Here is a 56804-nt window from a genome sequence, read left to right as displayed (position 1 = left end):
TTAACTGGGTTCGGCGGGGCGAGGCGTGACGGGGAGCCCGCCTGTGCCGCCCGCGCCCAACGACCGCTGAGGAGTGCCCGTGTCCGTGTACCGTCCGTCGGCCGCCCGGCGTCCCCCGTACGCCGTCCGCGCCGGCACCTGCGTTGCCGCGATCCTGCTGCTCACCGCCTGCGACAACACCTCCGAATCCGACATCGCCGCCCGCAAGGTCCGGCCATCGGCCTCGGCCTCCGCCGGTGTCGGCGGGCCGCAGGCCGAGGGGATACGCGGGGCCGCCCCCGCCCCGGCGGCCCCACGCCTCCGCCCGCGGGAGATCCCCGCGCTGGGGCCTCAGATGCGGGCCGAGATCCCGGCGGACTCCCGGCAGGCGCTCGTCGTCACCGGCGATTTCTACAATTCCAGCCTGTCCACCGCGGTCCTCTACACCCGTGACGATCCCGCCCGGGGCTGGCGCGCGGCCACGGACCGCTGGCCGGCCCGCAACGCCCTGAACGGCTGGACGGACGAGCACTGGGAGGACGATCTCCGCACCCCGGTCGGGGTCTACGGGCTGACGGCCGCAGGCGGCCTGCTCGAACCCCCGGGCACCATGTTCCCGTACAACCAGAGCCCGTCGTTCGCCGTGAGCGGCGAGGGGTTCGACGGGGAGTCCCTCGAAGGTTCCTTCAACTATGTCGTCGCCGTCGACTACAACCGGACCCCCGGCACCTCCCCCCTGGACCCGGAACGTCCGCTGGGCAAGGAACGGGGTGGCGGCATCTGGATCCACGCGGACCACGGCGGCCCGACCCAGGGCTGCGTCTCCCTCCCCGAGAACCGGATGAAGGAACTGCTCCGCCTTCTCGACCCCCAGAAGAAGCCGGTCGTCGTGATGGGGGACGTGGAGGCGCTGGAGCGGTGAACCGGGTACGGGCCGGGTGGGGCGCCCGTACGCTGGACGCAGCCCGGTTTCCTTCAGGAGGCAGTGATGCGCGTGGGCGAGGAAGGTGCGCTGACCCAGGAGGTCTTCGAGGATCTCGCCCGTCGCATTGCCCGCTTCGACGAGGCACCGCGGCTGGAGTTCGTGAACGGGAAACCGGGAGCGAAGGCTCTGCCGGACGGGAACCACGGGCGGATCATCGAGTGGCTGACGCGGCTGTGCATCCGGGCCGATCCGGGCAACTGGCTCTTCGCCGCGCAAGGGCTGGGCATCGGGGCGTACCGCAAGGGCAACGCGCGCCCGGACGGTGTGCTCGCCCCGCTCGAAACCTTCGTCGGCCAGGGCGAGTGGGCCAGTCCCGACGGCGTCCTGATGGTCGTCGAGGTCACCTCGTACGACGAGGACACCGACCGCCGGGACCGTGTCGAGAAGCCGCGTGCGTACGCCGAGACCGGCATTCCCGTCTATCTGCTCATCGACCGCGACGCCTGCGAGGTCAAGGTGCACTCGCAGCCCGACGGCGTGCGGTACGAGCAAGTGGTGACGGTGCCGTACGGGAAGTCCGTGGAACTCCCGGACCCCGTGGGCATCGAACTGGACACCGAGCCGCTGAAGAACTGGGTCCGCTGACCCGGAAGCGGCGGAGCAGCGGAAAGGGCCGGAACCCGATTCGTGCGGTTCCGGCCCTTCCCCGTGCGTACGTCCGGTTACGCCGGCTTCTCCTCCAGGCGGGGGAACAGCACCGCGCCCTTCGTCACCGTCGCGCCCGCCGGGAGCCGGCCCCAGGTGCCCGCGTCCTGTACGCGCTGGTCGGACAGCGCGCCCAGGGACGCCTCGGCGCCCAGGGAGTCCCACAGCTTCTGCGAGGTCTCCGGCATCACGGCGTTCAGCAGGACCGCGACACCGCGCAGCGACTCGGCGGCCGTGTACAGGATCGTCGCGAGGCGGGCCTGGCCCTCGGGGGAGGCGTCCTTGGCGACCTTCCAGGGCTCCTGCTCCGTGATGTAGCCGTTGACCTGCTTCACGAAGTCGAAGATCGCCAGGATGCCGGCCTGGAAGTCCAGCTCCTCGCCGATCTTCTCGTCGGCCGTGGCGACGGCCTTCGCCAGCCCCTCCTGGACGGCCTTCTCGGCATCACCCGCGGCGGTGGCCTCGGGGAGCGCCCCGCCGAAGTACTTGCCGACCATGGCGGCGACGCGCGAGGCGAGGTTGCCGTAGTCGTTGGCGAGCTCGGAGGTGTAGCGGGCGGAGAAGTCCTCCCAGGAGAACGAGCCGTCGCTGCCGAACGCGATGGCGCGCAGGAAGTACCAGCGGTACGCGTCCACGCCGAAGTGCGAGGTCAGGTCCTGCGGCTTGATGCCGGTCAGGTTCGACTTCGACATCTTCTCGCCGCCGACCATCAGCCAGCCGTTGGCCGCGACCCGGCCCGGCAGCGGCAGCCCCTGCGCCATCAGCATCGCGGGCCAGATCACCGCGTGGAAGCGGAGGATGTCCTTGCCGACCAGGTGGACGTCGGCGGGGAAGGTCCCGTCGAACTTCTCCTGGTTGGCGCCGTAGCCGACCGCCGTGGCGTAGTTCAGCAGGGCGTCGACCCACACGTAGATGACGTGCTTCTCGTCCCACGGCACCGGGACGCCCCAGTCGAACGTCGAGCGGGAGATGGAGAGGTCCTGCAGACCCTGCTTGACGAAGTTCACGACCTCGTTGCGGGCCGACTCGGGCTGGATGAAGCCGGGGTTGTTCGCGTAGAACTCCATCAGCTTCGGGCCGTAGGCGCTCAGCTTGAAGAAGTAGTTCTCCTCCTTGAGGATCTCCACCGGCTTCTTGTGGATCGGGCACAGCTTGACGCCGTTCTCGTCCTCGATGAGGTCGCCGGGGAGCTTGTACTCCTCGCAGCCCACGCAGTACGGGCCCTCGTACCCGCCCTTGTAGATCTCGCCCTTGTCGTACAGGTCCTGCACGAACTCCTGCACCCGGTCGGTGTGGCGCTTCTCCGTCGTACGGATGAAGTCGTCGTTCGCGATGTTCAGGTGCTCCCAGAGGGGCTTCCACGCCTCCTCGACGAGCTTGTCGCACCAGGCCTGCGGGGTGACGTTGTTCGCCTCGGCCGTGCGCATGATCTTCTGACCGTGCTCGTCCGTGCCGGTGAGGTACCACACCTTCTCGCCGCGCTGGCGGTGCCAGCGCGTGAGCACGTCGCCTGCGACGGTCGTGTAGGCGTGGCCCAGGTGAGGAGCGTCGTTGACGTAGTAAATGGGGGTCGAGACGTAGTACGCCGTCGCCCCCTGCTTCTCGGATCCAGTGGCCGCCATGGTCGAAATCCTAACGGCCAGCGGAAGATCGACTCACACCGATTACGGCCGGTCGCCCCCGGACCAGGGGAGGAAGGGGTCCTCCGCGTGGGCCGAGAAGGCGGGCGCATCCATCGTCCCGGCCGGGACGGGGGCGAGCGGGAGGGCGGTGCCGTCGACGTGGCCGGTACGGCAGCTCCTGAAGGGGCCGGTCACCGGGTGCATCAGCACGGCCATGTGAGGGTCCAGATGGTGCAGCCACCAGTGCGACAGGCCGAGCCCCGAGTCGTGCCGGAGGTACTCGAAGGCGCGCCACAGCACGCTGAGTCTGGCGACGACTTCCAGATGCTTCCACCAGGACGGGCACCAGACGCCCACCGCGGTGACGTCGCGGTCCAGGAGGACCGGCGCGAGATATTCGGCGACGAACGCCTCCAGGGTCGGGAAGACCAGTCCGCCCTGCTGTTCCTGACGGGTCACGTCGTCGGCGTCGTAGGAGTCGTAGGGGTTCTCGGTGGTCATCGTCGCTCGCTCCTCGTCGGTCGCTTCTTCGTCGGCCGCTGCTTGTCTGTTTCCCCGAGGGTGTCTCCCGAGGCCGTTCGCGGAGGCCGTTTCCCAACGGCATGTCTTGTTCTGCGCGGCACGTCCTGTCCTGCGCGGCGCTGCCGGGCGGTGGCTCATGCGGAGTGGCGGTGGCGGACGGCTTCGGACTCGGCGACGCGGCCCAGTCGCAGCAGGAGCCCGGCGACCAGGGTGCTCGCCTCCCGCTGCGACACGACGTATCCGGCCGGATCGTCGCGGGCCAGGCGCCGGTAGAGCGCGAGCGACTCGCGGGCCGGCGCGAGAGCGGCGGCCGTGGTGTGCCAGCCGCCCGGGAGGGTGCCGCGGTCCAGGATCCGGGCCTGTTCCAGGAGGTGCCAGGCCAGATCGCCCGGCTCGCAGGCACCCTCCGCGAGGGCGGCCCGGCTGAGGGCGACCGCGCGTCGGGAATGCGCCAGCGCCTCGGTGTGCGCCCCCGTCCGCGCGTAGGACGAGGCGAGCGTGGTGTGGTCGGTGGCACGGTAGGCGGCCGGCCGGGCCTCGGCCCGCGCGGCTGTTTCCAGCAGCCGCAGCCCGGTGCGCACCGCTGCCCGGTGGCGGCCCGCGCCGCTCTGGGCGTTGCGGAGACGGGCGAGCGCGAGGAGAAGCGCGTCGCGCGCCGTCTCGTCGCCCCGCTCGCGGAGGATGCCGTCGTACAACGCGACGGCCTCTTCGAGGAGCGGGATCGCCTGACGGACGGCCGGCGGATCCGCACCGAGGTCGCTCAGGCACCGGGCGAGCGGTTCGGCCCAAGTGTCGGGGTCCGTCCGGTATCTGGGGCGCAGCAGGAACAGTGCCTCCCGCAGCAGGATGCGCTGAGCCTTGGTCCCGCCGTGCCGGTCGTAGGCGTAGGCGAGTTCCGTGAGGGTGTGGATCAGTTCCTGTTCGCGTGCGTCGTGTTTCTTCGGCACACCGACGGCCTCCCGGACGAGCACACGCCGCAGGGCGACGCATTCGCACAGCGCCGTGATCGCCTCCGGGTATCTGCTGAGTCGCGACAGGGTCCAGCCCAGATCGGACAGGGTGTCCGCGGTACGCAGCCGTTCCGGGCCGAGGGGGTTCGGGATGAGGCGTCTCAGGGCCAGGGCGCGTGACGTGAAGTCCAGGGCTTCGGCCCATCGCTCCTCGACCCGCAACAGGTACGAGATGCGGACGAAGGTACTGGCCAGCTCGGAGCGCCGGTCCCGCCGCGGTGCCGCGGCGAGCAGTTCCTCGCGCAGGGCGGCGGCCCTGCGGGCCGTCTCCAGTGCCGTGCCACGGTCGCCCAGGTCCTCGTGCACGAAGCTGAGATTGTGCAGGACCTCCGCGAACCGTGCCTTGTGGACGACGGGGCGCTCGGCCACCAGTGGTTCGAGGATGCCCACGGCCTCGTCCGCCATGGTCATGGCCTCGGCGTGCCGGCCCGCCGCGGAGTAGGCGACGAAGAGGGAATGCAGCGAGCTCGCCAGGCGTGTCGCGTAGGCGTCGGGGTTGGTCGCGGTCAGCTGTCGCAGCAGGGCCACCGACTGTTCGTCGGCGGCGATGGCCCGGTCGTACTCCTTGTCGTGCCAGTGTCCGATGCTCAGATCGCGCAGGCTGTAGGCGAGCAGGTCCTGATGCCGTCCCGGTTGTTCCTCGTTCAGCCGCTCGCTCTCCTCACCGGCCCTGCGGCTGTGCTCGTCCGACTCCTCCCGCCGGTCCATGTGCCACAGGACGGCGGACACCTGGCGTTCCGACTGGATGAGGTCGCGCCGATGCGGCGCCGGGTCCTGGGCGGCGAGCCGCAGTCGTAGGCGGAGTGCGTGGTGAGCGGCGCGGGACTGGCCCTCCAGGTCGTCGTCGGTCAGGGCTATCGCGTACAGATAGAGCGCGTGGGCCAGATCGGCCTCGTGGTCGCCCGGTTCGTCCGTGACCGGGCCGAGGCACAGCTCCACGGCTTTCCTGCCGGCCGCGAGCGCGGTCTGTTCGTCCGCCATTTCGAGACTGCGTGTGGCCAGGTTGCGGTACGCCCAGGCCAGCACCGTCGCGGGCGTGCCGGGCTCGGTGGCGTACCGGTCCATGAGCGTCCGCGCGATCCGCAGGGCCAGCGGGGCCAGCACCTGGGAGCGGTCGGGCAGCGCGGCGGCGCACGCCCGGAGCACCGGCGCGCCGACCCGTACCTCGTCCAGGGTGCTGTTCAGCTGGTCCAGGAGCTGCTCCGCCATGGTGGAGCGGCCCGCGTTGGCGTGGGCGACCACCGCCCGGGTCAGCAGGTCCAGGGTGCGGATCTGCTGTTCCGGGGAGCCGTCCCGGAACAGCGCGGTCAGCAGGCCGTCCGTCTCGATGAGGGTGTGGCTCGCGTGGTACTCCGCGATCCGGTCCGGGTGCAGCTGGCCCCAGTAGAGGGTGTTCTGCGGGGACGGATACAGGGCGCGCAGCCACTCGGCGACGCGGGTGCGCAGAGCGGACGGGATGCCCGGGATCCGGCCGGCCGTGGCCGCGGCCTCCGCCGGGCCGGACGCGCCGCACAGGGTCGCGGCGGTGACGGCCCGGGACAGCTCCGCCTCGCCGAGCGGGATGCCCACGGCGGCGGCGGACCGTACCCAGTAGCGCTTCTCGTGCCTCAGGAGCGCCATCGGCAGGGGCTCGGTGGCGGGGGCGGACCGTGCGTGGTCGTGCCGCAGCAGGGCCAGCAGGGCGCTCATCTGGATGGTGAGCGCCGCTTCGAAGACAGGCCGGTCCGTCGCGGGTGGCGGGATCACCGACCGGGCCACCGACGGCCAGTCCACGCCGTGGTGGTCCGGCACCTGCCCCAGCAGTTCCGCCAGGTCCTTCGCCGCCTGCACGAACGCGGAGTCACGGTCGACGACCGAGTCGTCCAGGGCCGGCAGAAGGGTGAACGGGGCGAGGTCCAGGAGTTCGTGCACCGCGGCGGAGGCGTCCCGCGCCTCCGTCTTCCAGGTACCGATCGAACGGGACAGCAGCAGGATCCGCACGGGATGGACGCAATCCAGCGACTGGCGGAGCAGCTCCCGTATGAGATTCGGCCGGGACTCGGCGTAGTCGACGACGAACACGGAGGGGTGCTGGATCCGGGCGAACCCGCCGAGGTGCGGGAGCAGTGCCGCGGCGGTGTCCGGCAGCTCGCTGCGGATGAAACCGGCGGCCCAGCCGTGCGAGCGCATCGTGGTCACCAGCCACCGGGCGAGCCGGGTCTTGCCCTGGCCGCCGGGCGCCACCAGGACCTGCACGGCGAGCTGCCGGCCCGGCGCCTCGCACCAGGCACGGAGATCCTCGCGCTGGTCCGTCCGACCGCGGAACGACACGGCCTCGACATCGGCCCGCAGCAGCGTCGCGGGGGAGACGAGGGCGCGTTGCGGGGGTGCGGGCGAGAGCAGGGCGGCCAGGTCCGCGGCCTCGGTCTCGGGGCGCAGACCGGTGTGGGCGGTGAGCGTACGGACGAAGGCGTCGTCCCGCAGCAGCTCATGGCTGCGGGTGGCGGACAGCCGGGCGCCGGTGCGGGCTCCCCGGTCGTGCCGGACCACTCCCAGCAGCAGCGGGCCGCTGAAGACCGCGGCGCCCGACATCCCGGACCACGGGGACGGGCCGTCGGGCGGTGGGCCGCCGCCGGGGCCGCCGAACGTGGAGGCCGTCCCCAGCAGCTCGTAGCGGCCCTTGGCCCTGCCCGTCAGCGGATTGACGGTGGCCGACAGCTGCTCGACGGCGCTGCCGGAGGCGTCGCGCTGCATGCGGGGGTAGCCGACGCAGGAGACGGCGTGCCCGGCGGTGTCGGTGACCAGCCGTCCCCAGCGCTGGATGCGGAAGTCCCCCGACCCGTGCGAGCAGGCGGGCGGGCGCCAGTCGGCCGCGGTGATGTGGAGCAGCGCCGCGTCGACCGTGTCGTCGAGCCGCGACCACACGGGCGGCGCGGGCCACTCGGTGAAGGGCGGCGTATCGGGGGCCGGGCGCTCGACGGGGCCCGGCGGCGCGGGGACGGCCGGCCGCGGTGCGTGGGCGTCCGCCTGCGTGGCGGGGGCCGAGGGGACGGCGACCAGGGGTTCGGCGTCCTCGGCCAGCAGGTGTGCCGCGGTCAGCACCAGCCGGGGCGCGACCAGATAGCCCGAGCCGGTGCGCGTACGTCCGTCACGGTGGTGGACATGGATGCGGACCACACGGTGTTCGTCCACGGCACCCCACCCCCGTACGTCTCGTCCGGCAAGCCCGGTGCGTCCCGCCCGGAATCCGGGCCGCTACTCCCAGTCGCCGATCTGTACGTCCCCGCCGCCGGGCCGCTCCGGCTTCAGCGTCAGGCTCACCCGCTGCACCGACCTTCGGCCGCTCTCCTGACGGGCCCTCGCGTCGGCGATCCCGAATCTGAGACCGCCACCGCCCTCCCGGGTCCGCGTCAGCTCCAGCTCGAAGTCGACGGTGATCTGCTCCACACCGAAACGGACCTCCGAACGCCGGGCCCTGCGCTGCGACTCGGCCACCTGGGAGCGCAACAGATCGAGGGCGTCCGCCAGGTCGAGCCAGTCGTCGCCGTGTGTGGAACCGGTCACCGTACGCCCCCGTTCATACATGGGTTCAACACCTTAAGTACGTAACGCGGTTGAGGCCAGAGTTGGTTCCGGGAGCCCGGTGGCCGGGTGTGCGGAGACCTTTGCGAAACACCCCTTCCCGTAGCAAGGACGCATCCTGGGAGGGAGTGGACACGCATGCACGAGGCAAGGGACATCACGATGCGGGTACTGGTCGCCGAGGACGAGGAGATCCTGGCGGAGCTGGTCGCCACCGGGCTGCGGCGGGCGGGGTTCGCCGTCGACACGGTGTACAGCGGTGACGCCGCCCTCGCCTACCTGGGACTGCACGACTACGACGTCGTCGTTCTCGACCGCGACCTGCCACGGGTGCACGGCGACGACGTGGCACGCGGGCTGGTCGCCTCCGGGTCCCGGACCAGGATTCTGATGCTCACCGCCGCCGGGTCCATGGAGGACCGGGTCGCGGGGCTCGATCTCGGCGCGGACGACTATCTGGGCAAGCCGTTCGAGTTCCCCGAGCTGGTGTCGCGGGTACGGGCGCTGCGGCGGCGCAGCGCCCGTCCCGTACCGCCGCAGCTGGAGCGGCACGGCATCCGGCTCGACACCGTTCGGCGCACCGCTTCCCGGGAGGGACGGGAGCTGGACCTGTCGCCGAAGGAGTTCTCGGTGCTCCAGCTGCTGCTGGAGGCCGACGGCGGGACCGTCAGCGCGGAGGAGCTGCTGGAGCGGGCCTGGGACGCCAACGCCGATCCGTTCACCGGCGCCGTCCGCGTCTGCATGAGCAAGCTGCGCGGCAAGCTCGGGGAGCCGGCCCTGATCCGTACGGTGCAGGGCGTGGGGTACGCCCTGTGAAGCGCCCGTCACGCCTCCCGCGCGTCCTGCGCGCCGCTCGCGTCCCGCACGTCCAGCACTCGACGATCCGGACCCGGATCGCGCTCGTGTACGGCGGGGTGTTCCTGGTGCTCGGGACGGCGCTGCTCGCCACCGTCAACCTCGCCTCGCGCGCGGGCACGGACTCCCAGGCGCGCGCCATCGCCCGCACGGCCGCGGTCGTCCAGCCCGGATACGCGGTGAACGGTCCCCTCATCACCCGGCGCAGTCTCGGACCGCCCACCGTCTACGACCTCACGGACCACGTCAGCGACGCGGCCGGTCACCAGCTGCTCATCTGGTCCGCGGCAGCGCTGCTCGTCATGACGGCCTGCGCGGTCGGCGTGGGGTGGTGGACCGCGGGCCGGGTGCTGCGGCCCGTCCACGCCATGACCGCCAAGGCGCGCCGGCTGTCCGAGCACACCCTGCACGAACGGATCGCGTCCAGCGGCCCGGACGACGAGCTGAAGGAGCTCGGCGACACGCTCGACGCGCTGCTGGCCCGGCTGGAGAAGGCGTTCGACAGCCAGCGCCGGTTCATCGCCAACGCCTCCCACGAGCTGCGGACACCGCTCGCCACCCAGCGGGCCGCGATCCAGATCGGTCTGGACGACCCGTCCCCCGACGATCTCGTGCGAACCCGGCAGACGCTCCTGGACAACAACCGGCGCAGCGAACGGCTCATCGAGGGGCTGCTGGTCCTGGCGCGCAGCGAGCGCGGGCTGGCGACGGGCGAGCGGGAGGCGGTGGATTTCGCGCAGGTGGTGGCGGAGGAGACGTCCCGGCACCCGGGTGTGAAGGTCGACGCCGGGCCCTGTGCGGTGCGGGGGAACCGGATGCTGCTCGCCCAGCTGGTGGCGAATCTGCTGGCCAACGCCGTCACGTACAACGTGCCGGACGGGACGGTGGAGGTGTCCCTGGTGACGGCCGGGAACGGGGCGCTGCTGGAGGTGCGCAACACCGGGCCGGTGGTGGACGCGGCGGACATCCCAGGGCTGTTCGAGCCGTTCCGGCGGGGTGAGGGCAAGGACCGGATGGGGCCGGGCTCGGGCCTCGGCCTTTCGATCGTGCGTTCCATCGCGGTGGCCCACGGCGGTACGGTCACGGCGGTTCCGGGCCCCGAGGGCGGGCTCGCCGTGACCGTACGCCTGCCGGCGGATCAGCTCTCGACGGCCGCTTCGCGGTCCGCGATCCAGGCGGGGAGGGCGGCGAGGACCTCGCGGTAGAACGTGGTGTCCGCGATCTCGCGGGGGGCGGGGCCCGCGTGGAAGAACCCGGCGTTCGGGACGTCCAGCTTCCGCAGGAAGTCGAAGCCCTTCGCGTCCTGTTCGCCGAACGCGACGAACTGGAAGAACAGCGGCAGCCGCGCGGCATCGGCGAGCGCCTGCTTGGCGGCCTGCTTGGCGTCCGGCGGGCCGTCCGTCTGGAAGATCACCAGAGCCGGACCGGTCGCTTCCGACTTCTCGTAGTGCGCGACCACCTCCTCGACGGCGCGGTGGTAGTTCGTACGGCCGAGGCGGCCCAGGCCCGCGTTCAGTTCGTCGATCCGCCCCTCGTGGGAGGCGAGGTCGACCGTGCCGGTGCCGTCGATGTCCGTCGAGAAGAAGACGACGGGGACGGTGGCGCTCTCGTCCAGGTGCGCGGCGAGGGCCACGGTGCGGTCGCCCAGGTGCTGGGCGCTGCCGTCCTTGTAGAACGGCCGCATGGAGCCGGAGCGGTCGAGGACCAGGTAGACGGTGGCGCGCAGCCCGGTCAGCCCGTGTGCCTTCAGCCCGCTCTGAGCGGCCTTGTACGAGTCGACGAGCCCGGGGGCACGGGACTTGACCCGCGCGAGGGGGAGGGCGGGCTTGCCGACGGCGTCCGATGCGGCTTCGGCGTCCGATGCGGCTTCGGCGGCCGGTGCCGGTGCTGATTCGGGGGCCGCCTCGGATGCTGCCTCCGGTGCTGCTTCCGGTGCTGCTTCGGGGGTTGTGTCGGCTGCGGCTGCGGCGGCCGGTGCGGGTGCTGATTCGGGGGCCGCCTCGGATGCTGCCTGCGGTGCTGCTTCCGGTGCTGCTTCGGGGGTTGTGTCGGCTGCGGCTGCGGCTGCGGCTGCGGCTGCGGCTGCGGGTGCGGGCTCCGGTTCCGGTTCGGGCGTGGCGTCGGCCGCGGGTTCCGGTTCCGTTTCGGGCTCCGGTTCGGGGGTGGCGTCGGCTGCGGGCGCGGGCTCCGGGTCCGCCTCGGGCTCCGGATCCATTTCGATGGTGATCGGGGCGGGCTCGGCCGGGGCCTCGGCGGCGACGGGTTCGGGCGTGGTCTCGGCCTCCGCGACGGAGGGCGTGGCCTCCGGCTCTGCGGCTTCGGCCAGCTTCTCCGGCTCCGCTTCGGTCTCGTCGGCCTTCGCGGCAACCGGTTCGCTCTCGGTGACCTCCGGCTCCGGCTTCGTGATCTCGGCCTCGGTGGCCTCCGGTTCGGCGACTGTGGCCTCCACCGGCTCCGCCGGCTCCACCGGCTTCGACTTCGGGGCCGAGCCCTGTGCCGGGACCGTGGGGAGGGACGCCTTGTCGAAGGCCGCCGCCACCAGGTCCGACGCCAGGCCGCTGTCGCCGGTGGCGGACCGGGGAGAAGCGGGGGCCGGTACCGAGGCCTTGGCGAGCGGGGCGGTTTCGCGCACCGAGGCGGTCTCCGCAGCCGGCTCGTCCACCGTGGCCGCGACCGGCTCCGACTCCGCGGACGCGGTGCGTTCGGTCTGGGGCGGGACCGTGGCCGTCGGCGCCGGCGCCGACGCGTCCTGCTCCGCGCGGTCGCGGCCGAACACCTTGCGCAGCAAGCTCCGAATGCCCATGGGCGAGGCCTTTCGCGTGAGTTGGGTGCGATAAATGTCCGACCTGCGGGATTCATCCCTGGCCAGGACGGATACGTAAGGTTAGCGGCCGGATCCGGCCGTTCGGTGGCGCGGCCCGCCCGTGGGACAACTGTGCCGCAACCGAGCTCGAACCAAGTCCTGCGCGTGCCGGGCGGACCCGACGTACTGCGATCGCATGGGCCTGTTCGGTCCCGGGTCGCCTTACCGGTGCGAGTGGCCGATGTGTCCGACAAACGGTCAGTCACATGGTTGTTCCGCCTCGCGCACGCGCCCGGGGCGTGCGAGCGTGAGGCGGGCAGCCGTAACTCGGGTGAGGACATCGAGGACTTCGGCCGGTCCCGGCCCGATCTGCTCCCGGCCCGGCCCGATTCCGGCCCGGCCCGATTCCGACCCGACCCGATCCGGCCCGACCCGACGCGTGCGCCCCACTAGAGTCGGTTGCATGGTTTCCGGTGAGGCGCCGCAGGCGGAGGGAAGCGTTCGGGTCGACGTCTGGATCTGGTCGGTCCGGTTGACGAAGACCCGTTCGCAGGCCGCTGCCGCCTGCCGCGCGGGTCATGTGAAGGTCGGCGGCGAGCGCGCCAAGCCCGCCCAGACACTGCGTGTCGGCGACGAGGTACGGCTCCGGCACGCGGGCCGGGACCGGATCGTCGTCGTGTCGAAGCTCGTCAAGAAGAGGGTCGGTCCTCCGGTGGCGGCGGAGTGCTTCGTGGACAACAGTCCGCCCCCGCCGCCGCGCGAGGCGGCGATCCAGGTTCCGGTACGGGACCGGGGCGCGGGGCGGCCGACGAAGCGGGACCGACGGGAGATGGAGCGGTTGCGGGGATCGGGTCCGACGGGCTGACGGTCGGCCCCGCGAGGTCACGGGAGACGGCGACCGCGGCTACGGCTGCGGTGACGCGATGGCGCGTGCCGCCGCGACCTCCCGGCGCAGCGGAGCCAGTACCCCCTCCTCGTCGCCCCGCAGTTCGGCGTGCACGCCGATCAGGACCTCGCTCGCACGGATGCCGTCCGCGAGTTCCCGCAACTGCCGTTGGGCCTCGGCGACCTCCGCGGCGGGTGGCTCCGGTGCTCCGTGGTCGACGCGGACCCGGGCGGCCGTCGTCGCGTCCACGATGCGCTCGACCGCGACGACCAGCGGCCACCACGCGGCGGCCCGGGTGCCGACCGGGGGCGGCTCCGTCAGGGCGCGTTGGAATTCGGAGCGCACGACCGACAGATCGCGGTAGATGCGGCGCCGGGCCCGCACCCGTTCCGCCCGGTCGCCGGGGCCGGCGGGTTCGAACGCGCACGCCACGTAGTCGGCGATGTCCGTGACCGCGTCCGCCAGCCGGTGCCCGACCCGGACGTGCCAGCTCTCCGGCCACAGCAGATAGCCCGCCACCAGCACGATGGCGCAGCCGATCAGGCTGTCCAGGAAGCGCGGCCAGACCAGGTGGAAGCCCTGGTGGTTCAACAGGTCGGACAGGAGCAGGATGACCGGGGTGATGGCCGCCGTCTGGAAGGCGTACCCCTTCGCCGTGAGCGCCGGGATCAGCGCCGCGAGCACCACCATCACCGGCACGTCCCACCAGCCGATCGGTACCGCGGCGAGCACCGGCGCGGCGATCACGAGACCGGCCGCCGTGCCCACCGAGCGCAGTACGGCGCGCGAGAACACCGAGCCGAAGTCCGGCTTGAGGACGAACGTGACGGTCAGCGCGACCCAGTAGGAGCGCGGCACCGGGATCAGCGAGGTCAGTGCCTGCGCCAGGCCGATGCAGAGGGCGAGGCGCAGCCCGTACCGCCAGGAGGCCCCGGAGAGCAGCACGTCGCGGGTCGTCCGCCGGATCCGCACCCCGAGCGCGGCGGGGCGGCCGAGCCGGTCGTCGACGTTGTACGGATCCGGGTCGGCCTTGTGCACGACGACCGCCGCGTGCCGCAGCGCGCCGTCGACCGCCCTGGTCGCGGGCGAGTCCGGTGCGGGCAGGGTGAGTTCGGCACCGCCGGTGCGGCTCTCCTCGACGGCGGCGGCCAGTTCACGCACCGCCGCCGGGATCTCGTCCGGGAGCGGGCAGCGGCGGACGTGCACGGCGGGCGCCGCCTCGACGAGCGGGATGACGACGTTGAGCTGCGCGAGCAGCCGCACCCCGGCGTTGCTGCGGCCGTGGTAGCGGGCCCGGCGGGCCAGGATCAGGTCGTAGGAGGTGTTGAGGGACTGGGTGACGGCCTGTCGCCGCTCCTCGTAGGCGTCGGTGCCCGCGGCGGCGAGCAGGTCGGCGACCGCGAGGTAGGTGCCCGCGACCGCGACCCGTTCCGGCAGTTTCCGTCGCAGCGGCCACGCCAGCAGGGTCATGGTGAGGACGAACAGTCCGCCCACCGTCAGCAGCAGCGGCGCCACCCACCAGGGGTTCGGCAGCGGGAGTCCGGCACCGACGACCGCGTTGAGCAGGAGCAGCAGCCCGGACACGGAGGCGACGGCGCCGATCGTCGACATCATTCCGGAGACCAGACCGACCAGGGACAGCGCGGCGACGGCTGCCCAGCCGGCCCCGTACACCAGCGTGCCGAGCATGATGCCGAGTGCGCCGAAGAGTTGCGGTACGGCGATGTTGAGGATGCGCATCCGGTACGCGTCGGCGGTGTCGCCGATGACGCCGGAGAGTGCGCCCATGGAGACGAGCGCGCCGTACGCGGGCCGGTCCAGCGCGAAGCCGACGGCGAGCGGCGCGGCCAGGGCGATGGAGGCGCGGACGACCGCGGCCCAGGCGATGGGGGTGGACGGCTGGGGGCGAAGTCCGCTGAGGAGCCAGGGGGGTGGGGCGGTACGCCTGCGTCCGGAATCGGCCTCCGTGTCGGTCAACGCGTCCCCCTGTGTCGCTCGGTCAGCCCTGGTAGCCCTCGACCTCGGCGGGCGGCCGGACCTTCGCCGCGGACGGGTCCTCGCCGAACTCGCTGAGGGCGCGGCGCTGTCGCAGCAGGTCCCAGCACTGGTCGAGCCGGACCTCCACCGTACGCAGGCGGATCCGTTCGTCCGCGGTGAGGCCCGATTCCCGGTCGGAGCGGTTGCGCAGGTCCCGTTCCTCGGAGACGAGTCCGCCGATGCTGTCGATGATGTCGTGCTCGATTTCGCGCTCGATGTCGCGTTCCCGGTCGTCCATGACGCCTCCTTCGGTCGTGCGCGCGGGGTGGGCTTCAGAGCGCGATGACGGTCTTGCCGCGTGCGCCGCCCGTCCGGTTGCGATCGAGGGCCTGCGGGGCCTTCTCCAGCGGGACCTCGATGTCGATGGGCACGCGCAGTACGCCCTCGGCGGCGCCCGCGGCCAGGACGTCCAGCAGTACCGGGGAGGGGTCGAGCCGGAAGTCGATGCCGGTCACGCCCGGGGGGAGAGCGGCGTCGCCGGCGACGCCGCGGGTGGTCAGGGCGATCCCGCGGTCGCGTACGAGCGCGGCGTGGGCGGCGAGGTCGTCCGGGGTGGTGGAGACCAGGTCGACCAACGCGTCGACGCCGTCCGGGAAGCCTTCCCGTACCGCCGCTTCGAGGGGGCGGTCCGTGGTGTCGATCGTGGCGGTGGCGCCCAGGGCCTCCATCCGCCCGTGCTCGTCGCCGCGCACGGCCGCGATCACGCGTACGTCGCGGGCCGCCGCGAGCTGGGTCAGACAGCTGCCGACGCCGCCCGCGGCCCCGATGACCAGCAGGCTCTCGTGGCCGCGGAGCACCGCGGTCTCCAGGATCTGGGCGGCCGCCATCCCGGCGGACGGCAGCGCCGCGGCGGTGCGCAGGGAGAGACCGGGCGGGACGAGGGTGATGGCGGAGTCCTGCGGTACGGACACGTAGTCGCAGTACGTACCGGAACCGGTGCCGGCCGCCGACCCGGGGACCCGGCCGAAGACCTGGTCACCGACCCGGAACCGGTTGCCGCCGCTGCCGATCATGTCGACCCGGCCCGCGAAGTCCACGCCGACGACCAGCGGGAACACCTGCGGGGCGGGTTCGTCGTCCGGGGAGTCGTGGGCGGTCTGCCAGTCGCACGGGTTGAGTGCGGCGTACTCGATCCGGACCCGTACCTCACCGGCTTCCGGCTCGGGCTTGGGTATCTCGACCAGTTCGGGGTCGGCCTGGAACGCGCCGACGGCTATGGCTCGCATACGGAAGACCTCTCAGTCGTCCTCGGTCCGGCGGTCACGAGAACCACTCTTCCCCGGCCGGTCCCCCGCCGCACGTCGAACCCCGGCCCGCCGGTACGGCCCGTGCCGCCTCGGCCCGTGCCGTCACGGAGCCGAGCGCCGCCGTACCGCCCACAGCCGCCCGAGCAGCGCGCCCAGCGCGACCGCCAGCCCCGTACCGAACACGATCCACGCGGTCGTGCGCAGTGAGCCCGTCAGCGCGTCGTACACCGCCGCCGCACCGCCCGTCTCGCTGTCCGGCACCTCGGCGAGCACCCGGGCGCGGGCGACCGCGACCGCCGCGCGCAGGACGAGCGCCCCGAGCGCGAAGCCGAGCCCGGTCACCGCCGTGGCCGAGAGCGCGGCGAGCGCGGAGCGCCCGCGCCCCGGTCCGCCGCGCAGCCAGGCCACGACCACGGCCAGGGCGGCGAGGACGACCGTGCCCACGGCGGGCCAGATGCTGCCGGCCCGCAGCAACCGGAAGCTCTGGCGCAGTTGGTCGGCGCGGTCGGCGGAGATGAGCGTGATGTCGGTGTGCTGAACCGGAATCCGGTCGGAGAACGGCACCCCGTTGTCCTCCAGGTTCCGTTTGACCCGCTCGGTCACGGGGGCCAGATCGATGGTCACGGCCTCGCCGGTGTTGCCGTTCAGTGCTGCGGTGACGGCCTGGTGGGCGGTGCGGTTGGCGGCGTTCCACGCGTTCTGGAAGGCGTCGGTGGTGGTGAAGGACATGACCGCCTGGTGGAGGAAGTCCCGCACGGTGTTCTGGAGCGGCCCCGCCTCGATCTGCTTCATCGTCGCGTCGGTGATGAGGTCACTGACGGTGTTCCGCACCTCTGGGTCGGAGGCGAGCGGGGCCACCGCGGCGACGTAACGGTCCGTGTTGTCGATCTCCAGATCCACCCAGGCGGCGAGCGCGCTCAGCGGGACGAGCACGGCGAGCAGCACCAGCACCGCCACCGCCAGAGCCGTCGAGAGATACGTCCGCACCCCTCCAGGGAATCCCGTACGGAAGCGGCACGCCCCGGACCGTACGCCATCCGAGTTGCCGGGCGGCACGGCCGGGTGTGCTCTGGAGGGAAAAGGGGCGACGGAAGGAGTTCTCCGCCATGGCCACTCATGCAGCGATGCGGACCCACCGACGGGCCCGGTCCGGGGCACGGACACGCCGGCACAGTGCGCGCGCCTGGGCCATTCCCGCCACGCTCGGCGCGGCGTACGGCCTGTACGCCTCGTTCATCCTCCGCAACCACGGCGCGAGCGGCGGACGGCAGTTCTGGTACGGCCTGATCGGCGCGGTGGTGCTCGCCGCTCTGTGCTTCGGGCTGGGTCGCATCCAGCACGCCATGCTGCCCCTGGTCCGGGCGGTGGCGTACGGCGCGCTGACGGCCGCGGCGATCGGCCTGCTGGTCGGACTGACCGATTCCAGTGTGCTGCGGTCCTCGGCGCTGGGACTGGCGGTCGGCCTCGGGATGTTCATCACGACGTTCTACATCTTCTACACGCGGGAAGACGTGGGCGCCCCGAAGCGGCAGAGGGCGTAGCCCCGGCGCATCGGACAGGGGAACGGGCGCATCGGACAGGGGAACGGGCCCGCGCTCGGCGCGGGCCCGTTCCCCTTGCACGTCCTGACGTGCACGCGGCCGTGCTCAGTCGCGTACGACCGTCACCGGGCACGGTGCGTGCTGGGTGACATGGAGGCTGACCGAGCCGAGCAGGGTCGCCTTGAAGCCGCTGTAACCGCGTGCCCCGACCACCAGCAGGTTCGCGCCCTTGGCACGCTCCAGCAGGGACTGGGCCGGGTTGCCGATCACCACGATCTTGCTGATCGCCGCCGCGCCCTCGGCTCCCAGGGCCTCCTCCAGCGTCTCGGTGAGGGCCACGGTCGCGACCGCCTGCGGGTCGAAGTCCTCCGGCATGCCCGGCATCATGGACGCCCAGCTGGTCGCGGGGTACTCCCAGCTGTTGACGGCCTCGACGGTGTCACCGGTCAGCTCCGCCTGGCGTACGGCCCAGTGCAGCGCCTTGACCGACGAATCGGAGCCGTCAACGCCCACCACGATCCTGCCCATCTCTGCCTCCAGCTCGGTTCGGCTCAGTGTGCAGAGGCGTCGTGCGGGACTCCTGCGGGAGACGCCGCACGACGCGTCTTTCAGTCCAACTCTAGTCAAACCGGACAGTTCCTCGGTTGGTAGGGCCTCCCGGCCCCTGTCCGGGGGGCCGATCAGTCCAGTCGGAGGTCGGCGAGCTGCTGCTCGAACGGCACGACCTCGTCGTCGAGCCCGAGGGTCCTCGGCGCCCCGGAGGCCGCCCGGCCGCCCGCGACCATGGCCGCGAGCTCGCCGCCCGCGCGCCGGATGCGGGACGGCAGGCCGTCGGTGTACTCGTCGCCGGACGAGCCCCAGTCCTCCGACGCCGCGTACACGGAGGTCGGTACGACCGTGGCCCGCAGGTAGGCGAAGAGCGGACGCATCGAGTGTTCCAGGACCAGCGAGTGGCGGGCGGTGCCGCCCGTCGCCGCGATGACGACGGGCTTGCCGGTCAGCGCCGTGTTGTCGATCAGGTCGAAGAACGACTTGAACAGTCCGCTGTACGAGGCGGTGAAGACGGGCGAGACGGCGATCAGTCCGTCCGCCTCCGTCACCTCCTTGATCGCCGCGTCCAGCGCGCCCGGCGGGAATCCGGTCACCAGGTGATGGGCGATGTCGACGGCCAGGTCGCGCAGATCGATCACCCGCACCTCGACCGCGCGGTCCTGCTCGGCCAGCAGGCGCTCGCGGGCGGCGCCGGCCAGCCGCTCGGCCAGCAGCCGGGTCGAGGACGGCCGGCCGAGTCCGGCCGAGACGGCGACGATCCTCAGGGGCTCGGTGGCGAACACGCCGGGCGTGGTGGACACGGTGGTCAGCCCTCCTTCGTGGTGGTGGTGCGGGCGGCGACGGCCGGGTGGACAGGGGCGGAGTCCGGGACTCCGGCCGGCCGCAGGTTGGCGAACTCCTTGCGCAGCACCGGGACCACCTCCTCGCCGAGGATGTCGAGCTGCTCCAGGACCGTCTTCAGCGGCAGTCCCGCGTGGTCCATCAGGAACAGCTGGCGCTGGTAGTCGCCGACGGCGTCCCGGAAGGACAGGGTCCGCTCGATGACCTCCTGCGGGGAGCCGACGGTCAGCGGGGTCTGCTGGGAGAAGTCCTCCAGGGAAGGACCGTGCCCGTAGACCGGCGCGTTGTCGAAGTACGGGCGGAACTCCCGTACCGCGTCCTGCGAGTTCTTCCGCATGAACACCTGGCCGCCGAGTCCGACGACGGCCTGCTCGGCGGTGCCGTGCCCGTAGTGCGCGTACCGCTGCCGGTAGAGGTTCACCATCTTCTTGGTGTGCTCGATGGGCCAGAAGATGTTGTTGTGGAAGAAGCCGTCGCCGTAGTACGCGGCCTGCTCGGCGATCTCCGGGGAGCGGATCGAGCCGTGCCACACGAACGGCGGGACGCCGTCCAGCGGGCGCGGGGTCGCGGTGAAGGACTGCAGCGGCGTACGGAACTTGCCCTCCCAGTCCACGACGTCCTCGCGCCACAGCTTGTGCAGCAGGGCGTAGTTCTCGATGGCGAGCGGGATGCCCTGGCGGATGTCCTTGCCGAACCAGGGGTAGACCGGTCCGGTGTTGCCGCGCCCCATCATCAGGTCGACGCGGCCGTCCGCGAGGTGCTGGAGCGTCGCGTAGTCCTCGGCGATCTTCACCGGGTCGTTGGTGGTGATCAGCGTCGTGGACGTGGACAGGATGATCCGGTCGGTGCGGGCGGCGAGGTAGCCGAGCGTGGTCGTCGGCGAGGACGGGACGAACGGCGGGTTGTGGTGCTCGCCGGTCGCGAAGACGTCCAGACCGACCTCCTCCGCCTTCTGCGCGATGGCGATGGTGGCCTTGATCCGCTCGTGCTCGCTCGGTGTCCTGCCGGTCGTCGGGTCCGTGGTCACGTCTCCGACGGTGAAGATCCCGAACTCCATGGCGCCCGCCTCCAGAAGCAAGTTGGTTGAATGTTGAACTATGTTAGCACGCCCTACAACGGAACACCTCCGTGACCTATTCCGCCCAGGTGAGCCGGCCCGGGGCGGTGCGTACCCTGGACGCGTCACGGAGGCCGGGCGAGCCTCTGCCGGACGGAGTCGGGCCGTGAGCGAGGGCAGCGTGAGCGAGCGCTGGAAGGAACGCGGCGTCGCCCTGCGCGTCTTCGTGTACGTCTTCGCCACGCACCTCTTCGCGGGCTTCGTCTGGATCCTCTTCTACGTGGGCGAGCACGCCGAGAAGTGAAGTGAGCGAGGCGGGGGACAAATGCCGCGGTGCCGCAGCCCGGTCGGTGAGATGGGGGAATGGGCCGTGACCGGGCTGCCGTGGGGCGCTACCATCGGCCCATGACCTCCGTACCGTGCCGGAACTGGTGGCGCTCCTCCTAGGAGCGGCCGCCTCATCTGCACGGAACCAGGGCCGTTCGACATGGACGGCCCTTTTCTCTGCCCTCGTACGGGTACGGATGCCGATCCCGGCGGGCCGTCCTCCACGCAACCAGCACCCGCGAGGAGAGAGCTCCATGAACACAGCCACCGCCACCGTCGCGTCCATCGCCACCGCGCCCGCCCGGCGCCGCAGTGCCGAGCTGGAGCGGCTGATCCAGCAGGAACCCGGACGGTTCCGGGTGATGACCGGGGACCGGCCCACCGGAGTGCTCCACCTGGGGCACTACTTCGGCACGCTCCACAACCGCGTCCGGCTCCAGGACCTCGGGGTGGACGTCTTCGTGATCATCGCCGACTACCAGGTGCTGACCGACCGGGACGTGGCCGAACGGCTCACCGGGATCACGGAGGAGCTGCTGCTGGACTACCTGGCCATCGGGATCGACCCGGAACGCTCGACGATCTTCAACCACAGCGCCGTGCCCGCGCTCAACCAGCTGATGCTGCCCTTCCTCAGCCTCGTCTCCGTCGCCGAGCTGAACCGCAACCCCACCGTCAAGGACGAGATCGCGCACTCCCGGCAGTCCACCGTCAGCGGGCTGATGTTCACCTATCCCGTGCACCAGGCGGCCGACATCCTGTTCTGCAAGGGCAACCTCGTCCCCGTCGGGCAGGACCAGCTGCCGCACCTCGAAGTGACGCGGACCGTCGCCCGCCGCTTCAACGAGCGGTACGGGGCGGTCTTTCCGGAGCCGGACGCCCTGCTCTCCGCCGCGCCGCTCCTCCTCGGCACGGACGGCACCAAGATGAGCAAGAGCCGCGCCAACTCCATCGCGCTGGGCGCCGACGCGGACGAGACGGCGCGGCTGATCAAGGGTGCGAAGACGGATGCCGAGCGGCACATCACCTACGACCCCGAGGGGCGCCCCGGGGTGTCCGGGCTGGTGCTGCTGGCCGCGCTCTGCCTGGACCGGGACCCGTACGCGGTGGCGGAGGAGGTGGGCGGCGGGGGCGCCGCCGCTCTCAAACGGACGGTGACCGAGGCCGTCAACAGCAGGATGGCGCCGATCCGGGCCCGGCGGGCGGAGTACGCGCGGGACATGGGGTACGTGCGGTCGGTGCTGCGGGCGGGGAACGAGCGGGCCAACGTCGTGGCCGACGCGACGCTGGCGCAGGTGCGGGAGGCCATGGGGGGCCTCCTCTGAGGACATTCCACGAGCGGCCGGTCCCGCCCCGTTCGACGCCTTCGCCTCGAAGGAGGGGACGCCGCACCCCACCGGTGACAGCCGGAAACGGCTCTGTGTCCTGGCGATTCGTCAGCATTTCGAGCATTGGTCTTGACCAATGTCTCAAGGTGTGAAAACCATGGGCAAAGCCACCACGGAATCTTTACAATCACCTCCGCGGGAGAATCACGCCCCATGCGCATAACCGCAACCGCCGCAGCCACTGTGTTCGGTGGAGCCCTCGTCCTCGGCCCCACGGCCGCCCCGGCCGTCCAGGCCGCGCCCGCCGATTCGGCCGGATGCGCCACCGACGCCTTCGAAACAGCCGGAAAGTACGGCGAGTTCGTACTCGGTGACGACGTCCACACACCCGACGCGGAGGGTGCCGTCGCCGTCGGCGGCAACGCCGACTTCCGCGGCGGCTTCAGTGTCGCCAACGAGCTGACGGCGGCGGAGGTCGACGCCCTGCCCGGCCGGGCTTCGCTCGTGGTCCGCGGCGATCTGCTCAACGGCGGGTCGGTCACCGCGGTGATGAAGGGCGACGCGGTCGTCGGCGGCCAGGTCCGGGACCGCGCCGTCGAGCTGCACTCCGGCGCCTTCCGCCGGAACGCCGGGCTGATCGACTTCGACGCCGAGTTCGCCGAGCTCCGGTCCTACTCCTCCGCGCTGGCCGAGGAGCCGGTGACCGAGGGTGCCGACGTGACGCCGGACGGCGCCGAGCTCACCCTGACGGGCACCGACGCCACCCGAAACGTCTTCAAGGTGACGGCCGGTCAGCTGGAGCAGGCCAAGGACGTCTACCTCAAGATCCCGGCGGGCGCGACCGCGATCGTCAATGTGAGCGGCGAGAACTACGACATGGCCAAGGCCGGCACCACCGGCTTCTTCCTGTCCGGCGGCCAGGACTACGTACTGGACGACAAGCTCCAGAGCGCCTCCGACGGCAAGGTCCGCGCCCGGCTGCTGTGGAACTTCCCCGAGGCCCGCACGGTCACCAAGAGCAGTTCGGCGGCCTGGCCCGGCAGTGTGCTGGCGCCCCGGGCGCACCTGGAGCTGGGCACCGGCGCGCCGGTCAACGGCTCCGTGTGGGTGGCCTCGCTGCATGGCTCGGGCGGCGCGGAGACGCACCACTTCCCCTTCACCGGCTGCCTCCCGGAGACCGGGAGGACCCCGTCCGCCACACCGACGCCGAGCGGGACCCCCGGGACGACGCCGCCGGTGGCCGGCACGCCCTCCGGCTCCGCGACGCCGCCCCCGGCGAGCGGCACGCCGTCCGCCGGTTCCTCCGGACCCGCCGCACCGGGCACACCCGCCCCGTCGCAGAGCACGGTGCCCGGCGCCGGCGACCTGGCCTCGACGGGCAGCAGTGGCACGGTTCCGCTGGTCATCGGCACCGCCGCGGTGCTCGCCGTGGGCACCGGCCTGGTCGTGGTGGCCCGCCGCCGCTCCAGGCGGGCCTGACACCCGGGGCCCCGCCTGTTCGGGCGGGGCCCCGCCGCCGCTCCGGGCGGACCCCACACCCCGCGAACCGCCCGGCTCAGCGGGGCGTCAACAAGACGCGTCGGCGCAGCAGTTCGGCCAGGCCGCGGCGGGTCGCGGCGATCACCACCCGGTCCTGGGGGCGCAGCACGTACCCCGGGTGCAGGTCCCAGACCAGTCCCGACGGACGGTCGGTGGGCACGGGTGCGGGCACCGCCAGGTCCGGGCGGCGGTCCTCGGGCGGGGTGGCGTCCAGGGCCAGCACCCGCCAGGCGCCCGCCCGGAACGCCTGCTCCACCGTGCGGCCCTCCAACTGCGGGTGCCCCGCGACCTCGACCGCCGCGAACAGCATCACCTTCCGCTCGACCGGGATCGCGCCCAGGATCTGCCGCCCCATCATGGCGACCGCGAAGGACGGGGCGGCCAGGTGGGACACGGAGCGGGAGCGGGTGAGGGCCTGCGGGTGGGCGGCGCGCAGGGTGCGGTAGACGGCCGTGGCGAACTCGTCGTCGAACAGACGCAGGGAGACGCGCAGATTCGGTTCGACCGAGCGGGCGTACAGCGCGGCCTCCAGGTTGGTGGTGTCGATGCTGGTCAGGGCGAGGAGCGCGCGGGCGCGCTGGATCTTCGCCGCCTCCAGGACGCCTTCCTGGGTGACATCGCCGAGCACCACCGGCACGTGCAGCCGCCGGGCCACGGCGATGCCGCGCGCGTCCGGGTCGTCCTCCACGCACACCACGGGAATGCCGAGCTCGCGCAGTCGGACCAGGACCCGCGTACCGATCTTGCCGAGACCGAGCAGCACCACATGACCGGAGAGACCGCGCGGCGGACGGCGCAGCGACGACGCCGTACGGAGCGAACCGAAGGCCTCCAGCACAGCCGCCACGAGCAGGGGGAGCAGCATCAGACCGGCCACTCCGGAAAGGAGTTGGAGGAGCTGACGGGCCGTCGAATCTCCGATCGCCGGGTCGCCCATCGCGAACAGGTCCAGCAGTGTCAGATACGCGGCGTGCGCCGGATGGTCGCCGGTGGTGAGCCAGGAGGCGACGGCGAGGCCCACGACGGCCAGCCCGACCCCCAGCGCCGACCAGCGCAGCCGCCGGGAGAAGACCTGGCCGAGCGGTGCGCCCCGGCCGCCCATCCGGGGCGGCGGACCGGCCGGGCCCGACTGGCTGACCGCCTCCAGGACGACCGTGCCACGGCCCGTCGCCGCGGCCACCTGGCTTTCGTCGGGAAGGAGTTGAGGTCCCTCGTCGCCGCTGCTGTCGGATCCCTCGGTGCCCGCCGGGTCATGGGTGGTGGAGGAGAGCAGCGCGAGGGTGCACAGGCCGGGGTCGGCGACCTGGCCGTCCTCGGGCGGGGTGCGTTCGGCGGCGCGCAGCAGCAGGCCCTCCGCCTGGATGACCTTGCTGGAGCCGGTGAGGGCGGTCGCCGCGAGGGCGGGCGCGGCGGTGTCCGCGTCGGACAGGACGGTGGTCGAGGCGTCCAGCGCGGCCGGGTCGAGGCCGGGCGCGGAGACGGCGGCGGCCTGGTCGAGCAGGGTCTCCAGATACTGGCCCAACTTGCGGTTGTAGAGCCGGATGACCAGCCGGACCCGGGGGTTGAGGCGGCGGGCGGTCAGCGCGGCGCGGATGTTGCGCTCGTCGTCGTCGTAGACCAGGGCCAGCGCGGCGGCCGATTCGACGCCCGCCTCCTCGAAGACCTCGTCGGACGGCTCCGGCGCCTCCAGGACACGTACCGCCTCGACTCCGGCGTTGGTGTCGCCGTCCCCGGCACCACCCGCGGCTCCGTTCCCGCCGTTGCGGTTCATCGCCTGCGACATCCGGCCGAACAGCGCCGCCGCCCGGCCCCGCCCGGTCAGCGGCAGTTCGGACCGGCGCGCGTCGCGTCGGGGCGGCAGGACGAGGGTGACTCTCTCCCCGTACACATAGCGCAGCTCCACGGCGAGCCGCTGGGCCAGTGCGTCGTCACCGCAGACGACCATGTGTCCGCTGAACGGGGAGCGTTGGGGTTGCTGGGGAAATGGAGGCACGGGACCCAGCATGCCTTGCTCCTCTCGGTCGTACCCGGGCTGTCAGTGATCTTCCTGTGGAACACCGGGCGGCGGCGCCGCGTGCCGGGGCGGCGGGCCCGCGAGCAGATGGCGGGGGTCGGCGACCCGGACGATCGCCGACTCCACCGCCGCGATGCGGTCCGCGAGCAGCCCCAGTGCGGCGACCGCCCGTGTCACGGGGTCGCCGTCAGGGCCGCCGAGCGCCTGCGTGCGGACGTAGGAGGCGGTGACCGCGGACCAGCGCGCGGACTGCTCGGCGGTGAGACGGCCGCGCAGCGCCGCGAGCTTCAGCAGGTTGGACTCGGCGCCGGTGGTCAGCGTCTGGGCCTCGCCCGCGTAGTGGTCGTCGATGACGGCGAGGAGTTCCGCGTCGTTCATCACCGGCACGATCCGTTCGGCGATCTTGTTCATGTTGCGGTACGAGCCCTGCAGCCGGAACGGCGGTTCGGTACGCGTCGCATCCGTCTGCGCGGCCGAGGCGATGTACGCGGCGTTCACGGCCAGCACCGTGTCCCGCGCGGTCAGCAGATGGCGCAGGACCGAGACGATCCGCTCCACCTCGGCGGGCGCGTACGGATGGTCGAACAGGTCCGCGCCGACTGCGGGCGCCGTGCCGGAGGCGAGCCGCAGGAACCGGGCGAGATCCTCGCGGGAACGCCCGGCGAGCGGCGCCAGCACCGGGTTGGCGGTCAGCGCGTTCTCGACGAAGCTCAGCGCGAAGACGTCCTCCCGGCCGCTCAGCACCTCGCCGAGATTCCACACGTCGGCCCGGTTGGCCAGCATGTCGGGGACCCGGAACCGCGCCCCCGACTCGGTGTACGGATTGCCCGCCATGCACACCGCGAACCGCTTGCCCCGCAGGTCGTAGCTGCGCGGCTCGCCGTCCCGCACGCCCTCGATCCGGCGGGTGGCGTCGCAGAGCGGAATGAACTTCTGGAGCAGTTCGGGCGAGGTGTGCTGGATGTCGTCGAGGTAGAGCAGCGTGTTGTTGCCCGTCTCCAGGGCGAAGTTGATCTTCTCGATCTCCTGGCGGGCGGTCGCGGTGCGCGCCTGCGCCGGGTCGAGGGAGGTCACGTCGTGGCCGAGGTTCGGCCCGCTGATCTTGACGAGGACCAGTCCGAGCCGGTCGGCCACGTACTCCATGAGCGTCGTCTTGCCGTAGCCGGGCGGCGACACCAGCAGCAGCAGGCCCTGCGAGTCGGTGCGCCGGTCGGCGTCGGCGGTGCCGAGCTGCTTGGCGAGGCTGTCGCCGATCAGCGGCAGATACACCTCGTCCAGGAGGCGGTTGCGGACGAACGCCGACATGACGCGCGGCCGGTGGTCGTCCAGCCGCAGCCTGGCGCGTTCGGCGGCCACGAGTGCGGTGCGCCGGCGCTGGTAGGCCCGGAATCCGGGAACGGTGCCGGCGCGGAACTCGGCGGTGCGGGCGAGGAGTTCGTCGATGCGGACGGTCAGCCGGCCCCGGTCGATGCGTGGATGGGTGCCGAGCAGGCCGTCCACGGTCGCGGTGAGCGGCGCCTCGCACTCGTACCGGTCGAGCAGCGGCTCCGGGCACAGTTCCACGGCGACGGCCTCCGCCAGATCGCCCGCGTCGATCTCGTTGCCGCTCGCGGCGGCGTACGGGACGAGCCAGCCCTCGACCAGCTGACGCCGGGCACGGAGGTCGTCGTGGAGGGCGGCGAGATCCTCGTTGTACGCCGAAGAGCCGGTAGCGCGACGGAACTTGTCCAGGAACGTGCGCACGGTGGCGCTCGTGACGAATCCGGCCGGTCCGCTGGTCAGCTCCTCGAAGAGGTACGCGGCGACGGCCCCGGTGTCCGCGCCCCGTACGCCGGAGCCCCCGGATTCCTCGGCCCGGATGGCGTCCGCCCATTCCTCCTGGAGCGCCTGGACGGCCGGGGCGAGGCCGAACGTGTCACGGGCGCGGGCCAGCGAGAGGGCCCGCCGGGTCCAGGAGGCGCGCCGGGCCTCGTCCGTCCCGTACGCCCAGAACAGCTGTGCCGCCGCTCGTACGGCGGGCGGGCGGCGCAGCAGTCCGGCCCCGGCGTGCAGCCCGAGCAGGGCGGTGAGGATCGCGGCGGCGTCCTCGTCGTGGACACCGCGCTGGTGGCCCTCGTCGTACGCGGCGGCGGCCGACTCCCTCACCAGGGAGGTGAGTTCCGAGGCTTCCAGGGCGGCGAGGGCGTCGGCGCCGTGCTCGTCCAGGAGCCGGGCCGCCAGGTGCTCGGCGCGGTAGACGTGCGGGGACTCCGAGGGCAGCGTCTGGTCCCAGTACGGGCGGGTGGCCTCGAACTCCGGGTCGGTGACCGGCGCCCGGTAGTCCGTGCCGGTGAGCGCGAACGCGAGCCGGTCCCCGTGCGGGACGAGCGTCAGGTCGAAGGGCTGGGTGTTCACCGCGAACCGGTGCCGGCCCAGCCGGATCGTGGCGCCGCCGTCCGCGTACAGCTCCCCGCGGTCGCGCAGGGCCCGCCCGGCCTCCTGCCGGGCGGCCACCAGCCGGCCGTCGAGCTCCTCGGCGCGCACCGGGTCGCCGAGCTCGCGCAGTTCGTCCGCGGTGCGGCGGACCTTGGCGACCATCGGGTCGGAGCCGAAGTACGTGTGGACGGCGTCCAGGTCGGGCAGCGCGGCCAGCCGCCGGGAGACCGTCTCCAGGACCCGGGCCGCCGAATCCGCCAGCCGCTCGGCCCGCCGGGCACGGGCGTCCTGCAGGGTCTGCTTGCGCGCCGAGAACGCCTCGTACACCTCCGTGCGCCGCTCGGCCAGCTCGGCGAGGAAGTCGTCGAACTCCGCGAACCGCGACTCCAGGTTCTCCAACTGGAGCAGCAGCCGGGACAGTTGGTCGTCGCACGCGTCCGGGGTGTCCGCGGCGGCCAGCGCCCCTGTGACGGCCTGCCCGAGCAGCGCGAACTCGGCGGCGAACTCGGCGCGGCCCTCGTGGTCGAGGAGTTCGCGGCGTCGCGCGTCGAGGACGGCGCGGGCCCGGTTGACCCCGCCGAGGACCTCGGCGATCCGCTCCAGGATCGACGTACGGACCGTCGCGTCACCGATGTCGAGCCCGGCGACCACGTCGGTGACGGTGCCCAGGCCCTCCGTCATCTCCGTCAGCCGGTCGCCGAGCGCCGAGGCGTCCACGACGGTGGTGAGCGCGGCCGCCTCGGCGGCCAGGCGGGCGATGTCCTCGTGGTAGCCGGCGAACGCGTCGTCCCGGCCGAGGAACGCCACCGCGCGCCGGCCGGCCGCGTCGATGTCGTCCGCCGTGGCGGTGGTCAGCTCGGCGATCCGCTCGGTGTCCGCGTACCGCATCCCGGCGAGGGTCGCCAGATGACCGTGTGCCCGGCGCAGTTCGGTGAGCTGGGCCACCCAGGCGGCGGCCGTGCGCGGGGCCTCGCCGCGGATGCGGCGGACGAGCGCGGTGAGCCGGTCGGCCGTCGCGGTGAGGGCGTCGGCGGCCTGCCGGGTCAGCTCCCGCACCGTCTCGAACTCGGCGAGGACCTGCTGGGCGGTGTCCCGCAGCTCCGCCAGCGGGGCGGCGAGCGCGCCGAGGTCGGGGTCGGTGAGCCAGTGGTAGCGGTCGGTGGCGCGGGTGCAGTCCGCGACCAGTTGGGCGTAGACGGCGGCGGTCGGGGTCGTCTCGGCGGCGCTGTGCGCGAGTGCCAGGCAGTCGGAGATGCCGCGCACCAGATCGGCGTTGCCGACCCGGGCGAGCGGACCGGACCCGGCGGGACGGGAGGCGGCGTGGGTGTCGGAGACGTAGGGGGTCAGCCAGCGCTGCACCGGGTGGACCCGGGCCGGTTCGTCACCCGTGGCGGTGGAGCGCAGCAGGACCAGCGTGCCGTCGTCGAGCAGGGCGTGGCCGCGGCCCTGGAGCGGGGTGGCGACCTCCTGTCGGATCAGGTTGTAGGGCAGGAGCAGGCTGCGGCCGTCGTCGGGGGAGCGGAAGACGTACAGGACGTCCTCGCCGTTCGGGGAGCGGAGCACGCCCTCGAAGACCGGGTCGGTGAGCGGCTCGGCGATGTCGAAGGTCTTCACGGTGCCGGTGGTGAGGTAGTAGCCGCCGGGGAAGATGATCCCCTGGTCCTCCGGCAGCCGGTGGCAGGCGGGCCCGATGCCGTCCAGGCGCAGGACCGTGCCGAGCAGCGTGTTGTAGACCAGGTACCGCCACGACTCCTCGTTGTACGGGCGGACGCGGAGCAGGACGAGCGGTCCGATCGCGGCATGCTCGACATCCGCGTCGGCGAGGGACTGGAGGGGCTCGGTGACCGGCTCCTCGTAGATCCCGTCCGGGGTGTCGGTGTCGTCGACCGTCTTGACGGTGAGGGTGCCGCCGAGCGTGTCGACGAACAGGGGGGCGCCCGTGCCGTCCGCGTCCCCGCCCACCGCGATGTGCGGGTGCCGGCCCAGGACGTGGGACTCGCGGCCCGCGACGGTCCAGGTGAAGTCGTGCGACGGCGGGAAGACGTGGTCGCGGTCGCCGCGCGCGTCGAGGAAGGCGCCGGGCGAACCGTCCGGGGCGAGCGCCCAGCGCAGTACGCGGATGCCGTCGGCGCTCTCGCCGGTGCGGAAGACGGCGAGCAGCCTGCCGTCCACGCGGCGCAGCCGCAGCAGGCGGGCGTCGCGGTAGTAGCGGTGCAGTGCGGTGAATTCGCGTACGAAGGCCTCGTCGCCGAGCAGGCCGCCCTGGTCCGGGGCGGTCAACTCCGGCTCGTACAGCGCGAGTACGTCCGCGACCTCGGGCGGCTGTGCCGCCCCCGGGCCCCGCTCGAAGCCGAACAGCAGCCGGCCGCCGACGGCCACCAGGTCGCGGGGCACGGACGCCTGCTCGGTACGGATCCGCTCGGAGCCGGTGAGCCGCAGCTCGGTCGAACCGAACTCCTCGGTGCGCCGCGCGTTGAGCGCCTCGGCGCGGCTCGCGAGCTCGGCGGCCCGGTCGGCCAGCCGGCGGCGCAGCACGTCGTACGTCCCCGCGTCCACGGGGCCGCCGGCGGGCGGTGCGGTCGTGGTGTCGGTCTCCATACGTACGGCCTTCCCTACGAGGTCTGTGGTGCGGGTGGTGCGGGCCCGCCCGGTGCTGGGGACGGGAGCGGTCACCGGACGGGCCCGGGGTCGCCCGGGGCCGGGCCCTGCCGCCCGGCCCCGGATGCCGCCGGGGTCCTTCGTTCGGATCGGGCCGGATCAGGACCCGAGCCCGGTGTGATCCGAACGAGGGGCCCTATGCGACCGGCGACCCGTTCCGTGCGGCGGGTACGTCCGAACCACCCGCCGCCCCGGTCAGCGCGGACACCGGCACATCGGCCAGGCCCAGTTCCTGGACCGTCGTCAGCAGCTTCTGCGCCTGCCCCGGCGCGAGCCCCGCGCCCTGCGTCCGCATCATCCGCATCAGCAGCGCCGACACCGTGAGGTTCTGTACGTCCCCCGTCGACACCGAGCCCAGCACCCGCGTCAGATCGTCCGTGAACGACGAGGTGCCGTTCAGCCACGGACCCGCGAGCGCCTTCGCCGTGTCCGAGTTCTCCACGAAGCCGTCGAAGCTCTTGCCCATCGAGATGGACGAGACGAGGCGGTCGAAGAAGACCGACTCCCCGCCGACGATGTCGATGTCGGCGTTCTCCAGCCCCGTGGCCAGCACCGTCGCCTGCGCCTCGGCGACCTGCCGCTGCACATCGAGCCCGGCCAGCCGGATCTCCTTCTCCGCGGCTAGCCGCAGCCGGTACTCCTCGTGGCCGCGCGAGGCGTCGTCCAGCGCCGCCATCGCCGCCGCCTTCTCGGTGAGCCCCGCGGCCTCGGCCTTCAGCTTCTCGCCGATCATCGCCGCGTCGGCGGTCGCCTGGGCCTGGGTGCCCTCCGCGGTGGCCAGCGCCTTGAGCCGGGCGCCCTCCGCCTCGGCCCTGAGCCGGGCGGACGCGGCCTCGGCCTCGGCGAGCCCCTTCTTCTCGATGACGTCGGCCTCCGCGTCGCGCACCTGGACCTCCGCGAGGCCGGGCGCGGCGGACTCCGCCTGGATGCCCTCGGCCAGCCGCAGCTTCGCCTGGGCGTCCAGGTCCGCGGTCTTCAGCCGGGCCTCGGCGAGCGTCAGCTGCTCGGCCGCCAGGTGGCCGGCCGCCGCCTCCGCCGCCTCCGCGGCCTTGATGTCCTTGACCAGCTTCTCCTGGGCCTCCGCCTCGGCGGCGATGATGACCGACTTGCGGGTGCGCTCCGACTCCTCGACCGCCCGCAGGGTCTTGATGGACTCCTCCTGCTCGGCGACCGTGCGGTCCACGGCGATCCGCTCCCGGATCACATCGGCGACCTCGCGGCGCTCGGCCTCGACCTCCTTCGTCGCGGCGATCCGGTCGAGTTCGGTCTGCCGCTCGCGTCCGATGACCTCGATCAGCCGGTCCTTCTCGATGCGCTCGTTCTCCACGGCGATGACCCGCTCGCGGTTCTTCTGCGCGACGGCGATCTCCCGCGCCTGGTTCTCGCGCTGGATGCCGAGCTGCTCCTCGGTGCGGATGAACGCGGCCTGGGCGCCGAGCCGTTCCTCCTCCTGGACCTTGGCCGTCGCGGCCTCCTCGCGGGCCCGCAGCGTCTCGACCTCGCGGCGCTGCTTGATCTCGGCCTCGGCCTGTCGGCGCTCCAGCTCCAGGATGGTCTCGCGGGCGTCGACGTTCTGCCGGGTGATCTCCTTCTGCTCGGTGCGCTGGTACTCGTTGGTGCGCACGTGCTCGATCGCCGTCAGCTCGGTGATCTTGCGGATGCCCTGGGCGTCGAGGATGTTGGCGCCGTCCAGCTGCGCCATGGGCGTCTGCTCCAGGAAGTCGATCGCCGCGTCGTCGAGGTGGTAGCCGTTCAGGTCCGTGCCGATGACCCGGATGATCCGGTCCCGGAACTCCTCGCGCTTGGTGTACAGATCGACGAAGTCCAGCTGCTTGCCGACGGTCTTGAGCGCCTCGGCGAACTTCGCGGCGAAGAACTCCTGGATCGCCACCTTGTCGCTGGCCCGCTCCGTGCCGATGGACTGGGCGACCTTGATGACGTCCTCGACGGTCTTGTTGACGCGTACGAAGAAGTTGATGTGGATGTCGGCGCGGATGTTGTCCTGGCAGATCAGGCCCTCGCGCCCGGTGCGGCGGATCTCGATGGTCTTCACCGAGATGTCCATGTACTCGGCCTTGTGCAGCACCGGCAGGACGACGGCCCCGGTGAAGGTGACATCGACCTTCTTGGTCTTGGAGATGATCAGTGCCTTGCCCTGTTCCACCTTGCGGAAGAGCCGGCTGATGACGAGAAGCAGGGCGACGGCGATGAGCAGGACGACGGCTACGAGCACACCGAAGCCCAGGGTGATGGCATCCATGACAGTCCTTGACGGCTGGTGAGGAAGGTGGTGAGGAAGAGGGGCCCGGACGGGGCGACCGGGCGGTCGTCGGACGCGGCTGTGACCGCGACGGGTACGGGCGGGACGGGTCAGCCGGCGCGACGCGGCGTCCGGCGCGCACCGGGACCGGTGTCCGGGCGCGGGCTCGTGCGTGGTTTCGGCGGTCCCGGGTCCAGCGCCTTGTCGTACGGCGAGACCCAGAAGAACTCGCCCTCGTCGTCGTACGCGTAGAGAAGCCCCGCACTGCCCGAGACGAGAACCGCGCCGTCCGTGGCACGCGTATCGTCCGCGGCCTCCGGTCCGTCCGTCGGACGCAACAGCCTGACCTGGACGATCGCGGTGGAGCCGTCGGCCGCGGCGACCTCGGCCTGGCCGAAGTCGGCACTGACGGAACCGGTACGGATCGTGCAGACCCGGCCGAGGAAGTCCTGCCGCGACGGAGGGGGCTCGTCCGGGAACCGCCGGCGCACCCAGTGCACCAGCATCCGCATCACGGCCCAGGCGATCAGCAGCGCCCCGGCGAGCACGGCACAGGCCAGCCCGGCGCGGGTGAGGCCGGTGACACCGCTGCGGTGCAGCAGGACCGTACCGGCCAGGCTCGTGAACCAGCCGACGACGACCATCACGGACACCGAGACGGTGACCGGCACTCCGCCGATCCCGGCCATGCCGGTGTCGAGGTCCCCGTCGAAGGAATGGTGATCGGCCGCACCGGCCAGCACGAGGAGCCAGAAGAAGACGACCACGACCAGCGCGGCGGCGAACAGGACGGCCGGGAAGGCGCTTGCCGCGCTCAGGAACTCCCGCATCGTCCACCCCTCCCTGTCGTCGGGGGCGGTTGCGGTGGTGGTTCCGGTGGCGACTTCGGCGGCGATTCCGGTGCTGCGGCCCGCGGACAGCGGCGCCGCAGCAGCCGGATCTTCCCCCGTACTCCCCCGTATCCCCCGTGTTCCCCCGGTTGGTGCTGACCTGATCCTGTCATTCGAGACCATGACATCGCACTGCCGGAGTCCGGCAATGTTTGCAGGTGCTCGATGCCGGGCACCGGCAGCGGCTGTTGTGCGTTGAGGTATGTGTCGAGGTCGGTCAGGACTGGAGGAGTACGCGTGGCGGTGCCGGAGGTTTCCGACGAGTATCTGGGGGACTACGTCCGCATCCTGGCCGATGTCGCCGCCACCGGGCGCCGATTGACCCGGGACGAGCTGGACACCCGCCGGCTCCTGGGCCGGGAGGCCGCCGAGGCCGGATGCCAGCTGCGAGCCCTGGTCGGCCTCCATCTCGCCGCGACCCGCACCGGCTGGCCGCGCGCGGCGTCGGCCGACGAAGCGTCAGCCGGCTCCGTGCTGGCCGCCGTGGAGCAAGCCGTCGACGCCTTCGCCGAGGGCTTCGAGCGGGCCCAGCGGCTCACCGTGCGGCGCGAGGAGGCGGCCCGCCGCGAGTTCATCGACGATCTGCTGTACGGGCGCAGCGACTTGGGCCGGCTCGCCGAGCGGGCCACCCGGTTCGGGCTGCGTCTCTCGCGCGCCCACGCGGTCGCGGTGGCGACGGGCCCGGAGGCGTACACCGAGACGGACTCCGTACCGCGCGCCGTGGAGGCGGCGCTGCTCACGCGGTTCAGCGGCCGGAAGATCCTGATCACGACGAAGGACGGGCGGCTGGTCTGCATCGCTCCCGGCAGCCAGCCCGATGTCCTGCGGTACTTCGCCAAGCAGTCCCACGTGGCGACGGACGGCGGCCGGGTCGCCGTCGGCCGCCCGCACCGGGGCCCCGGCGGCGTGGTCCAGTCCTACGACGAGGCGCTCGACGCACTCGATCTCGCGGAGCGGATGGGTCTGGACGACCCGGTGCTGTACGCGGCCGACCTGCTGGTCTATCCGGTGCTGACCCGGGACCGGCAGGCGATGGCCGATCTGGTGCGCAGCCAACTGGGCCCGCTCCAGCAGGCGCGCGGCGGCGCCGAACCCCTGCTGCGGACGCTCACCGCCTACTTCGACTCGGGCTGTGTGGCAGCCGAGACGGCGCGTCGGCTGTCGCTGAGCGTGCGGGCGCTGACCTACCGGCTGGAGCGGATCCGTCAGCTGACGGGTGCCGATCCGTCCGACCCGATGCACCGATACACGCTGCAGACGGCGGTCATCGGTGCCCGGCTGCTGGACTGGCCGGCCAAGGATCTGTGACCCGCCCCGCACCGACCGCGCCGCGCCCGTGCGGGTGCCGGGTTCCGCCCGCCCGGTCGTCAACGCCCGCAACGGGTGGCGGCGGTGGGGCCCGACCTCGGGTACGGGCCGGGCCGGCGCACCCTGGCCGTGGCGGTGGGGACGGCCCGCCCGGGGGCCTGTGCGGTCAGTTGGGGATCGACGGTGAGGACGGTGACCCCGAGCGGTGTGCCGAGCGCGCGCAGGGCCGGCTCGGAGAGCCTGATCCAGGGCTGGCCGTTGCCCAGGGTGGCGGCCAGCCGGTGCGCGGAGGTGAAGCCGACGGCCGTGCGGTCGCCCAGCGGTGTACGGAAGAAACGGGCCGTCCACCCGGTGGCGAGGCCGACCGGTCCCGGCCGGACGGGGACGAAGAGCGTTCCGGCCGGGCCGGGTTCAAGAGGTTCGGGATCGTCCGTTCCGCTGCGCTCGGACATGGGGTGCCTCCTCGTCGGGCGGGCTGTGCGGGGCTGCTGCGCCCTCAACGTTATGCCCCCGGGGGAGGGACGCCGGGAGGGCCTTGACGCGCACGTGACGCGAAACCCCGCCGCCGTTACGCGATGCTGACGTGTGACGGCGGCGGGGTCCCGGAAGAAAGCGGCCGGGGATGCGCATCGGGGGAGTAGCGCGTCCCCGGCCTGCCGGGCGCGGACCGGTGGTCGGTCGGTCCGCGGTCGTCCCGGCGGTACGGAGGGCGGGCCGGGGGCCGGTCCGCGGGGGTACCTCGGGTCCTCTGTCCGGATCGGGCGGGATCGGCCACCGGGGCACACGGGCCCGGCGTGATCCGAACGGGAGGTCCTACAGGTCGAACTCGTGCGGCGGAAGGTCGAGTGCGAAGCATGCCTCGCGCACGACGGCCTGCTCCGTCTTGTCGAAGTCGCCGTCGGCGCCGCCGATGACGATGCCGATCTGGATGACGGCACGCGCCTCGGCGGGCTTCTTCTTCGCCTTGCCGATCTCCTGGAGCACGCTGACCTTGCCGAAGGCGAAGTCGGCGGTGAGCTTGTTCACATACTCGTTGAAGCGGCGCTGCAGATCGTCCGCCGGGAAGTTCTGGAGAACCTCGTTGGTGGCGATCAGTGAGGCGACGCGCTGGCGTTCGGACGGATCGATGGAACCGTCGGCGGCGGCGACCAGGGCGCACATCGCCATGCTCGCATCGCGGAACGCACCGCTCTTCAGGTCGTTCTTCTTCGCTTCCAGCTGCGACTGCATCGACGAAGCGGATTCCTTGATCCGATCCCACAGTGCCATGTCGTCTCCATACGTTGCGTTGCGTTGTGTTGCCGGAACGAAATCCAACTCTACAGACGTGTAGAAGTTAGCAGGGCGGGTGCCCGCTGTGTCCGGAAACGGTGGTAACGGCCTGATCCACTCTCCATCGTGCACCAGGCCGTACGTGCGATGCCGCGGGCGCGGTGGGCCCGTGCGCCGCGACCCGGGCCGGAACGACGTCCCGATCGCTTCGTCCGGCAGGCTCTCAGTCGGCGGACGAGGCGAACTCCTCCTGCGCGGCGGGTGCCGGACGGGCCGCGGGAATCGGGGCGCTGCCCGTGGTGTCCCCGCCGTCCCGGCCGCGCCACGCCTGGACCCGGGCCACGACCGGCTGGGTCCAGCGGGCGGTGAGCGGTCCGACGATGACGAGGATGAGGACGTACGCGGTGGCGATGGGCCCGATACGGGGTTCGGTCGCCACGGCCAGGCCGGCGATGACGATGGAGAACTCACCGCGGGCGACGAGCGTTCCGCCGGCCCGCCACCGTCCGCGCGAACCGATCCCGGCCCGCCGGGCCGCGTACCAGCCGGTGCCGATCTTGGTGAAGACGGTGACGATCGCCAGCAGCGCCGCCGGAAGCAGCACCGGCGGAATCGCGGAGGGGTCGGTGGAGAGTCCGAAGAACACGAAGAAGACGGCGGCGAACAGATCCCGCAGCGGGGTCAGCAGCTTGCGCGCCCCCTCGGCGACCTCGCCCGACAGCGCGATCCCGACCAGGAACGCCCCGACGGCCGCCGACACCTGCAACTCCTGTGCCACACCGGCCACCAGGACGGTCAGGCCGAGCACGACCAGGAGGAGCATCTCCGGATTGTCGGAGGACACGGCCCGACTGATCAGCCGTCCGTGCCGCAGCGCCAGATAGAGCACGAACCCGACGGTGCCGAGCGCGATGAGCAGCGCGATGCTGCCTCCGGCGAGTCCCACTCCCGCGAGCATCGCGGTGAGCAGCGGCAGATACACGGCCATCGACAGGTCCTCGATGACCAGGACACCCAGGATGACGGGTGTCTCCCGGTTCCCCAGCCGCCCCAGATCGGTGAGCACCTTCGCGATCACCCCGGACGACGAGATCCAGGTGACGCCGGCCAGCGCCACGGCCCCCACGGGCCCCCAGCCGAGCAGCAGCGCCGCCACCGCCCCGGGGGTCGCGTTGAGCACGAAGTCCACGGCTCCGGACGGGTATTGCGTCTTGAGACTGGTCACCAGCTCCGAGGCGCTGTACTCCAGGCCGAGCAGGAGCAGCAGGAGGATGACGCCGATCTCGGCGCCGACGGCGGTGAATTCCTCACTGGCCCCCAGCGGCAGCAGCCCGCCGTCCCCGAAGGCGAGTCCCGCCAGCAGGTACAGCGGGATCGGCGAGAGCCCTATTCGCCCGGCGAAGCGTCCGATGATGCCGAGTCCCAGAATGACGGAGCCGAGCTCCACCAGCAGCGCGGTCGTGTCGTGCACGGTCAGCCCTCCGAAATGATCTCGGAGAGCGCGTCGACGCCCTCCCTCGTACCTACGACGACGAGCGTGTCCCCGATGGCCAGCCGGAAGTCCGGCCCGGGAGACGGATGCGCACTGTGCGTCCGGAGCACGGCCACGATCGAGGCCCCCGTCCGCGTCCGCGCCTTCGTGTCCCCGAGCAGCCGCCCGCCGTACGGGGAACGGGTTCCGAGCGGTATGTGCTCGGTGACGAGATCGATGCCCTCGGTGCGTACCGCGTCGATGGGCGCGGAGTCGATGAGGTGCGCGAGGCCGGTGGCCTCCTGCGGTGTCAGGGGTACCGAGAGGCGGCACGAATCAGGGTCGTCCTGGTCGTAGAAGCCGATGAACCGCCGCCCGTCGTGGTGGACGACGACGGAGATGTGCTGTCCCGACTCGGTCGTGTAGTCGTACTGCACACCGACTCCGGGCAGCGTGGTGCGGTGGGTTCCCATGACGTCCTCCCGAGGGGGTGCGGCGGTGCGGCGACGCACTTGGTGATCTCTTTAGGTGCTCATTACTTTATCCGGAGGCTTCCGCCGCCTTCGGGGCGTGGGACTGTCGGGTTCGCGTCCGGTGTGCTTCGCGCCGTCGGGAAGCCGCGTGGGAGGCTGATCGGCTCACCGGGTGGTTTGAGCGTGTTCATATGCGTATGGCTGGGGCGTGGCTGGGACGGTTGTGGCGTCGTCGATCACGAAGGGGCCCTGATGATCCGTAGATTCGCCCGGTCATGCAGTGCTGTCGCTCTGGGCGCCGTCATGCTCACGGCCGCAGCGGTTGCGCCTGCCGGCGCATTCACCGCATCGGCCGCGGTATCCGCTCCGAGCCGGCTCACATCCCTACCGCCGCAGCAGAACGTCCCTTCCCTGGACGCCGGCGGGCCTGCCGGGACCGTCGGTTATCCCCCGGACGGTCAGCGGCACCCCGGGCCCAGCACCATCACCATCCAGGCGCCGCCCTACACCCGCATCGTCGGACTGGACCTGCGGTGCAGCGGGATGGGGTGCCCGGTGAGTATCGCGCCTGACGGCAAGTCCGCCACGGCTCAGCTCACGGCCGGCACCTACGACTTCATCCGGCCGTGGACCGTCCACGTCGTCGCGGACCCCGATGCTCCTCTGGCCGGGGGGACCTTCAGTGGCACCTTCACCGTGGACGGCGTGACGCAGCCGCTCACCGTGCAGATCACCCCCGGCATCCAGGGCATCCTCGCGGCCAACCTCCGCAACACCAGCCCCTCCGGCGGTGGCGTGCGCGTACTCTCCGTCGATCCGGGCACCAGCACCGCTGCGGCCGGCCTGCTGCCCGGTGACCGCATCATCGAGGTCGACGGAGTCCTCACGCCCACCGTCAACGACCTCGACAACGTCCTGAGCGGCAAGCGGTCCGGCGCCACTTATCCCGTGACCGTCAATCGCGGCGGCACGCTCGTCACCCTGCAGATCCCCCTGGACCCGGAACCGTAACCTCACAGGCGACACACCCCCACATGGTGTGGCCCGTTCCCGTCCAGGATGCCGTCGACGAATTCGGGCCCGGCTCCTTCGCCCCGTTGGATCTGTCCGGCGGGGCGAAGTGCTGCGAGGTGGCGGTTGCGGGCCCTGCGGATCGACACCGTGACCAGTGTCCCGTCACGCGAGACCTTGCCCGCGCGACAAGCGACGGCCGCCGGGCGGGACGGATGTCCGGCTTCATCGACGACTCACGGGTTCTGGCACACATTCCGCGAGCGGTCTTGAGTCCGGCCTCAGTGGACCCCGGTGACGCGTGGTTCGCGCAGCTCACACGACGCGCGCGCCCACTGCCGGCGAGAGCCGGCGAGATCTTTCACGGTATGTGTGCCAGAACCTGAAGATGGACGGCGCCGTCAGGAGATGCGGATGTCCGACCAGTTCGTGGCCTTGCCGACCTGCGACCGGTTGTCGAAGCCGCCGTGGCCGTTGCCCCGGTTCAGCCAGGCGCGGCCGGTCTTGTCGAGCGAGATCAGGTCGGCCCGGCCGTCCCCGGACAGGTCGAGCCCGCCGACCACGTCCTTGTAGGAGGTGCCCCAGTCCTTGAAGACGAGCGACCGGGGCTTGAAGGTGCCGGTGCCGGTCCCTCGGAACCGCCACAGCTCGTTCGACGCGTCGAGGGCCAGCAGGTCGTTCTTGCCGTCGCCGTCGAGGTCCCCGGCGGCGATCAGCCTCTTGTAGCCGCCGAAGCCGGACCCGGCGAGCGAGCGGGCCTTGAAGCCGCCCGCGCCGTTGTTCGCGTACACGTACAGCTTCCCGGTCGAGGCGGACCGGGTCAGCAGGTCGGCCCGGCCGTCGCCCGTCACGTCGCCGGGCGAGACGACCGCGTCGTACCCACTCCAGTCCGAGGAGACCTTGACGTGGAACGACTGCTGGTCGGGCAGCCCGCCGCAGACCGTCGGGTAGACGCGGGCCCCGCCCTTCGGGTAGCGGACGAACACGTCGTTGCAGCGGTCGCCGTCGAGGTCGCCGAACGGCAGCACGAGCGTGCCGGTCGGCCAGCTGCTCGCGCGCTGCCCCGCGGACAGCTTCGTCGCGTCGCCCGCGTACACCTTCAGCCCGGTGCTGCCCCGGCCGAACAGGTCGGACTTGCCGTCGTCCGTGTAGTCACCCCACTTGGGCAGCGCGCGGCTGGTCGTGGTGGCCTGCTGGACACCGTCCAGGACGATGCTGTTCGTGTCGGTCAGCTTGTACTCGTCCCACAGCACGACGGGCCGGCCGAGCGCATCGGCAGCCACCCGGGGCGCCCCGGTGGACCGGGCACCCGTCGCGCTCAGCCGCCGCGGGGCGGACCAGGTGCCGCCTTTGAAGACGGCGGCCCTCGTGTACTCCTCGCCCGAGTAGCCCTCCCGCCACGTGACCGTGACCGTGCCGCCCGAGGTGGCGGCCGCGCCGACCGCGCGCACCTTCTTGTGCGTGGAGAAGCTCTGCGTGTACGGCTGCCAGGCGCCGGTGGCCGCCGAGCGCACCGCGTACCAGGGGCCGGTCGAGTAGCCGGGTGCGCCGGCGACGAAGAGGTCGCCGTTGGGCAGGTGGACGGGCGCCGTCATCCCGTACGTGCTGCCATAGTTGGCGGCGGACCGCGGGGTGCTCCACTGCGTGGCGCCGACGGCCCGGCGCGTGTGCATGAGGCGTGAGGTGTGGTCGTAGAACACGTCGAAGCCGCCCTGTGGACTGGCGAACACCTTCGGGCGCGCCAGGTCCACGCCCGGGACCGGGAAGCCCTTGACCGCGGTCCAGGCGGACGCGCCGGGAGTCTTCTCCAGAGCGACGACGGCCTTGCTCGCCTGCCACTGCCACACCAGCAGAGCGGTGCCGTCCTCGGCGACCGCCAGGTCCATGGCGGAAATGTCCCGGCTGCCGGACGGCGGTTGCTCGTTGAGGTCGGCCGGAGCGGTCCACGCGGCCTGCGGGCCGGTCTTCCCGGCGGCCTTCACCACACCGGAGACCGACCACACGGCGAGCAGTCGGCCATTGGGGGCCGCCGCCAGGTGGTGGTAGCCCTTCTCGGGGACCGCGGCGACGTACTCGGGCTCGGAGAATGCGGTCGCGCCGGGCGTGAGGGTGGCCACCTTCAGCCAGTAGTTGTCGTGGTCGTCGGCGCGCTTGGCCCGCCAGACCAGTCGCACCGTGCCGTCGCCGAGCGAGACGAGCTCGGTGTTGTACCCGCCTGCGTCCGGCCAGGTCTGCGGGGCGAGCCAAGAGGTGCTGCCGGCGGGCCGGATCCGGGTGGAACGGGAGAGCCCGTCGCCGGTGAGGGAGACGAGGGCGCCGTTCCCGGCCGACTCCAGGGCGTTCAGCCCGCCCGAGGCGGAGGCGGGGTCGGGGTTCGCGGCGTGCAGGGTGCGGGTGCCCCACGGGCCCGGCGCACGCGTCTCGACGGCGGCCGTGGCGGTGGTGCCGGTGGCCGCGGCTGTGGGGTGGGCGGCGGCCGGGGCCGTGGCCGCCAGCGCGAGGATGGGAGTGAGCGCGATGCCGAGCACCACGCGGGACTGCGAAGTCATGGGAAGGCCCCCCCGGGCAGGCGTATCCGGTGACACGGATTCGCTGAACTGTTCGATCAAGTCGGGCGCAGCGTATATCAGCCGAGACCGTCCCGTGCGGGGGATTCCCTGCCCCTGCTCGGAGGAATTCGGCCGGTGTGCGCGGCACCGGCAGGGTCTCGGTCGGACCGTGCCCGCCGATCGGTATCCACCTGCCTGGTTCGGGGCGACCCACGCATCGGCAAGGGCTCCGTCGCCGATCGCGCCCCGCAGCACGTGGGCTGCCCGGCGGGCCGCGACGGAGAGCGAACCCGATCCACTGCCGTGGCGGGAGCGGATCGCGGCGGTCAACGAGAGCGAGCAGGGGCGCGAGCGAGGTCAGGGATCGGGTCCGTCCGCGGTTCTCGCCGCCACGCGCGCTTCCGGCAGCGTCCGCGATACGGCGACAGGTCGTAAGCTCGCGGTCACAGTCGTCAGGGAGCGGCCGGGACGCCCATGGGCGACGACCGGCGGAAGGGACACGCGATGGCGGACTTTCGAGAGCTCAAGTTCCGGGCGGTCACGGCGTTCCAGCGGCATGTCGCCAACCCGCTCACCAGACGGTTGCGGTCGCAGACCCTCCTGGAGACGACGGGCCGCACCTCGGGCCTTCCGCGCCCCACCCCGGTGGGCGGCCGACGCGTGGGCCGGGAGTTCTGGCTGGTGTCGGAGTACGGCGAGAAGTCGCACTACATCCGCAACATCCAGGCCGATCCCCGGGTCCGGGTCAGGATCAAGGGACGGTGGCACACCGGTACCGCCCACCTCCTGCCCGAGGACGACGCCCGTGCCCGGCTCAAGAAGCTGCCGCGGGGCAACAGCGCCGCGGTGCGGGCGCTGGGGACGGACCTGCTGACGGTGCGGGTGGATCTGGCGGACTGACGCCGGCCCCCACCGGTCCGGACGTGCGCGTGCCCGGCCGGTGCGGTGCCGGCCGGGCACGGGCGGGGGTGCGGTCCGGATCAGTCGGTGATCTCGATCTTCCCGTCGGCGGTCGCGGCGGGCGCGTCCGCGGCCCGGTCGGGAAGCCCGGCCGAAGTCGCGCCGACGGCGCCGCCCTTGAGGTTCTTCAGCAGCGCGGCCAGGTCGACTCCCGTGGCGGAGCTGAGGAGTTCCATGCCCTGGGCGACGTTGTCCGTGACCGTACGCGACACCCGACTCGCGCCGTCCGTCGAGATCACGGTCATCTTGTCGATGGCGCTCAGCGGTTCGGACGCCTTGGCGACGACCTGCGGCAGCACCTCGACCAGCATCTGGAGCACGGCCGCGTCGCCGTAGCGGTCGAACGCGTCCGCCTTCTTCTGCATGGCCTCGGCCTCGGCCGCACCCTTGGCCGCGATGGCCGCGGCCTCCGCCTCGCCCTCGATGCGTACGGCGTCGGCGAGTGCCGAACGGTGCAACTTCTCACCCTGACCGGTCAGCCGGGAGCGCTCGGCGTCCGCCTCGGCCTCCTTGACCTGGGCGATCCGGCGGGCCTCGGCCTCCTGCTCGGCCTGGTAGCGGGCGGCGTCGGCGGGCTTGCGGACCTTGGTGTCGAGCTCGCGGTCGGTCAGTGCGGCCTGGCGCTCGGCGACCTTCTCCTGCTCCTGAAGGACTTCCTGCTGACGCGCGGCCTCGGCGAGCGGGCCCGCCGCGTTGGCCTTGGCCGCGGCGGCTTCCGTCTCGGCCTTGATCTCGGCCTGCTTCAGGTAGAAGGTCCGCTCGGCGATGGCGATCTCCTCGGCCGCCTTGAGCCGGGCCTGCTCGGAGGCGCGCTTGGCGATCGCCTCGGCGATGTCCGCCTCCTGCTTGGCGCGGGCGGCCTCGGGGCGACCGAGGTCTTCGAGGTAGGAGCCCTCGGTGGTGATGTCCTGGATCTGGAAGGCGTCCAGGATCAGGCCCTGGCCGGAGAGGCTGGCCTCGGCCTCCTCCGCGACCTGACCGGCGAACGCCGCACGGTCGCGGATGATGTCCTCGACCGACATCCGGCCGACGATGGCGCGCAGGGCCCCGGAGAGCACTTCCTGGGTGAAGCCGACGATGCCGTCCTGCTGCTGGAGGAATCGCTGGGCGGCGGCCCGGATCGCCTCCTCGCTGCCGCCGACCTTGACGATCGCGACGCCTTCGAGGTTGGACTTCACACCCCGCAGGGTGACGGCTCCGCGCACGGCCACCGGGATGTGCCGACTGGACAGGTCCAGGGTGAACTTCTGCTGGACGAACGGGACGACGAAGACGCCGCCGCCGACGACGACCTTCTGGCCGCTGTTGTCGATGCTGGTACGGCCGGTCACCGGGTCGGTCGACTTCTTGCCGCGGCGTCCGGTGATGATGAACGCCTCGCTGGGCCCGGCGACCTTGTAGCGGGTGATGACGACGAGGGCGAGCAGCACCAGGAGTACGACGACTCCGACGACTGCGGTCACGACTGGGCTCATAAGGGTGTCCCCCCTGCCTCCCTGTGGGGACGGCAGCTTGTTTTCGGACGGTGCAACGGCTGACGGTGCTCAGCGCTCGACGGGGCGCACCGCGACCGAGGTGGTCGACAGCGCCGCCTCCACCCAGATCTCGGTGCCGCGTGCGACCGGCACCGGGCTCTTCGCCGCCAGCTTCACGGGCTGGCCCGCGAGCCGCAGGAGGACCTCGCCGTAACCGTCGGCCGGGATGGCCGTGACGACCGACCCGGACGTGCCGACGAGATCCTCGCCGCGCGGTGTGGTGCTGGTCTGGTCCCTCATCAGGGCCTTGCTGAACTTCCAGGTCAGCCAGGCCGCGACGATCCCCGCCAGCACTCCGGCGGCGGTGGCGACGACCGTGCCCGCGCCGGTGGTGCCGAGCACGATCGCGCCGCCGAAGCCGAGCATGGAGAGGAATCCGGCGATGACGGGGAGGGACAGGAGGCCGTCGAAGAGGCCGTCCAGCACACCTCCGAAAAGGCCTTCGAGGATCCCGTCGAAGATCAGGGACAGAGCGAGCAGGACGATTCCCGCGATTCCGAGACCGAGAAACAACGTCACGTGATCACCTTCCCCGGTCTCCGGAATCCCCCGCGCATGTCTCCCCCGAACATTTCCGTCGAACTGGCTGCATGCTCCCATACGCGCCCGGCAACGGACACTGCCGGGTTCCGGCAATCTTTATGCGGTTTTGATGCCGGACAGTTGTTCGGCCAACGTGTCCAGGGACTGGAACGTGGCTCCGAGGAGCGCCACATGCTTCCAGCGCAGTACGCCGTCCGGCCCGATGAGGAAGACCGCGCGGCGCACCCCGATCCCGGGCGCCGCGACGCCGTAGGCGCGGGCGGTCTCCCGTCCGGCGTCCGCGAGCAGCGGCATCCGCAGCCCGTGGGCGCGGGCGAAGGACTCATGACTGTCCACACCCTGTGGACTGATTCCCCAGACCTCCGCGTCGAGTTCGTCGAAGGTCTCCATGCCCGAGGAGTACGAGCAGAGCTGCTTGGTGCACACGGCCGTGTTGTCGCCCGGGTAGAACGCGAGGACCACGGCGCGCCCCCGTGCGGCGGAGAGGGCGTAGTCGCGGCGCTCGAACGTCTCGCCGGTGAGCGCGCCGCCCGGCAGCGTGAAGTCCGGTGCGGTCCGGCCGATTTGCGGTGACGATCCCATGTCGGTTCCTCCGGGGTTCGGTGCTGCGGAAGTGTTCCGGGTGGTGCTCCGTACAGCATGCTCGTCACGGGACCGGCCCCCCGCACCAGGAGGTACCCATGCGAGACCGACGACCACCCTCCGCCGCCGTGCTCCTGCTGCACGGCGGCCGTGAGACGGGCCTGGGCCCGCCCCCGCCCGGCCCGCTGAACCTGCCCGCGGCGCGGATGCGTCCGTTCGCGCGGGCCCTCGCCGGGGCGACGGGCGACGGCGCGGCGGACATCCTCGTACGCCCCGCCCGCTACGCCCACCGCGGCTGGAACGGCCCCCGCGAGGACCCGTACCACGACGCCGTACGCGCGCTCGACGACCTGCGCCGCGAGGCCGGTGAGATCCCGGTGGTACTGGTCGGCCACTCGATGGGTGCCCGCGCCGCCCTGCGCGCCGCCGGCCATCCGCTGGTGCGCGGCGTGGTGGGCCTCGCCCCGTGGTGCCCGGCCGACGATCCGGTCGCCCAGCTCGCCGGCCGCGATGTCGTTCTGCTGCACAGCACCCGCGACCGGGTCACGAGTCCCCGGGAGTCCCAGTCCTTCACCGTCCGCGCCCGCCGGGCCGGTGCCCACGCCTGTCTGATCGCGATCCGGGGCAGCGACCACGCGATGCTGCGGCGCGCCGGTGCCTGGCACGAGCTGACGACATGTGTCGTCACCGGTCTGCTGGGTCTGGGCCCGCTGCCCGGCGCGGTCACGACGGCGCTCCGCCTGCCCCTGGCCGCCCCCGCGACGGACGGGACCCTCGACCTGGACCGGCTCGATCTCGGTCGGCGGGACCACGCCCCGTCCGGACACGGGCGGCCGGGGGCCGGGGGCCGCGGGAGAACGTGACGGCGCGCGGTGCCGGCGGCACGTTCGTTTCCGGGGGTGGCGCCGTGGTGCAGGGGCGGGGGAACGGGCGCACCCTGGTAGGGAGGTGATCGTCATGGTGCAGACAACTGTCGGGTGGCATGTGGACCTGGAATTCGAGGAGGACACCCACCGCACCCGCGCGGCCGCACTGGTCCGGCTTCCGGACGGGAACGAGGTGCGGGCCCACGGGTATGCGAGCCGTCACCCCTCCGACAAGGATCAGCCGCGGGTGGGTGAGGAGATCGCGGGAGCCAGAGCGCTCAATGAACTGGCGATGAAGATGCTGACGAAGGCGCACGACGAGATAGACGAGGCGTCCGGCCGTACGTCGCACCCGCTCACCTGAGCCGCGACGGCCGGAATCCCCGCCGCCGGAGTTCCGGGCGTTCACACGTCCGGGGCCCGGCGGCCATGTGCGGTCCGTTCCCCCGCGGGAGGCGCCGCGTGCGCGCGGAACGGGGCGGCCGGGCCCGCCCGGCGGACGAGGGCGCGGCGGGATCCGGCCGCGGATGCGCGGCGCGGGTGGGCGGCCGACGATGGAAGGCCGGGCTGCGGGAGGCCCGTGCCCCCGCCCCAGGAGGTTGACGTGCAGGCCGATGCGTACGCCCACGGCGCCATGCCGTTCGACCCGGCGAGCCTGGTGGCTCTGGTCGAGGACACCATGGCCGGGGTGGGTGTCCTCGACATGGGGCTGCGGTATCTGTACGTCAACCCCGCCCTCGAACGGCTCAACGGGGTTCCGGCCGCCGAACACCTCGGACGCACCGTCTCCGAGGTCCTCCCCGGGGTCGACGCGGGCGAGGACATGATGCGGGCCGTGCTCGCCGACGGGAAACCCCGTGAGATCACCTCCAGCGGATTCACCGCCGCGGCGGGCACCGGTCGACGGTACTGGCACGGGGTGTACCACCGGCTGGAGGTCGGCGGGCGGATCGTGGGCCTGGCCGGGATCATGCTGGAGATCATGACCTCGGACCGGGGACGGGAGGAGCTGGCGCAGGCCCGGCGGCACCTGACCCTGCTCGACATGGCGGCCACCCGGATCGGCACCACGCTCGACATGGACACCACCTGCTCGGAACTCGTCGACCTCGTCGTACCGGGCCTCGCGGACCTCGCCACGGTCGAGGTGTTCCCACCCGATGTCGCCGCTCCGGTACGCCCCGCGCCCGCCGGTGTGCTGCGGCTGCGCAGGGCGGCGCTGACGGCGGTGACCGGGCTGCGCGCCGAGCTGCCGGGGTTCGGGCTGACCGGTGAGTACATCGACTACCAGGAAGGCGCGGCCGTACAGCGCTGTCTGGCGACCAACCAGCCGGTCGTGGAGAACCACACCACCGACGAACAGCTCAGGCACTCCGCCCCCGCTCCCGATCGGGTCGCCGCCTACCGCGCCCTCGGGATGCATTCGGCGGTCATCGTGCCCCTCGCCGTACGCAGCCGTCCGCTCGGCATCCTCGGCCTGATCCGCGCCGGGAACTCACCGGACTTCACGGACGAGGACGTGGTGGTCGCCCGGGAGCTCGCCGGCCGCGCCGCCGTCGATCTCGACCACGCCCGCCGGTTCGGCCACGAGCACACCATCGCTCTGGAGCTGCAGCGCGCCCTGCTGTCCGAGCCGCGCCCGCCGCACCCGCACATCGAGATCGCCACCCGCTATCTGCCGGCCGACCGGAGCGTGATGGTCGGCGGCGACTGGTTCGACGTGATCCCGCTGCGGGACGGACGGCATCTGAAGGCGATGGGCGATGTGATGGGCCACGGGGTGGAGGCGGCGGTCGCCATGAGCCACTACCGCTCGCTGCTGCGGATGTTCGCCGACGACGAGCTGCCGCCGCACCGCATCCTGGAACAGCTGGACCGGATGGTCGAACGGTCCGGACTGGACCGGGCGGCGACCTGTCTGCTGGCCGTCGTCGACCGGGAGGGCGGGGCGTGCGAGGTGGCGAGCGCCGGCCATCTGCCGCCGGTGCTCATCGATCCGGGAGCAGCGGGAACCAGGGTGTGCGACGAGGTGCCGGTGGGACCGCCGCTCGGCACCGGGTTCGGCGGGTACCGGACGACATCCGTGGAGTTCGGGCCGGGCACGGTGCTGTTCCTGTACACCGACGGCCTGGTGGAGCGGCGCGGGGAGGACATCGACGTCTCCGTCGCCCGCCTCAGGGAACTGAAGCTGCCCGCGGGCGGGAGCCTCGACGAGCTGCTGGACGACGTCCTGCGGCGGTTCGGGCCGGGCGCGGAGGACGACATAGCCGTGCTGGCCTCGCGCACCCGGCCCCGCACCACCCCCTGACCGGGACGCGGCACCCGGGCCGGTCAGCCCAGCTCCAGGCTGGTGATGCCGAACAGGCCGGTGTGCTCGACATCCGGTGACGGGCCCGTGTACATCCGGGCGGTCTCGAACGAGGGAGTGAGCCCGAGCTGTTCCGCGAGGCGCACGGCCGCCGGATTGACGTCGGGTACGTCGATCGCCACCGGGGTGTCCGGATCGGTGGCCGCGAGCGCGCTGATGAGGGCACCTGCCACCTCGGGCGACCGGGCGTACACGGGACCGATGCGGGACGACGTACGGCAGGGGCGCGTCACGGCGAGGCCCCGCAGCTCCCCGTCGCGGACGGCGGCGAGCGAGGTGCGCCCGGGACCGGCGATCCACGGGGCGAGGAAGCTGTCGCGGTCGGCGGGGAAGAAGCGGCGGTCGTAGGAGGCCAGCCGGTCGAACGGGACGGAGCGGGCGTCGACCAGGGCGGTGCCGGGCGGGACGGGCAGACCGGCGGGCGGCCGGCCCTCGTAACGCATGTTCGTCCAGACGGAACGGAAGCCGGATTTACGGTAGTTGGGCTGTTGGGCCACGACACCGTCCAGCCCGACGTTGCGCCCGTCCAGCCGTGCCATGCCGGCCTGCCACAGCTGGATGCCGTAGCCCTGGCCGCGCAGCTCGGGGCGGGTGAGGTAGAAACCCAGGAACCCGAAGTCGCGGCCGTAGCGGACCACGGAGACGCAGGAGACCGGAGTGCCGTCGAGCCGGCCGATCAGGAAGCCGCGCGGGTCCGTGGAGAAGAAGGCGTGACGGTCGGTCAGCCCGGGGTTCCAGCTCTCCTCGTGGGCCCATTCGGCCAGCATCGTGAGGTCGTCGGCGCTTGCGGTGGTGATCTCGAAGTTCGGCACGGGGCACCTGTACCCCGGGGGCGATCGGTTCAACGGTGGTCTTTGCGTCATCACCCGGTCCGTGGCCGGGCCGTGCCGTCGAACGCCGCTCAGCCGAACAGGAACGTGCCCGCCGTCGCGGCCCCCAGCGACGCCCCGGCGACCGTCTGCGCCACCGAGTGGTATCCGAGCGCGACACGCGACCAGCACACGGCGACGGTCATCGCGTACGCGAGCAGCCACCACGGAGAGTGGACCACGGCGCACAGCGCGACGACGGCCGAGGCGACGGCGGCGTCCACCGAGATCTTCCAGACGGTGTTGACGGCCAGCAGGATCACCGTCATCGCCCAGAGGGCGAGCATCGCCACGAGGATGCCGGTGGGGGCGTGGCCCAGGACCATCACCAGTGAACCGGCGCCTATGGAGCCGAGGATGACGAAGAAGATCGGGGCCCGTTTGGTGCGGTCGACGACATGGCGGTCGCCCCAGGTGCCGCGCCCCCGCTCCCATTCGATGTACCCGGCGGGAATGATCCCGGCGCACAGGGCGCCGAGGAGGCCCCAGAGGAGTCCGGTCCAGTGACCGGCGGCGGCCAGGCCGATGCCGAGCATGCCGACCAGCAGCAGATTGCGCGGCTGGAAGACGTCGGTGACGGTGCGCGCGGCGCCGGTGTGCGGCGAGGCGGCGGCGTCGGTCGCACCGGTGGGGCCGCTCGTTCCGGTGGTGTCGGTGGACGTCATGCTGTCTCCTCCAGGGACGGGGTGCGGGCCGGTGCGGTGGTCCCGGCGTCTGCCGCGGACTGCGCGGACTCTGCCGACGCGGCGGACACGGCACGGGCCAGCACCCGCTCCGCCCGGTCCTGAGCGACCGTCCGGTAGGCGGCGGCCACCCGGACCAGCCAGGCCACCTCGCCGTCCTGGTCGGTGGCGTGCTGGTCCTCGACCGTCGCGGCGCCCGAGGCGGGCGCTCCGGTGCTCCTGGCCCGCAGCGCCGCCTTGATCCAGTACGCCTCGGCGAGCGGTCCGGCCCTCCCGTCGTCCGGGCCGTCGGCACGGGTGCCGTCCGCGGCGGCGGCCCTGGCGGCCGGGAGCAGGGTGTCGGGGACGTAGTGGCGCAGCTTCTCGACGGCGTCCGCGATATCGGCGGCCCAGCGGTCGACACGCAGGTCCGCGGGGGTGTCGAAGCGGGTCAGCTCGCGGGCCAGCGAGGTCGGCGGGTCGAAGGGCTGCTCGGGGAAGGCCGTCATCAACTCGTACCAGAGGCCGTGCAGTGCGACCTGGGCCCGCCACAGTTTCGCGCGTCGCTGCCCCTTGCTGAGGGCGGGAATGGAGGCACCCACCGCGAAGAAGGCGAAGAGCACCACCTGCGCCGCCTCGGTGATCTCGTCGAACTTCAGGGCGACGTTCTCGCTCGGGGTGTCGACGACACCGACCCACAGGAACAGGGTCCGGCTGACGGTGTACCCGACCCCGATGAACATGGCGAAGGTCATCATCCCGAGGCCCACGCGCAGATGGCGCAGCCCGGCACCGGCGGTGGCCAGCGCCCACTGGTAGGCGCAGACGGCGGACGCGGTGCCCAGGTAGAGGTAGAACACGCTCATGTACAGGGTGGCGCCCCACTGTCCCGCGTGGTCGGCGACGAAGCGGTCCGAGGGTACGGAACGGTCGACGACGGTGAAGAACAGCACGGTCAGCAGGATCAGCGTGGCGATCGACGCCTTGGCCGCCACCTGCTGGATGGCGCGGGCGAAGCGCACGTGGCGCGGAACGGCTCCGGCGTCGGGGTACCGGCCGTAGATCGCGACGATGTAGCTGAGGATCGCCAGGATCGCGATCGTCGCCGTGTAGTGCTTGATGAGGACGGCGAGGTCGGTGACGGCGCTGTCGTTGAGGGCGATGCGCACGGCCCGGGTCTTGGTCCACAGGGCGGCGGCGAATCCCGCGTAGCAGCCCCACAGGGCCCGGCGGCGCTTGTCTTCCTCGTCGCCCCACAGGGCGGCCGGCATGCGCCACAGGGCGACGGCCGTCATCAGGGCCGCTACGAGATAGCCGGCGAGATCGAGCGGGGTCACGGCGGAATCCTCGGGAGTGGGGGAGCGGGGGGACCGTTCGGTGTCAGGTGCGGCGGAACAGGCCGCGGCGGCGGTTGGCGACGGGCCGGGAGAGGGAGTTCGCCAGGCGCCCCACCATGTCGTCGCTCGTCACGTCCCTGGCCATGCGGGGAATGAGCGAGGCGCCGAACTCGGCCATGCGTTCGTCGTGGGTGTCGTACTGCGCGCGGGCCTGCACGGTGCCGTCGCCCGAGCGGAGCGCGTCGGCGATCGTGGCGGCCACCGGCTGCGGAGCACCGGCGGCCGCGGGGGGCCGCGGCGGGGCCTCGGTGCCGAGGACCCGGGTGATCAGCGAGGTGTCGAAGACCGGCAGCAGCCGCCGGAGCTGTTCCGGATCGAGGGAGGTGCCGTGGTCGAACCACTCGTGGCACAGCTCGTGCAGGATGACGTGCTGGGTCTGGTACGCGGTCGGGCGGCGCCGGTAGAGCACGAAGCTGGTCCCGCCGGTCTTCAGCCGCAGACCGCAGGCGGCGTTGACGCGGGCCAGCCGGTCGGGCATCTCGTGCAGCACGATGGTGCGGCCGCGGGCCGCCTCCATGTTCGCCACCAGTGCGTCGATGGAGAAGGGGGCGGGGATGGGCAGGTCGGCCAGCCCGGCCTCGCACTCCTTGCGCAGTTGGCGCAGCGACATGAGGACCTACTTCTCCGGCTCGCCGAAGGGGGCGGCGCCGCCCCCGCCGGCGGTGTTCCGCCGTCCCTTGGCGTCCTCCAGCAGGGAGAGCGCGAACTGCAGCAGTTCCGGCGGGAGTCCGTCCTCGTCGAGGCCGCGCCCGGCCAGTCCGTTGATCTCCCCCGTACGCCGCTTCGCGAGGAACTGCAGGCCGGCGACGACGTCGTCGACGACCTCGGACTCCTCCTTGAAGAACCGCCAGTCCACGCCGAAGCCCAGACCGAGTGCCTTGAGGATGTCCTCGGAGGGCTGAGTGACCTTTCCGGCGAGAATGTTGGAGAAGTAACTGTGCGAGAGGGAGCCGCCGCGTTCCTTGACCAGATCGGCGAAGACCCGTCCCGAGACCTTCTGGCCGGGGAACGTCTTCTCCACCATGTACTCGACCTTCTGCTGCAACGTCCGCAGCTCCGGCACACGTTCCTTGCCGCCGTCCATCCGGTCCCCCACGTATCCGCACGTCCGACCGGCGCCGCGCGGTCTGCGATTCGGTCAACGGGCTCGTACTGTAACGAACCCTGACGGGGCGTCCTGAGTGTGGTCGGTGATACGGGAGCGGGCTTGCGCAAACACTCTACGTCACTGTTAACTCGAAAAAACACGGGCAGGGAACCGCGAGGGGAGTCCCCTGCCCGTGAAGTCGGCATGAGTAAAAGGGACATGTTTCGCATAGTGGTGTAGCCCTTCACGACGGGGGATGCGTGAAGGGCTACACCTGCATTATGACCGCTGGTCAGGTCGTCATCAACTGACCGATGGGTCAGTGGGTGTGCGGTGTCGCGGCGCGTGGTCCCGACGGTGGCCCGTGGCCCTCCCGTCGCCGTCCCGCGCCGTCGGCATCGCCGGGACGACGCGGTGCGGTGCGAGAGCGGGCGCCGGGGCGGGCGAATATCCGTGGCCGTCGGAACAGAATTCCACGCAATGTGCGACGACGATTTATGGCGTACCGGTGGGATGCAATTATTTGCCGCGCCCGGACGCGTCCGTCGTGCTACCCTGGATGTGGTTGCAGTTGTGGTTCCCAAAGATTCCAAGTGCTCTCGTCGACCCAATGTGACGGCGAGAGCGCTTTTGCATTTCCGGCACTTTGTCCTGGATGGGGTAATCATCGCGGCGACGTGGAATTCACGCAGTGTGAATCCCGGACACTGCCCCAGAAGGAGATAAAAATGGCTACTGGCACCGTGAAGTGGTTCAACGCGGAAAAGGGCTTCGGCTTCATCGAGCAGGACGGCGGCGGCGCCGACGTCTTCGCCCACTACTCGAACATCGCCTCCAGCGGTTTCCGCGAGCTGCAGGAAGGCCAGAGGGTGAAATTCGACGTCACGCAGGGCCAGAAGGGTCCTCAGGCGGAGAACATCACCCCCGCCTGATCCTGCTGCTCCGGCGCCGACGCGCTGTGACGCACTTGCTCAGCTGGGGCCCGCACCTCGGGGTGCGGGCCCCACCTCGTTGTCTTCCGGGGCCCGCACCGTGCGCTGCGCGGCGGATGCCCCCCGAGGCCCCCGAACCCGTTGTCCGGTACGGATCATTTTTCTCAGCCGGGCTTCGCACACGTATGTCAACGGCCCGTTCTTGCGATTCCTGTGCCGCTCGTCGCCGCAGTGAATTCCTCGATACGCGCCATATCGAGGAAGGGTTCCGTATGAACCGCGACCGCACAACCCGCTCGAACGACCGAAACTCCCGCACCCGCTCCGGCGGCGGATTCCGCTCGCAGTCCCCGACCCGCCAGGGCGTCGGCCGTTACGGCACCGCCCAGCGTTCCGGTGGTTCCGGCCGCAGGCCCGCTGCCGAGCAGGGCGAGTTCGCGCTGCCGAAGACCATCACCCCGGCGCTGCCGGCCGCCGCGGCCTTCGCGGAGCTAGACCTGCCCGCGCCCCTGCTGGCCGCGCTCGCCGCCGAGGGCGTCACCACGCCGTTCCCGATCCAGGGGGCCACCCTGCCGAACTCGCTCGCGGGGCGCGACGTGCTGGGCCGCGGCCGGACCGGTTCCGGCAAGACGCTCGCCTTCGGCCTGGCCCTGCTGGCCCGTACCGCGGGCAACCGGGCCGACGCCCGCCGCCCGCTGGCCCTGGTCCTCGTCCCCACCCGGGAGCTGGCCCAGCAGGTCACCGACGCGCTCACCCCGTACGCCCGCTCGCTCAAGCTGCGCATGGCCACCGTCGTCGGCGGCATGTCGATCGGCCGACAGGCCTCCGCCCTGCGCGGCGGTGCCGAGGTCGTCGTCGCCACACCCGGCCGGCTCAAGGACCTCATCGAGCGCGGCGACTGCCACCTCGACCGGGTCGCCGTCACCGTCCTCGACGAGGCCGACCAGATGGCCGACATGGGGTTCATGCCGCAGGTCACCGAGCTGCTCGACCTGGTGCTGCCGGGGGGCCAGCGAATGCTGTTCTCGGCGACTCTGGACCGCAACGTCGACCTGCTGGTCCGCCGCTATCTGCACGACCCGGTGGTCCACTCGGTCGACCCGGCGGCCGGTGCCGTGACGACGATGGAGCACCATGTGCTCTACGTGCAGGGCGCCGACAAGTACGCCACCACGACCGAGATCGCGGCCCGCGACGGCCGGGTGATCATGTTCCTGGACACCAAGCACGCAGTGGACAAGCTCACCGATCATCTGCTCAACAGCGGGGTGCGGGCCGCCGCGCTGCACGGCGGCAAGTCCCAGCCGCAGCGCACCCGCACCTTGACCCGGTTCAAGACAGGGCACGTCACGGTGCTGGTCGCCACGAACGTCGCGGCGCGTGGCATCCACATCGACAACCTCGACCTGGTGGTCAACGTCGACCCGCCGAGCGACCACAAGGACTACCTGCACCGCGGCGGGCGCACCGCCCGCGCCGGTGAGTCCGGCAGCGTCGTCACGCTGGTGCTGCCGGGCCAGCGCCGTGAGATGACCCGGCTGATGACCGACGCCGGGATCGTCCCGAAGATCGCCCAGGTCCGCTCCGGCGAGGCCGAGCTGAGCCGGATCACCGGCGCGCAGACGCCCTCGGGGGTGCCCGTCACCGTCACCGCCCCGGTGACCGAGCGGGCCAGGAGCGGCGCACCGTCGTCCCGTGGCCGGCGCGGTCGTCCCGTCCGGTCCGGGCAGTCGCGCCGCTCGGACCTGCCCACGCCGGAGGCGCGCGCCGCCGCCAAGCAGCGCCGCACCAACCGGGCGGGGTGACCCCGCGGCCGTGCCGCCTCAGGCGATCATGAAGTCCTTTGCGGGCAGGGCGCGTTCGACGATCCGGATGTCGCCGAGCCAGCCGTGCATCAGCTGGTCGAGCCTGCCCCCGTACTCGTAGGCGCCGAGCAGCCAGGGCAGGCCCGCGGTGGCGAGACCGGCGGCGCGGGTGGCGGGATTGCGGGCGACGACGCAGCCGTCCACGTACATCGTCGTGTGCTTCGCGTCATTGACGACCGCCACATGCCACCACCGTTCCCGCGGCAGCTCATGGCTCCAGTTGGTGACAGCCCCCGCCTGGTTCAGAGGCGCCGCCGCCCACTGGAGCCCGGGGCCGTCCGACACGGAGAGGGTGGCGACGGGCTCCTCCGGGTCGCCGGAGGTCTTGCCCGCGGCCCCGAGCGTGCCGCGGCGGCTGAGTACGGCGCCCCAGGCGTTGCGTCCGGCGTCCCAGTCGGCGGGGAGGCGGAGGAAGGCCTCGATGGTGTAACCGGCTCTGAACGTCTTGGTGTTGAGCGGTGCGTTGTTCTCCGTGCGCAGATACGCGCCGCGCAGCGGGGGCTTCGAGCCGTCGAAGTAGAGGCTGCCATGGCCGGGCTGGTCGGGGTGGTGGCCGGTGGACCAGCGCAGCGCGTCGGGCGCACCGCCGGGGACGACTTCGCGGAGCAGGTCGTTGCGGTGCCCGGAGAGATCGGGGACACGCAGGTTCGCGTCGGCGGCGGAACCGTCCTGGTGCGAGGGGGAGTCGAAGCGCCAGTAGGCGACGGTGCCCGGTATCAGCAGCTGCTTCGCCGGACGGGGGCCTCGCACGGGCACGGGCGCGAAGCCCGCGAACCGCTTCTCGAAGTCGATGGGGACGGCGAAGCGGTCCTGCGGTCCGGTCAGTTCGATCTCGCCGCGCTCCAGCTCGTTGAGCTTCTCGCCCGCCCGGCCGAGGACCCACGGGGAGACCGTCTCCACGTCGATGGTGTTCCTGGCCAGGTCGAAGCGGTAGAGGCGGATCATCGCGCTGCCGCCGTAGTAGCGGTTCTGATAGTTGGCGATGTGCAGGTGGACGTCGTTGCCCGCGGCGTTCTTGCGGGTGGTGCGTCCGGCTGGCCAGTAGTGGCCGTTGAGGGTGAGGAAGATCTGGTCGTGCCCGGCTATCAGCTCGTCCCACAGCTGGTTTCCGTGGTCGGAGAATTCGGCCTCGTCGCCGTCCGCGTTCGCGTACACCAGCTCGTGGGTGGTGAGGACGACCGGCGTGTCCGGGTGCTGGGCGATCACGTTCTTCGCCCAGGCGAGACCGGCCGCCGACGGCCGCCAGTCGAGCGCCAGCACCAGCCACTCGCGACCGGCGGCGTGGAACAGGTGGTACGTGTTGTAGCCGTCCGGGGTCGCGCCGCCGAACGTCGGCAGGCGCCGCATGCGCTGCGGGCCGAACGTGTCCAGGTACGGGGTGCGACCGCGCTGGTCGTCGGTGGACGACTTGATGTCGTGGTTGCCGGCGACGACGCTGTAGCCGACCCGGCGTCGGTCGAGCAGCCCGAACGCCTCGCCGA

At 72.0% G+C, this 56804-nt stretch carries 47 protein-coding genes (1 of these 47 cut by a window edge); 17 read left to right on the top strand and 30 right to left on the bottom strand.

The genetic code is table 11. The features are described from left to right. Window positions 1-85 precede the first annotated feature (85 nt). Window positions 86-901 (top strand): L,D-transpeptidase family protein, encoded by an 816-nt coding sequence (locus ACIOHC_RS05840; protein WP_351072330.1) that lies wholly within the window; start codon window positions 86-88, stop codon window positions 899-901. 66 nt (window positions 902-967) lie between these two features. Next, on the top strand, window positions 968-1549 hold the full coding sequence (locus ACIOHC_RS05835) for a Uma2 family endonuclease (RefSeq protein ID WP_351071857.1): 582 nt from the start codon (window positions 968-970) through the stop codon (window positions 1547-1549). A 77-nt stretch (window positions 1550-1626) separates the two neighbouring features. On the opposite strand, the gene metG is transcribed toward ACIOHC_RS05835, so the two are convergent. The 4 genes from metG to ACIOHC_RS05815 all read right to left on the bottom strand — a co-directional run bounded on the left by metG (window position 1627) and on the right by ACIOHC_RS05815 (window position 8327). Beyond that, window positions 1627-3231: a methionine--tRNA ligase gene (gene metG / locus ACIOHC_RS05830; RefSeq protein WP_401841610.1), complete on the bottom strand. Its 1605-nt coding sequence runs from the start codon at window positions 3229-3231 to the stop codon at window positions 1627-1629. 42 nt (window positions 3232-3273) lie between these two features. Next, the gene (locus ACIOHC_RS05825) at window positions 3274-3732 is read right to left on the bottom strand and encodes a DUF4913 domain-containing protein (RefSeq protein WP_351071851.1); all 459 of its coding nucleotides are present in this window, start codon (window positions 3730-3732) and stop codon (window positions 3274-3276) included. 155 nt (window positions 3733-3887) lie between these two features. Next, window positions 3888-7934 carry a tetratricopeptide repeat protein gene (locus tag ACIOHC_RS05820; RefSeq protein WP_401841608.1) on the bottom strand — a complete coding sequence of 1349 codons (4047 nt, stop codon included), beginning with the start codon at window positions 7932-7934 and terminating at the stop codon, window positions 3888-3890. Window positions 7935-7997: 63 nt separating this feature from the next. After that, window positions 7998-8327, bottom strand: a complete 330-nt coding sequence (locus ACIOHC_RS05815) for a trypco2 family protein (RefSeq protein WP_351071846.1) — start codon at window positions 8325-8327, stop codon at window positions 7998-8000. 159 nt (window positions 8328-8486) lie between these two features. Here ACIOHC_RS05815 and ACIOHC_RS05810 point away from each other — a divergent pair, with 159 nt between their 5' ends. Next, window positions 8487-9140 (top strand): response regulator transcription factor, encoded by a 654-nt coding sequence (locus ACIOHC_RS05810; RefSeq protein WP_198677111.1) that lies wholly within the window; start codon window positions 8487-8489, stop codon window positions 9138-9140. Further along, complete coding sequence (locus ACIOHC_RS05805; protein ID WP_351071844.1) at window positions 9137-10384, top strand: HAMP domain-containing sensor histidine kinase; 1248 nt, start codon at window positions 9137-9139, stop codon at window positions 10382-10384. The genes ACIOHC_RS05810 and ACIOHC_RS05805 overlap by 4 nt, the downstream gene beginning before the upstream one ends. Here ACIOHC_RS05805 and ACIOHC_RS05800 read toward each other — a convergent pair. After that, complete coding sequence (locus ACIOHC_RS05800; protein ID WP_401841604.1) at window positions 10318-11982, bottom strand: VWA domain-containing protein; 1665 nt, start codon at window positions 11980-11982, stop codon at window positions 10318-10320. The genes ACIOHC_RS05805 and ACIOHC_RS05800 overlap by 67 nt on opposite strands. Before the next feature lie 463 nt (window positions 11983-12445). Here ACIOHC_RS05800 and ACIOHC_RS05795 point away from each other — a divergent pair, with 463 nt between their 5' ends. Continuing rightward, a complete protein-coding gene (locus ACIOHC_RS05795) occupies window positions 12446-12847 on the top strand; it encodes an RNA-binding S4 domain-containing protein (RefSeq protein WP_351071840.1) in 402 nt (133 codons plus the stop codon). Window positions 12848-12886: 39 nt separating this feature from the next. Here the strand turns inward: ACIOHC_RS05795 and ACIOHC_RS05790 are convergent, their stop codons facing one another. The 4 genes from ACIOHC_RS05790 to ACIOHC_RS05775 all read right to left on the bottom strand — a co-directional run bounded on the left by ACIOHC_RS05790 (window position 12887) and on the right by ACIOHC_RS05775 (window position 17139). Next, window positions 12887-14845: an FUSC family protein gene (locus ACIOHC_RS05790; RefSeq protein WP_401841601.1), complete on the bottom strand. Its 1959-nt coding sequence runs from the start codon at window positions 14843-14845 to the stop codon at window positions 12887-12889. Between the two features lie 22 nt (window positions 14846-14867). Next, on the bottom strand, window positions 14868-15143 hold the full coding sequence (locus ACIOHC_RS05785) for a DUF2630 family protein (RefSeq protein ID WP_351071835.1): 276 nt from the start codon (window positions 15141-15143) through the stop codon (window positions 14868-14870). A gap of 34 nt (window positions 15144-15177) precedes the next feature. After that, entirely contained in the window at window positions 15178-16131 is a 954-nt protein-coding gene (locus ACIOHC_RS05780) for an NADP-dependent oxidoreductase (protein WP_351071833.1), read from the bottom strand. Between the two features lie 123 nt (window positions 16132-16254). After that, complete coding sequence (locus ACIOHC_RS05775) at window positions 16255-17139, bottom strand: hypothetical protein (protein ID WP_351071831.1); 885 nt, start codon at window positions 17137-17139, stop codon at window positions 16255-16257. Between the two features lie 119 nt (window positions 17140-17258). Here ACIOHC_RS05775 and ACIOHC_RS05770 point away from each other — a divergent pair, with 119 nt between their 5' ends. Beyond that, window positions 17259-17693: a hypothetical protein gene (locus tag ACIOHC_RS05770; RefSeq protein ID WP_351071829.1), complete on the top strand. Its 435-nt coding sequence runs from the start codon at window positions 17259-17261 to the stop codon at window positions 17691-17693. Between the two features lie 105 nt (window positions 17694-17798). Here the strand turns inward: ACIOHC_RS05770 and ACIOHC_RS05765 are convergent, their stop codons facing one another. The 3 genes from ACIOHC_RS05765 to ACIOHC_RS05755 all read right to left on the bottom strand — a co-directional run bounded on the left by ACIOHC_RS05765 (window position 17799) and on the right by ACIOHC_RS05755 (window position 20142). Further along, on the bottom strand, window positions 17799-18221 hold the full coding sequence (locus tag ACIOHC_RS05765; protein ID WP_351071827.1) for a universal stress protein: 423 nt from the start codon (window positions 18219-18221) through the stop codon (window positions 17799-17801). Between the two features lie 152 nt (window positions 18222-18373). Beyond that, entirely contained in the window at window positions 18374-19027 is a 654-nt protein-coding gene (locus ACIOHC_RS05760; protein ID WP_351072326.1) for an FMN reductase, read from the bottom strand. A 23-nt stretch (window positions 19028-19050) separates the two neighbouring features. Next, window positions 19051-20142: an LLM class flavin-dependent oxidoreductase gene (locus ACIOHC_RS05755; RefSeq protein ID WP_351071826.1), complete on the bottom strand. Its 1092-nt coding sequence runs from the start codon at window positions 20140-20142 to the stop codon at window positions 19051-19053. 166 nt (window positions 20143-20308) lie between these two features. Here ACIOHC_RS05755 and ACIOHC_RS05750 point away from each other — a divergent pair, with 166 nt between their 5' ends. From ACIOHC_RS05750 to ACIOHC_RS05740, 3 genes are all read left to right on the top strand, one after another. Beyond that, a complete protein-coding gene (locus tag ACIOHC_RS05750) occupies window positions 20309-20446 on the top strand; it encodes a DUF6126 family protein (protein WP_351071823.1) in 138 nt (45 codons plus the stop codon). Window positions 20447-20723: 277 nt separating this feature from the next. Further along, window positions 20724-21794, top strand: coding sequence for a tryptophan--tRNA ligase (trpS, locus tag ACIOHC_RS05745; protein ID WP_401841596.1), 1071 nt, complete (start codon window positions 20724-20726; stop codon window positions 21792-21794). Window positions 21795-22010: 216 nt separating this feature from the next. Beyond that, entirely contained in the window at window positions 22011-23276 is a 1266-nt protein-coding gene (locus ACIOHC_RS05740) for a choice-of-anchor A family protein (RefSeq protein ID WP_401841593.1), read from the top strand. 76 nt (window positions 23277-23352) lie between these two features. On the opposite strand, the gene ACIOHC_RS05735 is transcribed toward ACIOHC_RS05740, so the two are convergent. The 4 genes from ACIOHC_RS05735 to ACIOHC_RS05720 form a co-directional block, all read right to left on the bottom strand. Beyond that, window positions 23353-25341, bottom strand: coding sequence for an NAD-binding protein (locus ACIOHC_RS05735; RefSeq protein WP_365689487.1), 1989 nt, complete (start codon window positions 25339-25341; stop codon window positions 23353-23355). A gap of 30 nt (window positions 25342-25371) precedes the next feature. Continuing rightward, a complete protein-coding gene (locus ACIOHC_RS05730; RefSeq protein WP_401841590.1) occupies window positions 25372-30363 on the bottom strand; it encodes a DNA repair ATPase in 4992 nt (1663 codons plus the stop codon). Window positions 30364-30559: 196 nt separating this feature from the next. Continuing rightward, entirely contained in the window at window positions 30560-32683 is a 2124-nt protein-coding gene (locus ACIOHC_RS05725) for a flotillin family protein (RefSeq protein ID WP_351071812.1), read from the bottom strand. Window positions 32684-32793: 110 nt separating this feature from the next. Then, window positions 32794-33513, bottom strand: a complete 720-nt coding sequence (locus tag ACIOHC_RS05720; RefSeq protein ID WP_351071810.1) for a hypothetical protein — start codon at window positions 33511-33513, stop codon at window positions 32794-32796. 297 nt (window positions 33514-33810) lie between these two features. On the opposite strand from ACIOHC_RS05720, the gene ACIOHC_RS05715 reads away from it, so the two are divergent. Continuing rightward, window positions 33811-34881, top strand: coding sequence for a helix-turn-helix domain-containing protein (locus ACIOHC_RS05715; RefSeq protein WP_365689491.1), 1071 nt, complete (start codon window positions 33811-33813; stop codon window positions 34879-34881). A 59-nt stretch (window positions 34882-34940) separates the two neighbouring features. Here ACIOHC_RS05715 and ACIOHC_RS05710 read toward each other — a convergent pair whose 3' ends face one another. The 4 genes from ACIOHC_RS05710 to ACIOHC_RS05695 all read right to left on the bottom strand — a co-directional run bounded on the left by ACIOHC_RS05710 (window position 34941) and on the right by ACIOHC_RS05695 (window position 38097). Then, on the bottom strand, window positions 34941-35333 hold the full coding sequence (locus ACIOHC_RS05710; protein WP_351071804.1) for an SAV_915 family protein: 393 nt from the start codon (window positions 35331-35333) through the stop codon (window positions 34941-34943). A 361-nt stretch (window positions 35334-35694) separates the two neighbouring features. Then, the gene (locus ACIOHC_RS05705) at window positions 35695-36150 is read right to left on the bottom strand and encodes a TerB family tellurite resistance protein (RefSeq protein WP_351071801.1); all 456 of its coding nucleotides are present in this window, start codon (window positions 36148-36150) and stop codon (window positions 35695-35697) included. A gap of 226 nt (window positions 36151-36376) precedes the next feature. Then, window positions 36377-37624: a cation:proton antiporter gene (locus tag ACIOHC_RS05700; RefSeq protein ID WP_376292463.1), complete on the bottom strand. Its 1248-nt coding sequence runs from the start codon at window positions 37622-37624 to the stop codon at window positions 36377-36379. 2 nt (window positions 37625-37626) lie between these two features. Further along, window positions 37627-38097: a TrkA C-terminal domain-containing protein gene (locus ACIOHC_RS05695; RefSeq protein ID WP_351071796.1), complete on the bottom strand. Its 471-nt coding sequence runs from the start codon at window positions 38095-38097 to the stop codon at window positions 37627-37629. Window positions 38098-38652: 555 nt separating this feature from the next. Here ACIOHC_RS05695 and ACIOHC_RS05690 point away from each other — a divergent pair. Then, window positions 38653-39108 (top strand): PDZ domain-containing protein, encoded by a 456-nt coding sequence (locus ACIOHC_RS05690; RefSeq protein WP_389636092.1) that lies wholly within the window; start codon window positions 38653-38655, stop codon window positions 39106-39108. 401 nt (window positions 39109-39509) lie between these two features. On the opposite strand, the gene ACIOHC_RS05685 is transcribed toward ACIOHC_RS05690, so the two are convergent. Next, window positions 39510-41657, bottom strand: coding sequence for an FG-GAP repeat domain-containing protein (locus ACIOHC_RS05685; RefSeq protein ID WP_389636094.1), 2148 nt, complete (start codon window positions 41655-41657; stop codon window positions 39510-39512). Window positions 41658-42161: 504 nt separating this feature from the next. Here ACIOHC_RS05685 and ACIOHC_RS05680 point away from each other — a divergent pair. After that, window positions 42162-42557: a nitroreductase/quinone reductase family protein gene (locus ACIOHC_RS05680; protein WP_351071787.1), complete on the top strand. Its 396-nt coding sequence runs from the start codon at window positions 42162-42164 to the stop codon at window positions 42555-42557. An 80-nt stretch (window positions 42558-42637) separates the two neighbouring features. Here ACIOHC_RS05680 and ACIOHC_RS05675 read toward each other — a convergent pair whose 3' ends face one another. From ACIOHC_RS05675 to ACIOHC_RS05665, 3 genes are all read right to left on the bottom strand, one after another. Next, window positions 42638-44092 carry an SPFH domain-containing protein gene (locus tag ACIOHC_RS05675; RefSeq protein ID WP_351071784.1) on the bottom strand — a complete coding sequence of 485 codons (1455 nt, stop codon included), beginning with the start codon at window positions 44090-44092 and terminating at the stop codon, window positions 42638-42640. 69 nt (window positions 44093-44161) lie between these two features. After that, complete coding sequence (locus ACIOHC_RS05670) at window positions 44162-44671, bottom strand: hypothetical protein (RefSeq protein WP_351071782.1); 510 nt, start codon at window positions 44669-44671, stop codon at window positions 44162-44164. Window positions 44672-44791: 120 nt separating this feature from the next. Further along, entirely contained in the window at window positions 44792-45277 is a 486-nt protein-coding gene (locus ACIOHC_RS05665) for a peroxiredoxin (protein ID WP_351071781.1), read from the bottom strand. A gap of 98 nt (window positions 45278-45375) precedes the next feature. On the opposite strand from ACIOHC_RS05665, the gene ACIOHC_RS05660 reads away from it, so the two are divergent. The 3 genes from ACIOHC_RS05660 (at window position 45376) to ACIOHC_RS05650 (ending at window position 48451) form a co-directional block, all read left to right on the top strand. Further along, a complete protein-coding gene (locus tag ACIOHC_RS05660; RefSeq protein ID WP_351071779.1) occupies window positions 45376-46140 on the top strand; it encodes an alpha/beta fold hydrolase in 765 nt (254 codons plus the stop codon). Window positions 46141-46234: 94 nt separating this feature from the next. After that, entirely contained in the window at window positions 46235-46507 is a 273-nt protein-coding gene (locus ACIOHC_RS05655; protein ID WP_351071777.1) for a DUF1876 domain-containing protein, read from the top strand. Window positions 46508-46777: 270 nt separating this feature from the next. Next, window positions 46778-48451 (top strand): SpoIIE family protein phosphatase, encoded by a 1674-nt coding sequence (locus tag ACIOHC_RS05650; protein ID WP_351072324.1) that lies wholly within the window; start codon window positions 46778-46780, stop codon window positions 48449-48451. A gap of 23 nt (window positions 48452-48474) precedes the next feature. On the opposite strand, the gene ACIOHC_RS05645 is transcribed toward ACIOHC_RS05650, so the two are convergent. The 5 genes from ACIOHC_RS05645 to ACIOHC_RS05625 form a co-directional block, all read right to left on the bottom strand. After that, entirely contained in the window at window positions 48475-49323 is an 849-nt protein-coding gene (locus tag ACIOHC_RS05645) for a GNAT family N-acetyltransferase (RefSeq protein ID WP_351071774.1), read from the bottom strand. An 89-nt stretch (window positions 49324-49412) separates the two neighbouring features. Further along, complete coding sequence (locus tag ACIOHC_RS05640) at window positions 49413-50045, bottom strand: hypothetical protein (RefSeq protein WP_401841580.1); 633 nt, start codon at window positions 50043-50045, stop codon at window positions 49413-49415. Then, on the bottom strand, window positions 50042-51379 hold the full coding sequence (locus ACIOHC_RS05635) for an MAB_1171c family putative transporter (RefSeq protein ID WP_351071768.1): 1338 nt from the start codon (window positions 51377-51379) through the stop codon (window positions 50042-50044). The genes ACIOHC_RS05640 and ACIOHC_RS05635 overlap by 4 nt, the downstream gene beginning before the upstream one ends. 43 nt (window positions 51380-51422) lie before the next feature. Beyond that, on the bottom strand, window positions 51423-52049 hold the full coding sequence (locus ACIOHC_RS05630) for a toxin (protein WP_351071766.1): 627 nt from the start codon (window positions 52047-52049) through the stop codon (window positions 51423-51425). Between the two features lie 6 nt (window positions 52050-52055). Beyond that, entirely contained in the window at window positions 52056-52523 is a 468-nt protein-coding gene (locus ACIOHC_RS05625; RefSeq protein ID WP_351071765.1) for a hypothetical protein, read from the bottom strand. A gap of 731 nt (window positions 52524-53254) precedes the next feature. Between ACIOHC_RS05625 and ACIOHC_RS05620 the strand changes: the two genes are divergently transcribed. Then, window positions 53255-53458: a cold-shock protein gene (locus ACIOHC_RS05620; RefSeq protein ID WP_351071762.1), complete on the top strand. Its 204-nt coding sequence runs from the start codon at window positions 53255-53257 to the stop codon at window positions 53456-53458. 272 nt (window positions 53459-53730) lie between these two features. Continuing rightward, window positions 53731-55263 carry a DEAD/DEAH box helicase gene (locus ACIOHC_RS05615; RefSeq protein ID WP_351071759.1) on the top strand — a complete coding sequence of 511 codons (1533 nt, stop codon included), beginning with the start codon at window positions 53731-53733 and terminating at the stop codon, window positions 55261-55263. An 18-nt stretch (window positions 55264-55281) separates the two neighbouring features. Here ACIOHC_RS05615 and ACIOHC_RS05610 read toward each other — a convergent pair whose 3' ends face one another. Then, window positions 55282-56804, bottom strand: partial view of a LamG-like jellyroll fold domain-containing protein gene (locus ACIOHC_RS05610; protein WP_351071757.1) — the 3' portion only. 376 nt of this gene lie beyond the right edge of the window; only the last 1523 of its 1899 coding nucleotides appear in the window; its start codon lies beyond the right edge, outside the window — the gene reads right to left on this strand; the stop codon is at window positions 55282-55284.

It is taken from the genome of Streptomyces sp. NPDC088252 (assembly GCF_044740965.1).
Lineage (GTDB): Bacteria > Actinomycetota > Actinomycetes > Streptomycetales > Streptomycetaceae > Streptomyces.
Note: the sequence above shows the minus strand (reverse complement) of the source record. Positions and strands in the feature narration are given on the sequence as shown.

What these genes read in the sequence shown, in the direction of transcription:
- ACIOHC_RS05835 (WP_351071857.1), top strand. Translation starts at nt 968, where the DNA reads ATGCGCGTGGGCGAGGAAGGTGCGCTGACCCAGGAGGTCTTCGAGGAT.
- metG (WP_401841610.1), bottom strand. Translation starts at nt 3,231, where the DNA reads ATGGCGGCCACTGGATCCGAGAAGCAGGGGGCGACGGCGTACTACGTC.
- ACIOHC_RS05825 (WP_351071851.1), bottom strand. Translation starts at nt 3,732, where the DNA reads ATGACCACCGAGAACCCCTACGACTCCTACGACGCCGACGACGTGACC.
- ACIOHC_RS05815 (WP_351071846.1), bottom strand. Translation starts at nt 8,327, where the DNA reads ATGTATGAACGGGGGCGTACGGTGACCGGTTCCACACACGGCGACGAC.
- ACIOHC_RS05810 (WP_198677111.1), top strand. Translation starts at nt 8,487, where the DNA reads ATGCGGGTACTGGTCGCCGAGGACGAGGAGATCCTGGCGGAGCTGGTC.
- ACIOHC_RS05800 (WP_401841604.1), bottom strand. Translation starts at nt 11,982, where the DNA reads ATGGGCATTCGGAGCTTGCTGCGCAAGGTGTTCGGCCGCGACCGCGCG.
- ACIOHC_RS05795 (WP_351071840.1), top strand. Translation starts at nt 12,446, where the DNA reads ATGGTTTCCGGTGAGGCGCCGCAGGCGGAGGGAAGCGTTCGGGTCGAC.
- ACIOHC_RS05785 (WP_351071835.1), bottom strand. Translation starts at nt 15,143, where the DNA reads ATGGACGACCGGGAACGCGACATCGAGCGCGAAATCGAGCACGACATC.
- ACIOHC_RS05780 (WP_351071833.1), bottom strand. Translation starts at nt 16,131, where the DNA reads ATGCGAGCCATAGCCGTCGGCGCGTTCCAGGCCGACCCCGAACTGGTC.
- ACIOHC_RS05770 (WP_351071829.1), top strand. Translation starts at nt 17,259, where the DNA reads ATGGCCACTCATGCAGCGATGCGGACCCACCGACGGGCCCGGTCCGGG.
- ACIOHC_RS05765 (WP_351071827.1), bottom strand. Translation starts at nt 18,221, where the DNA reads ATGGGCAGGATCGTGGTGGGCGTTGACGGCTCCGATTCGTCGGTCAAG.
- ACIOHC_RS05755 (WP_351071826.1), bottom strand. Translation starts at nt 20,142, where the DNA reads ATGGAGTTCGGGATCTTCACCGTCGGAGACGTGACCACGGACCCGACG.
- trpS (WP_401841596.1), top strand. Translation starts at nt 20,724, where the DNA reads ATGAACACAGCCACCGCCACCGTCGCGTCCATCGCCACCGCGCCCGCC.
- ACIOHC_RS05740 (WP_401841593.1), top strand. Translation starts at nt 22,011, where the DNA reads ATGCGCATAACCGCAACCGCCGCAGCCACTGTGTTCGGTGGAGCCCTC.
- ACIOHC_RS05735 (WP_365689487.1), bottom strand. Translation starts at nt 25,341, where the DNA reads ATGCTGGGTCCCGTGCCTCCATTTCCCCAGCAACCCCAACGCTCCCCG.
- ACIOHC_RS05730 (WP_401841590.1), bottom strand. Translation starts at nt 30,363, where the DNA reads ATGGAGACCGACACCACGACCGCACCGCCCGCCGGCGGCCCCGTGGAC.
- ACIOHC_RS05725 (WP_351071812.1), bottom strand. Translation starts at nt 32,683, where the DNA reads ATGGATGCCATCACCCTGGGCTTCGGTGTGCTCGTAGCCGTCGTCCTG.
- ACIOHC_RS05720 (WP_351071810.1), bottom strand. Translation starts at nt 33,513, where the DNA reads ATGCGGGAGTTCCTGAGCGCGGCAAGCGCCTTCCCGGCCGTCCTGTTC.
- ACIOHC_RS05710 (WP_351071804.1), bottom strand. Translation starts at nt 35,333, where the DNA reads ATGTCCGAGCGCAGCGGAACGGACGATCCCGAACCTCTTGAACCCGGC.
- ACIOHC_RS05705 (WP_351071801.1), bottom strand. Translation starts at nt 36,150, where the DNA reads ATGGCACTGTGGGATCGGATCAAGGAATCCGCTTCGTCGATGCAGTCG.
- ACIOHC_RS05695 (WP_351071796.1), bottom strand. Translation starts at nt 38,097, where the DNA reads ATGGGAACCCACCGCACCACGCTGCCCGGAGTCGGTGTGCAGTACGAC.
- ACIOHC_RS05685 (WP_389636094.1), bottom strand. Translation starts at nt 41,657, where the DNA reads ATGACTTCGCAGTCCCGCGTGGTGCTCGGCATCGCGCTCACTCCCATC.
- ACIOHC_RS05680 (WP_351071787.1), top strand. Translation starts at nt 42,162, where the DNA reads ATGGCGGACTTTCGAGAGCTCAAGTTCCGGGCGGTCACGGCGTTCCAG.
- ACIOHC_RS05675 (WP_351071784.1), bottom strand. Translation starts at nt 44,092, where the DNA reads ATGAGCCCAGTCGTGACCGCAGTCGTCGGAGTCGTCGTACTCCTGGTG.
- ACIOHC_RS05665 (WP_351071781.1), bottom strand. Translation starts at nt 45,277, where the DNA reads ATGGGATCGTCACCGCAAATCGGCCGGACCGCACCGGACTTCACGCTG.
- ACIOHC_RS05660 (WP_351071779.1), top strand. Translation starts at nt 45,376, where the DNA reads ATGCGAGACCGACGACCACCCTCCGCCGCCGTGCTCCTGCTGCACGGC.
- ACIOHC_RS05655 (WP_351071777.1), top strand. Translation starts at nt 46,235, where the DNA reads ATGGTGCAGACAACTGTCGGGTGGCATGTGGACCTGGAATTCGAGGAG.
- ACIOHC_RS05650 (WP_351072324.1), top strand. Translation starts at nt 46,778, where the DNA reads ATGCCGTTCGACCCGGCGAGCCTGGTGGCTCTGGTCGAGGACACCATG.
- ACIOHC_RS05640 (WP_401841580.1), bottom strand. Translation starts at nt 50,045, where the DNA reads ATGACGTCCACCGACACCACCGGAACGAGCGGCCCCACCGGTGCGACC.
- ACIOHC_RS05630 (WP_351071766.1), bottom strand. Translation starts at nt 52,049, where the DNA reads ATGTCGCTGCGCCAACTGCGCAAGGAGTGCGAGGCCGGGCTGGCCGAC.
- ACIOHC_RS05625 (WP_351071765.1), bottom strand. Translation starts at nt 52,523, where the DNA reads ATGGACGGCGGCAAGGAACGTGTGCCGGAGCTGCGGACGTTGCAGCAG.
- ACIOHC_RS05620 (WP_351071762.1), top strand. Translation starts at nt 53,255, where the DNA reads ATGGCTACTGGCACCGTGAAGTGGTTCAACGCGGAAAAGGGCTTCGGC.
- ACIOHC_RS05615 (WP_351071759.1), top strand. Translation starts at nt 53,731, where the DNA reads ATGAACCGCGACCGCACAACCCGCTCGAACGACCGAAACTCCCGCACC.